The sequence below is a fragment of the Elstera cyanobacteriorum genome (assembly GCF_002251735.1).
In the GTDB taxonomy this organism is placed as follows: Bacteria; Pseudomonadota; Alphaproteobacteria; order Elsterales; family Elsteraceae; genus Elstera; species Elstera cyanobacteriorum.
On record NZ_NOXS01000020.1, the window covers coordinates 57672 to 104889 of the forward strand.

37 protein-coding genes and 1 pseudogene (1 of these 38 running past the window's edge) are annotated in these 47218 nt (G+C 61.4%); 16 read left to right on the top strand and 22 right to left on the bottom strand.

What is annotated here, in order from left to right:
• Together CHR90_RS01195 and CHR90_RS01200 are read right to left on the bottom strand one after the other, a co-directional pair.
• A protein-coding gene (locus CHR90_RS01195; protein ID WP_094406904.1) for a non-ribosomal peptide synthetase crosses the window boundary here: on the bottom strand, positions 1 to 5915 show its 5' portion. 2317 nt of this gene lie to the left of the window's left edge; 5915 of the gene's 8232 nt are visible here — the first part of the coding sequence; its start codon is at positions 5913 to 5915; the stop codon falls past the left edge of the window.
• A 227-nt stretch (positions 5916 to 6142) separates the two neighbouring features.
• The gene (locus tag CHR90_RS01200) at positions 6143 to 6694 is read right to left on the bottom strand and encodes a hypothetical protein (protein ID WP_141210838.1); all 552 of its coding nucleotides are present in this window, start codon (positions 6692 to 6694) and stop codon (positions 6143 to 6145) included.
• A gap of 209 nt (positions 6695 to 6903) precedes the next feature.
• Between CHR90_RS01200 and CHR90_RS01205 the strand changes: the two genes are divergently transcribed.
• The gene (locus tag CHR90_RS01205) at positions 6904 to 8496 is read left to right on the top strand and encodes a WD40 repeat domain-containing protein (protein WP_094406908.1); all 1593 of its coding nucleotides are present in this window, start codon (positions 6904 to 6906) and stop codon (positions 8494 to 8496) included.
• A 16-nt stretch (positions 8497 to 8512) separates the two neighbouring features.
• On the opposite strand, the gene CHR90_RS01210 is transcribed toward CHR90_RS01205, so the two are convergent.
• On the bottom strand, positions 8513 to 9385 hold the full coding sequence (locus CHR90_RS01210) for a helix-turn-helix domain-containing protein (RefSeq protein WP_094406973.1): 873 nt from the start codon (positions 9383 to 9385) through the stop codon (positions 8513 to 8515).
• A gap of 121 nt (positions 9386 to 9506) precedes the next feature.
• On the opposite strand from CHR90_RS01210, the gene pobA reads away from it, so the two are divergent.
• Entirely contained in the window at positions 9507 to 10679 is a 1173-nt protein-coding gene (pobA, locus tag CHR90_RS01215) for a 4-hydroxybenzoate 3-monooxygenase (RefSeq protein ID WP_094406910.1), read from the top strand.
• A gap of 69 nt (positions 10680 to 10748) precedes the next feature.
• On the opposite strand, the gene CHR90_RS01220 is transcribed toward pobA, so the two are convergent.
• The 6 genes from CHR90_RS01220 to CHR90_RS01245 are packed head-to-tail and all read right to left on the bottom strand — an operon-like array spanning position 10749 to position 16811.
• Positions 10749 to 12635 carry a bifunctional sugar phosphate isomerase/epimerase/4-hydroxyphenylpyruvate dioxygenase family protein gene (locus CHR90_RS01220; RefSeq protein WP_094406912.1) on the bottom strand — a complete coding sequence of 629 codons (1887 nt, stop codon included), beginning with the start codon at positions 12633 to 12635 and terminating at the stop codon, positions 10749 to 10751.
• 14 nt (positions 12636 to 12649) lie between these two features.
• Complete coding sequence (locus tag CHR90_RS01225; RefSeq protein WP_094406914.1) at positions 12650 to 13483, bottom strand: shikimate dehydrogenase family protein; 834 nt, start codon at positions 13481 to 13483, stop codon at positions 12650 to 12652.
• Positions 13480 to 13935, bottom strand: coding sequence for a type II 3-dehydroquinate dehydratase (gene aroQ, locus CHR90_RS01230; RefSeq protein ID WP_373283961.1), 456 nt, complete (start codon positions 13933 to 13935; stop codon positions 13480 to 13482). The genes CHR90_RS01225 and aroQ overlap by 4 nt, the downstream gene beginning before the upstream one ends.
• A gap of 46 nt (positions 13936 to 13981) precedes the next feature.
• Positions 13982 to 14980 carry a TRAP transporter substrate-binding protein gene (locus CHR90_RS01235; RefSeq protein WP_094406918.1) on the bottom strand — a complete coding sequence of 333 codons (999 nt, stop codon included), beginning with the start codon at positions 14978 to 14980 and terminating at the stop codon, positions 13982 to 13984.
• 28 nt (positions 14981 to 15008) lie between these two features.
• A complete protein-coding gene (locus CHR90_RS01240; RefSeq protein WP_094406920.1) occupies positions 15009 to 16289 on the bottom strand; it encodes a TRAP transporter large permease subunit in 1281 nt (426 codons plus the stop codon).
• A 12-nt stretch (positions 16290 to 16301) separates the two neighbouring features.
• Positions 16302 to 16811 carry a TRAP transporter small permease gene (locus CHR90_RS01245; protein ID WP_094406922.1) on the bottom strand — a complete coding sequence of 170 codons (510 nt, stop codon included), beginning with the start codon at positions 16809 to 16811 and terminating at the stop codon, positions 16302 to 16304.
• Positions 16812 to 17021: 210 nt separating this feature from the next.
• Here CHR90_RS01245 and CHR90_RS01250 point away from each other — a divergent pair, with 210 nt between their 5' ends.
• Positions 17022 to 17687, top strand: coding sequence for a TetR/AcrR family transcriptional regulator (locus tag CHR90_RS01250; RefSeq protein ID WP_094406924.1), 666 nt, complete (start codon positions 17022 to 17024; stop codon positions 17685 to 17687).
• Position 17688: 1 nt separating this feature from the next.
• On the opposite strand, the gene CHR90_RS01255 is transcribed toward CHR90_RS01250, so the two are convergent.
• The 9 genes from CHR90_RS01255 to CHR90_RS01295 are packed head-to-tail and all read right to left on the bottom strand — an operon-like array spanning position 17689 to position 25485.
• A complete protein-coding gene (locus CHR90_RS01255; RefSeq protein WP_094406926.1) occupies positions 17689 to 18669 on the bottom strand; it encodes an aldo/keto reductase in 981 nt (326 codons plus the stop codon).
• Between the two features lie 24 nt (positions 18670 to 18693).
• Positions 18694 to 19635, bottom strand: coding sequence for a Gfo/Idh/MocA family oxidoreductase (locus CHR90_RS01260; protein ID WP_094406928.1), 942 nt, complete (start codon positions 19633 to 19635; stop codon positions 18694 to 18696).
• A 21-nt stretch (positions 19636 to 19656) separates the two neighbouring features.
• Complete coding sequence (locus tag CHR90_RS01265; protein ID WP_094406930.1) at positions 19657 to 20499, bottom strand: class III extradiol dioxygenase subunit beta; 843 nt, start codon at positions 20497 to 20499, stop codon at positions 19657 to 19659.
• Entirely contained in the window at positions 20492 to 20887 is a 396-nt protein-coding gene (gene ligA / locus CHR90_RS01270; protein WP_094406932.1) for a protocatechuate 4,5-dioxygenase subunit alpha, read from the bottom strand. The genes CHR90_RS01265 and ligA overlap by 8 nt, the downstream gene beginning before the upstream one ends.
• On the bottom strand, positions 20887 to 21786 hold the full coding sequence (locus tag CHR90_RS01275; RefSeq protein WP_094406934.1) for an amidohydrolase family protein: 900 nt from the start codon (positions 21784 to 21786) through the stop codon (positions 20887 to 20889). Before CHR90_RS01275 ends, ligA begins: the two co-directional genes overlap by 1 nt.
• 2 nt (positions 21787 to 21788) lie before the next feature.
• Complete coding sequence (locus CHR90_RS01280; RefSeq protein ID WP_094406936.1) at positions 21789 to 22811, bottom strand: amidohydrolase family protein; 1023 nt, start codon at positions 22809 to 22811, stop codon at positions 21789 to 21791.
• Positions 22808 to 23692: a DUF1932 domain-containing protein gene (locus tag CHR90_RS01285; protein ID WP_094406938.1), complete on the bottom strand. Its 885-nt coding sequence runs from the start codon at positions 23690 to 23692 to the stop codon at positions 22808 to 22810. Before CHR90_RS01285 ends, CHR90_RS01280 begins: the two co-directional genes overlap by 4 nt.
• Entirely contained in the window at positions 23689 to 24792 is a 1104-nt protein-coding gene (locus CHR90_RS01290) for a 4-oxalomesaconate tautomerase (protein WP_094406940.1), read from the bottom strand. The genes CHR90_RS01285 and CHR90_RS01290 overlap by 4 nt, the downstream gene beginning before the upstream one ends.
• Before the next feature lie 6 nt (positions 24793 to 24798).
• Complete coding sequence (locus CHR90_RS01295) at positions 24799 to 25485, bottom strand: 4-carboxy-4-hydroxy-2-oxoadipate aldolase/oxaloacetate decarboxylase (protein ID WP_094406942.1); 687 nt, start codon at positions 25483 to 25485, stop codon at positions 24799 to 24801.
• Between the two features lie 137 nt (positions 25486 to 25622).
• Here CHR90_RS01295 and CHR90_RS01300 point away from each other — a divergent pair, with 137 nt between their 5' ends.
• A complete protein-coding gene (locus CHR90_RS01300; protein WP_094406944.1) occupies positions 25623 to 26831 on the top strand; it encodes a LysR family transcriptional regulator in 1209 nt (402 codons plus the stop codon).
• 19 nt (positions 26832 to 26850) lie between these two features.
• Here CHR90_RS01300 and CHR90_RS19585 read toward each other — a convergent pair.
• A pseudogene (locus CHR90_RS19585) lies at positions 26851 to 26982 on the bottom strand (4-hydroxy-2-oxovalerate aldolase); the annotation flags it as partial.
• Positions 26983 to 27142: 160 nt separating this feature from the next.
• Positions 27143 to 28195, bottom strand: a complete 1053-nt coding sequence (locus CHR90_RS01310; protein WP_212668581.1) for a LacI family DNA-binding transcriptional regulator — start codon at positions 28193 to 28195, stop codon at positions 27143 to 27145.
• Between the two features lie 192 nt (positions 28196 to 28387).
• Between CHR90_RS01310 and CHR90_RS01315 the strand changes: the two genes are divergently transcribed.
• The 12 genes from CHR90_RS01315 to CHR90_RS01370 all read left to right on the top strand — a co-directional run bounded on the left by CHR90_RS01315 (position 28388) and on the right by CHR90_RS01370 (position 45459).
• Complete coding sequence (locus CHR90_RS01315; protein ID WP_094406946.1) at positions 28388 to 29644, top strand: ABC transporter substrate-binding protein; 1257 nt, start codon at positions 28388 to 28390, stop codon at positions 29642 to 29644.
• Positions 29645 to 29711: 67 nt separating this feature from the next.
• On the top strand, positions 29712 to 30626 hold the full coding sequence (locus tag CHR90_RS01320) for a carbohydrate ABC transporter permease (protein WP_094406948.1): 915 nt from the start codon (positions 29712 to 29714) through the stop codon (positions 30624 to 30626).
• Between the two features lie 11 nt (positions 30627 to 30637).
• Positions 30638 to 31486 (top strand): carbohydrate ABC transporter permease, encoded by an 849-nt coding sequence (locus CHR90_RS01325; RefSeq protein WP_094406950.1) that lies wholly within the window; start codon positions 30638 to 30640, stop codon positions 31484 to 31486.
• Positions 31487 to 33094 carry an alpha-glucosidase gene (locus CHR90_RS01330; protein WP_212668582.1) on the top strand — a complete coding sequence of 536 codons (1608 nt, stop codon included), beginning with the start codon at positions 31487 to 31489 and terminating at the stop codon, positions 33092 to 33094. It abuts the gene before it with no gap.
• Between the two features lie 11 nt (positions 33095 to 33105).
• Positions 33106 to 34197, top strand: coding sequence for an ABC transporter ATP-binding protein (locus tag CHR90_RS01335; RefSeq protein ID WP_094406952.1), 1092 nt, complete (start codon positions 33106 to 33108; stop codon positions 34195 to 34197).
• A gap of 438 nt (positions 34198 to 34635) precedes the next feature.
• Positions 34636 to 35289: an ImuA family protein gene (locus CHR90_RS01340; protein ID WP_141210839.1), complete on the top strand. Its 654-nt coding sequence runs from the start codon at positions 34636 to 34638 to the stop codon at positions 35287 to 35289.
• On the top strand, positions 35246 to 36700 hold the full coding sequence (locus CHR90_RS01345) for a Y-family DNA polymerase (protein ID WP_094406956.1): 1455 nt from the start codon (positions 35246 to 35248) through the stop codon (positions 36698 to 36700). Before CHR90_RS01340 ends, CHR90_RS01345 begins: the two co-directional genes overlap by 44 nt.
• A complete protein-coding gene (locus CHR90_RS01350; RefSeq protein WP_094406958.1) occupies positions 36697 to 39915 on the top strand; it encodes an error-prone DNA polymerase in 3219 nt (1072 codons plus the stop codon). The genes CHR90_RS01345 and CHR90_RS01350 overlap by 4 nt, the downstream gene beginning before the upstream one ends.
• 418 nt (positions 39916 to 40333) lie before the next feature.
• Positions 40334 to 41704: a tetratricopeptide repeat protein gene (locus tag CHR90_RS01355; protein WP_094406960.1), complete on the top strand. Its 1371-nt coding sequence runs from the start codon at positions 40334 to 40336 to the stop codon at positions 41702 to 41704.
• A gap of 15 nt (positions 41705 to 41719) precedes the next feature.
• Entirely contained in the window at positions 41720 to 42985 is a 1266-nt protein-coding gene (locus CHR90_RS01360; RefSeq protein ID WP_094406962.1) for a CaiB/BaiF CoA transferase family protein, read from the top strand.
• A gap of 1 nt (position 42986) precedes the next feature.
• Positions 42987 to 44606, top strand: a complete 1620-nt coding sequence (locus CHR90_RS01365) for a thiamine pyrophosphate-binding protein (protein WP_094406964.1) — start codon at positions 42987 to 42989, stop codon at positions 44604 to 44606.
• Complete coding sequence (locus CHR90_RS01370) at positions 44578 to 45459, top strand: alpha/beta hydrolase (protein ID WP_094406966.1); 882 nt, start codon at positions 44578 to 44580, stop codon at positions 45457 to 45459. Before CHR90_RS01365 ends, CHR90_RS01370 begins: the two co-directional genes overlap by 29 nt.
• Here CHR90_RS01370 and CHR90_RS01375 read toward each other — a convergent pair.
• The gene (locus CHR90_RS01375; protein ID WP_094406969.1) at positions 45456 to 46625 is read right to left on the bottom strand and encodes an OpgC family protein; all 1170 of its coding nucleotides are present in this window, start codon (positions 46623 to 46625) and stop codon (positions 45456 to 45458) included. The two genes, CHR90_RS01370 and CHR90_RS01375, sit on opposite strands and share 4 nt — an antisense overlap.
• A gap of 12 nt (positions 46626 to 46637) precedes the next feature.
• Positions 46638 to 47084 carry a DoxX family protein gene (locus CHR90_RS01380; protein ID WP_094406971.1) on the bottom strand — a complete coding sequence of 149 codons (447 nt, stop codon included), beginning with the start codon at positions 47082 to 47084 and terminating at the stop codon, positions 46638 to 46640.
• Positions 47085 to 47218 lie beyond the last annotated feature (134 nt).

Consider the following 47218-nt stretch of genomic DNA (forward strand, 5'->3'; position numbering starts at 1 on the left):
ACCGTTCCAAAGACCGTCGGTGCTGTCGGGCCACAGCACCGGGCGAGTGCGCTGGCAAAGGCGCAATGGACGAGGCTTGCAACGGTAAGCCGATGGGCCTGTGCAGCAGCCCGCAGGCGGGCGGTCGCCGAGCCTCCCAGCCAACGCCGATCCACCTGCACGCGACTGCCATCGCCATGATGATCGTGTAAGCCGAAGGGGGCGGCGGTTTCGGTGACATCTGCCAGCAAGGTCTTGAAAAAGGCCCGGGCTTCGGGTGTATCGGCGTTTCGACCCGCGCGGAAAACGAAATTGCGGAAAGGGATCGGCGGCGGTAGCACCGCAGATTGCCCGGATGCCAGCGCCGCGATCTCGGCCTTGAGTTGTTTTAGCGACGTATTATCGTCTATCGCATGGTGGAAAGTTTTCAGAACCAGCCAGCGGTCCCCTCCTTCCGAGGCGCAGAATAGCCTTACGAGCGGCGGACGGCGTAAATCGAACTGCAGACTTGGCGGGTTCACCGCTGCAATCAGCGCGGCAACGGGGTCATCGCTTGGGGGTAAGGCGACATCCGTAATCGGTAAGTCAGCGGTGCGGTAAACGATTTGAACGGGCTGGCTTATGCCTTCCCAGTATAGGCCGGTGCGCAGAATATCGTGGCGGGCAATCGCGGCTTGGAACCCCTGGCAATAGGCATCCAGTGCCGCCCGACTGTCGAACCGCATCACCGTCCACAGTAAATACGGGTCGCTGCCGGGGGTCAGCAGATGATGGTAGAGAATACCTTCCTGAAATGGGGTAAGTGGGTAGATATCCTGAATAGCAGAGAGCCCCCCGAGCGTTTGACCTACAATCCGATCCAAGTCGGCCTGTGGCAGCGTCACGAGCGGTAAAATCTCCGGCGTCAGGCGTGCGGTGTCGGGGGTCAGAAGGTTTGGCGGTACCGTCTCGACGGGATGAACCGTCTCAAGAAGTGTTGCTAATCGGGCAGGCGTCGCATGACTAAAAAGCCGCCGCACGTCCAACTGTAAACCGGCCTGACGCAGTTTTGCGGCTACCCGCATGGCTAGGAGAGAATGCCCCCCGAGGGCGAAGAAATCATCATGCCGCCCAATGGGCGCGCGCCCGAGAACCTCGGCCCAAATAGCCGTAATCTGGCGCTCGATCTCGGTCGCAGGCGGGGCGTAGGCTGTATCTGACGTGGTCAGTTCCGGGGCAGGCAAGGCATGTCGGTCTAGTTTGCCGTTAGCCGTCAGCGGAAAGATTGCTAGGGTCACAAAGGCCGCCGGGATCATATAATCCGGCAGGCTTTCAGCCAGTGCGGCCCGCAGATCAGCGGACGCGAGCGGGGCGGGTGACTTGCAATAGGCCACGAGTTGCGCGTCGCCATAGGGATCAGGGCGCGCTATGACCAGCGCATCGTGAACGCCGGGATACTGCTTAAGCCTCGCCTCGATTTCGCCAAGTTCGATGCGGAAGCCGCGAATTTTGACCTGAAAATCGTTCCGTCCCAGATAGTCAATTGACCCGTCGGGGTTCCGGCGGGCCAGATCGCCCGACCGGTAGAGTCGATCCCCTGGAACAAAGGGGCTGGGTAGAAAGCGTTCGGCGGTCAACTGGGATCGGTTCAGATAGCCGCGGGCCACCCCAGCACCGCCGATATAGAGTTCGCCCGGCGCGCCAATTGGGGCGGGGTGCCCGGCCTGATCGAGTACGTAAAGCCGTAGATCGGGAATTTTATTTCCGATGGGACTGCCGTTTATCGGCGGGCTCTGGCAATCTTCCGGCACAAGAGGCCGGTAGGTGACATGCACCGTTGTCTCGGTGATCCCGTACATATTGACGAGTTGAACGGCCTGATTGCGGGCGTCGGCATACCAAGGCTGGAGGCGGGTTACGTCGAGCGCTTCGCCACCAAAAATGACCGTTCGTAACCGGTGCGGTGTTGGGCTTGCCGCTTGCGCTGCCATCAGGGCTAAAAAGGCGCTTGGTGTTTGGTTCAGCACCGTGACGCCCGCGCGGCAGAGACACTCATAAAAAATCTCTGGAACCTGGGCGGTCGCCTTCGGAACAATCTCCAGCCGCCCGCCATACAGCAGCGCCCCCCAGACTTCCCAAACTGAGAAATCGAAAGCGATTGAGTGGAACAGGCTCCATACATCGGTTGACGAAAACCCAAACCAGGGGGCCGTCGCATCAAATAGCCGTGTCGCTTGTCGATGTTCGACCAGAACGCCTTTCGGTTGGCCGGTAGAGCCTGAGGTGTAAATGATATAGGCGAGCGTTTCGGCTAAAATCACCGGCAGAGTTTCAGCCGTCTCCGACGTAGCAGCGGTAACTAGTTCTGGGGTGTCTAGCCCGACAAGTGCAACCGGTTCGCGCAGGGTCGCCTGGGCTGCGGTCACCACGTCCCGTGTTTCAGCATGGGTTAGCAGGGCGCGGGGTTTGGCATCGTCGAGAATAAAGGCCAAGCGTTCAACCGGGCTGGCCGGGTCGAGCGGCAAATAGGCCCCGCCCGCTTTTAAGATGCCTAGGACGCCGACGATGAGGTCGAAAGAACGCTCTAAGCAAAGGGCAACCACAATCTCCGGACCGACGCCAAGCTTACGCAAGCGATGCGCGAGTGCGGTGGATTGAGCTTCGAGCTGACGATAGGTCAGCGATTGCCCGTCTAGGCTGAGGGCAATCGCGTCGGGCGTGCGCGCAGCCTGATCGGCGAACCGGACCGGCAGGGGGCGCGGATCATGGGGGGGCGCGACGGTTTCATTCCATGCCGAGAGGCTGAGCGCCCGTTCCGCCCGCGCGGCGACGGGCAATTGCGCCAGCGCTTTCAGCGGATCATCCAGGCAGGCTTCCAGAAGATCGGCATAGGCCGTGCGCACCCGGTCAATCGTTTCCGGCAAAAACAGGTCGGCGGCATAGGTCCATAGCAGGGTCAAGGTACGGGCTTCAGCCTGCCCGCGCGGAAGAATAACGACCTCAAGGTCAAACTTCGCACTGTCATTGCTATAGGCTTCAAACAGCGACAGCGAGAAATCGGCTTGCTCCAGCGGCGGTAAGGCGGAGTTATGAAAACTGAACCCCACTTGGAAAATCGGATTACGCGCGGTCGTCCGTTGCGGCTGAAGCGCCCGCACTAAACGTTCGAACGGCAGGCTTTGATGGTCATAGGCTTCGGCCACCGTTGCATGCACTCGATGAACCAAATCAATAAAACTAAGATCGCCCGAAAGGTTGGCGCGGAGCACAATGCTGTTGACGAACATTCCCAGCATCCCCTCAGCCTCCTGATGGGGACGATTGGCCGCTGCGGAGCCGGTGACGAAATCCTCCATTCCCGTGTAGCGGCTTAGGAGAAGCTGGAAGGCTGCGAGCAAAACCGTATAGGGCGTTACGTGCTGATTGCGGCAGAAGGCTTCGATGCGGGCAAAGAGCGCCGCCGGGATTTCGTGGCGGATTTGCCGCCCCCGGAAGCTCATCTGCTGCGGGCGCGGAAAATCTTGCGGCAGCTCTAGAACCTGGGGGGCGCCAGCGAGTTTATGAGTCCAATAGGTTAAATCCTCGGCGAATCGCGCCTCGGCCTCGGCACTGGTTTGCCAAGCAACATAGTTGCGGTACTGCGCCGGGAGCGGCGGTAAGGCCGAAGAATCCTGTCCGTATAGGGCCAGCAGTTCGCGCAGAAATAGATTGGCGCTCCAGCCGTCATGCACGAGATGATGTTCAATATGCAGCAGGGCATAATCGTCGGGCGCCAAGGTAAAAAGAACCCAGCGTACGAGGGGCAGGCGAGTTAGGTCGAAGGGCCGCTTCACGCTGTCGCCAACCTCGGCCCAGAGGGCTGCAATAGGATCGGCGGTCTGCCGGAGATCAACCTCGGTTAAGGCCGCCTGCGCGTTTGGGTAAACTTGCTGAAAGGGGGTTCCCGACGCATCTTCGGGAAAGGCCGTGCGGAAAATTTCATGGCGGGCGATGATCTGATCGAGTGCCCGGCGCAGGGCTGCGCGATCCAATTTTCCCCGCCAGCGAATGACAGACTGCGCATTATATGCCAGCAAGTTGGGCGAGAGTTTTTCGAGAAGCCAAACCCCCTTTTGCTGTTCGGAAAGTGGCGGCGGGGCAGGGGCCGCAAAATCAACCAATCGTGCTTCGCGCTTGGATACAATGGGGGCATTTTGAAGCCGAAGGGCAAGATCAGCAACAACCGGCGCGGCAAAAATATCACCGATGTTGACAAGGCGATTGAGCCGATCCCGAAGCCGCCCGACGCTTTGCGCGGCAGTAAGCGAATTTCCCCCTAGGCTTAAAAAGTCATCATGGCGCGATATCCCAGAAAGACCGAGGATTTCGGACCAAACAGCGACAACAGCCTCCTCAAAAGGGGTCTGCGGTGGCGCGTAAGGATGGCGGATAACGGCCTCTGGGTCGGGGGGCGGCAGCGCGGCCCGGTCGATCTTGCCATTTATCGTTAAAGGAAAGCGCGCTAGCCAAACAAAGGCGGCGGGCAGCATCCAAGCGGGCAGCGTGGTGCCGAGTGCAGCTTTTAGCGCTTGTGGCGGTTGGGGTTTCGGGGCGGTGTAATAGGCGGTTAACTGCGTGCCACCGTGCAGCGTTACCAGGGCTTCGCGGATGTCCGGTAAGCGGCACATCTGCGCCTCGATTTCGCCGGGTTCGATCCGATAGCCGCGCAGTTTGATCTGATAATCGATCCGCCCGAGAAACAGATAAGCACCATCAGCGCGTCGACGAACGCGGTCACCCGTGCGGTAAAGAACCTCTCCCGCGTGCTGCGGGTGTGGTCGAAAGCGGTCCGCTGTCAGATCGGGCGCGCCGATATAACCTGCGGCAATACCGATGCCGCCGAGGTAAAGCTCGCCACTTTCCCCTTCGGGAACAGGGGTTCCGTTCGCGTCGAAAATATGAAATTCGGTGCCTTCGATTGGCCAACCAATCGGTACAGGGGCGTCGTTCTCGTTTGTTGAGCCGCCGTCGGGAGGACAGGGGTAGAGGCTGGACCAGATTGTGGCTTCCGTCGGGCCGTAGGCATTGAAAACACGGCACTGGGCCGACCACGCATTAATAAGGGCCGGGTGTGGCGCCTCACCCGCTAGAATAACGGCCCGCAACTTGGCGTATGCTGGCGGACATAAACCGGTTAAAGCCGCCGGTGGCAAGGTTGCAAGGCTAATCCCTTCGACCGTCAGAAAATCCGTCAGCGCCTCCGCCAAAGGGGGTGGGCCGGGCGGCGGCAGAACGAGGCGCGCGCCATGCGCGAGTGCCAGAAGGATCTCGAACAGCGATGCATCGAACCCGAAGGACGCGAATTGGAGAATAGAATCCCCAGGGCCGGGGGCGAAGGCGCTAGCTTGGGCCGCAATGACAGCCCCCAGGCCCCGATGACGCAGCATCACGCCCTTCGGCGCGCCGGTCGAACCCGATGTAAAAATGATATAGGCCAACCGCTCAGGGTCGTAGGCGGGCGGAGTGAAGAGGGTAGGCCGTTGTTTTGGAAGATCAAGGCGGGGAAGCGAGAACCCATCGGCGCCCGCTGCCAGGGAGGTTGCAGGGTCGGTTAGGGCAAGCGCGGGCTTGGCTTGCCCGAGAATATTGGCAACACGCGCAGGCGGATTTGCAGGGTCAAGCGGTAGGTAGATTGCCCCGAGATACCAGAGGGCGAGCAGGCTCACAATTTGATGCCGCCGCTGCGGAAAGGACACAGCAACGACCGTGCCGATGGTTACGCCGCTTTCGGCTAAAGCTTGGGCTACCCCCTGTGCCTCGTGGATCAGCGCCGCGTAGGAAAGATCGCCCCCCTCATCCGTCAGCGCAATTGCCATCGGTTGGGTTTCGGCATGGGCTGCGATGGTCGAGAGAGGGTCAGGATCAAAAGAATTGTTTCTGGAATTTATCTTATCAGCTAAAGACAAAAAAGCCCCCATTGCCCATAGACGTCTCTAAGAACTTGGTGAGCAAGCTCCTAGATCGCCCTGAAACACTTATTGCTCATTGATTCTACAATAACACTACGTGCAAACTCGATTCGAGTGCAACTGTTTTTTTCTGGAGTGGAATTTTGTGGGGCATATTAATTTATTTGAAATTAATTATGCTTTGAAAGGTGATGTTTTTAATAAATTAGTAATTTTCATGCAATCGATGATCTTTCCTATTCAATAGAAAATATAGGTAGGAAATTTTTTGATAGCCTTCTGCGTGCATCATCACGGGCTTTTGACGCATCAAGATTTGTGTGAGCATTCGCATACCCTTCGGCTAGGGCATAAATAATGGCCTGAGGGTATGTTTGTGCGAACAAAACGCTATCTTTGCGCGTATAGGCTTTTGCAGTCCATCTTGCCCGAATCTTAGCGTTGGCTTGGCTGGCCGCGATCTGGTTAGTGCTGCTATTCAGGGTCGCATAATAGGTTGCATAGGCTTCTGACGTGCCAAAATGCTCGGTAATCATTAGGCTATTCTGTTCGGCGTAAGCCATAGCACTGCTATAGGCCGCCTCAAAAGAGCGCCGAACTGGATAGCCGCGTTCGAACAAGTCACTAAACATCGGCTGCAAACAGTCGATCCACTCTTCCTCGGTTGCCGAGGTGGCGTGGCACTCAATAACCCGCTGGTAAAGGTGTATATTTCCGCCCGTAAGCTCAGCAATGTCACGGCCAAACGGCATCAATGACTGGGCAGACCATCGATGCCAGCGGGTCAAAGCTTCGGTATCGTCTAAGAAGTTAGCGCGCCCGCCTAAATCGAGAGAGGAGAGAATCGCTGTTATCCAGGACACGGAAACGATAGGTACCCCCGCTATTACGATACTAAAGGTGTAGCAAATACGACTTCATAAAATCTGGCAAGGCGCAAAACAACCCATGTTAGCAGATAGGCTGGGTCCCTAAGGTGGCCTAGAAGGGAGCAGGAGTGCAGAACCGTAAACTTTTGGACCAACCGCAGCCCCTAGAGCCGCCAAACCATCGCGCGAAGCGCGGGCTGCTGCTTGCGATTGCACTGCTGGCCATGTCAATCGCTGCCCTCGCGGTTAGGTTGCCCGCAGTACCGCGCGCCCAGATCGATGAAGTTCTGCGTCGGGAGTCCCGGCTTCTTGCAGCCCTGTCCGGCAAAGAGAGCGAACGAGGGGATCATATGTCGGCAATTCTGCTGGCACTCGAGGCGCTCCCCGACCCTCGGTTACGTCAGAACCGCCCGTTGACGGTGGAGGCCGAGGCGGCCTTGCGGCATGCGTGGCTACAGAATCGGGAAGTGGCCGGAATGATCGGCCACGACGCAACCGTCACCACGGCCAGCTTCAGCCCGGATGGTACCCGGATCGTTACGGCGTCGTTGGATGGCACCGCGCGGGTGTGGGATGCCTCCGGGCGTCCCATCGCCACCATGCCCGGACATGGGGCCTGGGTTACGGCTGCCAACTTCAGCCCCGATGGGACGCGAATCATTACCACCTCTGCTGGTGGGCTCGTCACCGGCTCTAAGGGCTGGACAGCAGGTGTCTGGGACCTATCGGGGCGTCCGCTTGCCACGCTGACCGAACAGGTAGGCGGTGCCACGGTCGGCGGTTTTAGATACTATGGCGTCTTAAACGTTACCGTTTCGCGCCATCCTGGGAGTATCTGGGATCTGCCCGGGAGCTCGGTCACGAACCTGAGCGGACATCGGGGTTGGATTACGGTTGCCCGGTTCAGCCCTGACGGCTCCCGGATCGTCACCGCCTCTGAGGAGGGGATCGCGCAGGTTTGGACCCTCTCCGGGGATCTTGTCGCCACCCTGACTGGCCATACGGGCCGGGTTACGGACGCGGGCTTCAATCCCAACGGCTCGCAGGTCGTCATTGTCTCAGACGATGGGACGGCGCGGGTATGGCCCCTCTCGGGGCCGTCCCCTTCCGCAACTCTTGTGACTGGCCATACGGGCCGGGTTAAGGATGCTCGTTTCAGCCCCGACGACTCCCGGATCGTCATTGTCTCGGACGATGGGACGGCGCGGGTTTGGGATATCTCCGGACCAACGCCCGCAGTGAGCCCTCTGGCTGGACAGACGGGCTGGGTCAGTGCCGCCAGTTTCAGCCCGGATGGCTCTCGGATCGTTACGGCCTCGCGTGATCACACCGCGCGGGTGTGGGATCTGTCGGGAAACATTATCACCACTCTCATCGGCCATACAGGCAGGGTCACGGACGCGCGTTTCAGTCCGGATGGTACCCAGATTGTTACTGCCGCCACGGACAAGACGGCGCGGGTGTGGGATTTGTCCGGACTATCGGCAGATCCATTGGCTGTGCCGTTCAGTTCCGATGCGACCCGGGCCGTCACGGCCTCCGCCGATGGGGCCATTGGGGACTATGCCTTTCCCGAGCTGAGCGACTTGATTAAGGAGATAAGGGATCATCTCCCGCGCTGCTTGACGCGCGCGCAATGGTCAAACTTTGGCGTTGCTACCAGCGACGGTGATCGCGATGCGGTCCCCACCCCGGCGGCCCACGGCCTCTGCCCGCGATAGTCCCCCGTCGGGGGTGCTAACTCTCCAGTCCCACTTTGGCCTGCTGCTCCCGGCGCCAGACAAGCGGCGGCTTGCCGGTGCGTTTCGTGAAAAAGCGCGAGAAATAGGCGGGATCGCTAAAGCCGAGGCGGTAGCTAATGTCCTGGATCGGCGCGCGCGAGAAGATAAGGTCGCGCTTTGCCTCGTCGATCAGCTTGGCAGCGATCAGGTCTGACGGGGCCTCGCCGGTTGCCGCCCTGACAAGGCGGTTGAGATGGGTCAGCGACAGGCCAAGTTCCGCTGCATAGAAAGAAACGGGCCGGTGATCCCGAAAATGACGGTGGATCAATCCCTTCAGCCGGTCGAGCCGGTCTTCACCCGCCTGCCCATTGGGGGCTCTGTCCTGGCCGAGGCGGGCGATCATCTGAAGCAGTAGGCCAGTATAGGCCGCCATCAGCCCATCCCGGTTAGGCCGCCGGTCGGCGAATTCCGCACTCAGCCGCCGCAGGGTTTCGACCAGATAGGCGGCATCGGGCGATGCCGGGGAGAGGGGGAGGTGCTGGGGCGCGGTAAGGCTCTCGCTCTGCCGGTCTTGCGGAATGCTCAGGTGCGATTTCAGCAGGGTGATCACCAGCCCCTCGGTATCTTCGGTAAAGCGGAACCCGTGGCGCAGACGCGGGGGAACCGTCAGCACGGCGGGCGGGGTGACGGCGATCTCTTGCGTCCCCAGCAGGGCCTGACAGCCCCCGGCGTCCAGGTATAAAATTTGAAAGAAATCATCATGCCGGTGCGGGCGGATTTCCCAGCGGTAGCGGCTGCTGCGCGCGCGAATGGTTTCGCAGTGCAACCAGAACCCCGGTGTTTCTGCGGTTCTTTCGCCATACAGCCGATAGGTTGGGGTTGGGGTCATGGGGAGCGATCTCAAGCGGCTATGGTTGATTTGTGCAGTTTTTTGGCGGGTTTGTCCATTGTTGCAACCGCCCAGCCGCCGCATCCTTGCCTGCATAAGACCGATAAAAAGGGAGGAAAAAATGCGCACCCAGGTCGCTATCATTGGGTCGGGCCCATCAGGGCTTTTGCTGGGGCAGCTTCTGGCCACCGTGGGGATCGAGACGATCCTGCTCGACCGCGTTAGCCCGGAGTATATCCTGGGCCGCATCCGGGCCGGGGTGCTGGAAGACGGGGCGGTCAGGCTGCTCGACCAAGCCGGGGCGGGGGCGCGGCTACACGCCGAGGGGTTGATTCACGACGGGTTTTCGCTGGCCTTCAGCGGCCAAGATCACCGTATCGACCTGCACGGGCTGACGGGGGGCAAGCGGGTGACCGTCTATGGTCAAACGGAAGTCACGCGCGATCTGATGGCGGGGCGGGCCCAGAGTGGCGCGCTGTCGATCTATGAGGCGGAGGCGGTGACCCTGCATGATTTCGACCGCGATGCCCCCTATGTGACCTACCAAAAGGACGGGCAGACCCACCGGATTGACTGCGATTTCATCGCCGGCTGCGATGGGTTTCATGGCGTTAGCCGCAAATCGGTTCCAGAAACGGCGCTTCGAACCTTCGAGAAAATCTACCCCTTCGGCTGGCTGGGGCTTTTGGCCGAGGTCGCCCCGGTCAGCCCCGAACTGATTTATGCCCATCACCCGCGCGGCTTTGCGCTTTGCTCCATGCGGTCGATGACCCGCAGCCGCTATTATATTCAATGTTCTGTGGACGAAACGGTCGACGCCTGGAGCGATGAGCGCTTCTGGGACGAATTGCGCCGCCGTCTGCCCGCCCATCACGCTGAAGCTCTGCGCACGGCGCCGTCGTTCGAAAAGTCCATCGCGCCGCTGCGGTCGTTCGTGACGGAACCGATGCGCTTCGGACGGCTGTTTCTGGTCGGGGACGCGGCCCATATCGTTCCGCCAACCGGGGCGAAGGGGCTGAACCTCGCCGCCAGTGACGTGCATTATCTCTTCGAAGGGCTGCGGGAACAGTATCGGGATGGGTCGGGGGCTGGGCTGGAGGCTTACTCCGCCAAAGCGCTCGCCCGCATTTGGAAAGCCGAGCGTTTTTCGTGGTGGATGACCAGCGTTTTGCACCGGTTTCCGACGATGGGCGATTTTGATCAGCGCATGCAGGAAGCGGAGCTTGCCTATCTTGCCCAGTCGCAGGCCGCGTCAACGGCGCTGGCGGAAAACTACGTTGGGTTACCGTTCTAATCCTGCCGGTCGACCATAGAGTTTTCGAGACTATTGGAGACAGGGGGCGCGTTGCCGCCCCCTGTTCCTTTATCCGACCGTTAGCCCTCGCTGCCGGGTTTGCGCTGCCAACCGGATCGTTGCATTCGGCGCGCCATAGCCCTGATACCCCCGGCGCTCGACGAATTCGAAAAAGAAACCGCCGTCGAGGATTTGCGTATAGGCGTGCAGGAAGCTGCCGCTGGCATCGGCATCGTACAGAATATTGTGGGCCTTCAACCCGTCGATCTCTGCATCGGCGAGGGCAGTGCGGGCTTCGAGATCGTCATAGTAATTCTCGGGGATCGCCAACATCGGCACCCCTGCCGCGCGCAACTGCGCTACGGTCGCCCGCAGGTCGGCGGTGCTGAGCGCGATATGCTGCACGCCGGAGCCGAAGAATTCCTGCACAAAGCGCGCCGTGAGCGTCTGGGCGCTTTGCGAGCCGTTGAGCACTAAGCGCAGTCCGCCTGCACTCTGGCCGAGGCCGCTTTCAATGACTTGGCTTTGCACCACGCCGCCCGGGTCCATCACCGCCTGCGACGGGGTTTTCTGAGCGTCGAACAGCGACAGGTAGAATAACAGCCAGGTCAGCATTTCTTCGTACTGCATGGTTTGGGCGATGTGATCGACGCCGATCAAGCCACTGCCCGATACCGGTTCGCCGGTCGTCCCGAAATCCACCTCCGCCCAGCGGGATAAGGCAGACGTGCCGTCAACGAAGTAAATCAGGCTGCCGCCGAGACCGCGAATGGCGGGAATATCCAATTCCCCTGGCCCAATCGCGCCCTGGTGCGGCACGTCGAGCAGCGCCGTCGCGCGGGCCAGGGTGGCCGCCGCATCGGGAACCTTGAGCGCCAAGGCGCAGACCGAGACGCCGTGGGTGACATAATAGGAATGGGCAAAGCCATCGACATCACTATTGACGATGAAGCGAATATCCCCTTGCCGCCACAGGGTGACATCCTTCGAGCGGTGGCGCCCGGTGCAGGCGAACCCCAGGGCGCGCAACAGGGTTTCCAACGCCGGGCGGCGGGTTTCATCGACGGCGAATTCGATGAATTCCACCCCGGAGACCTCGGCAGCGGGGGGCAGCAGCGGCCGCCCCTTGGGCACGGCCCCGCGCGTCCGGGCGGTCTCGTCGAGCAACCAAAGCAGGGAGCGGTGACCATCAACGGCGACCGAGCGGGCCGATCCGGCGCGGAAGCGGTCGTTGAAAATCTCAAGGCTCAGCACCCCGTCATAGCCGGTTGTGGCTAGGGCCTCCATGAACCCGGCGAGATCGAGATCGCCTTGCCCGGGCAGGCAGCGCCAATGGCGGCTCCAGGCCAGATAGTCCATTTCCAGCTTCGGCGCATCGGCGACCTGCACCATGAAAATCCGATCGGCTGGAATCTTGCTAATGGACGTCACTTCCAGCCCGCGCGACAGCACGTGGAAACTGTCGAGGACCAGGCCGACGTTCGGGTGCCCGGCGCGGCGGACGATTTCCCAGGCGTCGCGGTAATCGTGGATGAAGCGGCCCCAAGCGAGTGCCTCGTATCCAACACGCAGGCCGCGTTTCGCTGCCCGTTCCCCAAGGTCGGCGAAATCTGCGGCCAGCCGGTCAAGCCCGGTCTCTGCTTCCGGTGAGACGCTGGAGCAGATGAACAGCAGCTCTGACCCCAGTTCCTGCAACAGATCGAACTTGCGTTCCGCCCGGTCGAAGGTGCGGGTGCGGCGGGCGGCGGGCATGCCTTCGAAATCGCGGAACGGCTGACAGGTGACGATGGCAAGGCCTAGATCGTCGCATAACCGCCGCACATCGCGCGGCGAGCCGGGGAAGGCCAGCAGGTCGTTTTCAAAAATCTCGACATGGCGAAAGCCGGCGGCGGCAATCGCCTCGAGCTTTTCCGCAAGCGTGCCCGAGACGCAGACAGTGGCGATGGAGGTTTGCATGGCCGCAGTTCCTGTCAGGGGGTGAAGCGCGCCAATTGGCGCAGATGGTCGGCATCCGTCGTCGGGAAACCGAAGAATTCCAGATAGGCCGGGATTTGTTCGAACAGCATGTCGGTACCGACTTGCACGGCGCAGCCCCGCGCCAGTGCTGCGCGCAGGAAGGGGGTAATCTCGGCCCGCATCACGACTTCGCCAACCAGGGCGTCGGCGGCCAGCCGGTCGACAGCCATGGGCAGCGGGTCGCCATCGCTCATGCCGAGCGGTGTGGCATTGACGGCCAGGGCCATGCCAGCGGGGTCAGGCGAGCCGACCTCGACCGTTAAAGCCGGGTGATGGGCGACCAACCGCGCCGCCAATCCCGCTGCGGCGGCGGTGTCGGTATCGTGCAGGCGAAGATGCGCAAGGCCGTGCCCGGCGAGGGCGGCGGCAATCGCCGACCCGACCCCGCCCGCGCCAACGATCAGTGCCGCTGCCCCGGCGATCCGCCGCCCCTTGCGCAGCACGCCGCGCGCGAAGCCTTCGCCGTCGAACATATCGCCGACCAGCGCGCCATCGGCGTCGCGCCGCACGGCATTGCAGGCCCCGGCAACGGTCACGGCCGTCGAAACCCGATCCAGCATCGGCACGATGGCGACCTTATGGGGCATGGTGATCAGCGCACCGTGGAAATTGCTGAAGCGGGTGATCACGGGGAAGGCTTCGGCAAAATCGGCGCGCGGCACGCCCATTGGCACCACGACGGCATTGATCCCAGCCGCATCGAAATAGGGATTATAGATCAGCGGCGCTTTGAAGCTGTGGGTGGGAAAGCCGATATGGGCGATCAGGCGGGTATGGCCGTCGATCATCGTGCCGCCTCGGCAAGCAGCCGCGCCACCCGCTGCACCGCCAACGCATAGCCCTGGGTTCCCAGGCCCGCGATGATCCCGTCTGCCCGCAGTGAGACATAGGAATGGTGCCGGAAGCTTTCGCGCTTATGGATGTTGGAGATATGCACTTCAATCACCGGCCCGTCGAAGGCGTTCAGCGCATCGAGGATCGCGACGGACGTATGAGTGAAGGCAGCGGGGTTGATGACGATCCCGGCTGCGGCTTCCCGCGCCTCGTGAATCCAGTCGATCAACTCATATTCCCGATTCGATTGATGAAACCGCAGCGACAGGCCCAGCCCCGCCGCCGTTTCGCGGCAGGCCGCCTCGACATCGGCCAGGGTTTCCGAGCCGTAAATATGGGGTTGGCGCTTGCCGAGCAGATTGAGGTTCGGCCCGTTCAGGATAAAAACGCAGGGCGTCACGGTCAGGCTCCCAGGCGGCGGGCGACCGTAGCCGCCCGCCCACGTTTAGGGGTTAACGCAGTTTGGCGAGTTCGGCGTTCACGTCGGCGACGAAATCCGCCCCGGCTTCTTGGCCGAATTTATCCAGCACCGGCTTAACCGCCGCACGGATGCGATTGAGTTCGGCGGCATCGAGCATGTTATGGACCATCCCGGCGGCCTTCAGGCTGGCCAGCGCCGTATCCATCGCCTCGCGCGAGGTTTTGCGCTGGTAGTCGGTCGCTTCCTTGATCGAATCGGCGATGATCTTCTTTTCATCGGCCGACAGACCGTCCCAGGTCTTCTTCGAAATCAGCACCGACTGGGCGTTATAGATATGCCGGGTTTCGGAGACGTATTTCTGCACTTCGTTAAATTTGGCACCCAGGATCGTCGTCACGGGGTTTTCTTGACCATCGACAACCTTCTGCTCCAAGGCCGAGTAAAGTTCCGGGAAGGGCAGGGGAACGGCATTGGCGCCGAGAGTGCTGAACAGGTCGATGAACAGCGGCGATTGCAGCACGCGCAGCTTCAGGCCCTTAAAGTCTTCGATCTTGGTGATGGGGCGCTTCGAATTCGTGACGTTGCGGAACCCAAGCTCCCAATACCCAAGGCCGATCAGCCCCTTATCGGTCAGCGCGGCGTGCAGTTTCGCGCCGATGGGGCCATCGACGATGGCGTCGGCTTCCTTGGGTTCGGCGAAGAGGAAGGGGAAATCCAGCACCGCGAAGCGTTTATCGAGACCGACGAGCAGGCCGGAGTTCAGCACGGTCATATCAATCGTGCCGCCTTGCAGGGCCGAGACGGTTTGAAGATCGCCGCCCAACTGCCCGCCCGGGAAGCCGCGCACGTTGAACTTGCCGCCGGATTTTTCCTTGGCGAGTTCGGCGAATTTGGCGACGCCTTTGCCTTGCGGATGCTCTGCGACATTCTGATAGGCGAACCGCAGGGTGCGTTCGGAAACCTGTGCGAGCGCGCTGTGGCTGACCAGCAGCGCGGCAGTGGCAAGAAGGGCGGTTTTTAAGGCTTTCATCGTTTCCTCCAGATGTTTTTCTTAGGGATTAGCTGGCAAACCAGCGGGCCGGTCCGGTGACGAGGATCGGGAACAGGATCAGTAGGAACAGCACGGTCAGTTGGGCGATCATGAAGGGCGTCACCCCCTTGATGATTTCCTCCATGCTGATTTTCGAGACGCCGCAGACGACGTTCAGCACTGTGCCCACGGGCGGCGTGATCAGGCCGATGGCGTTATTGATGATGAAGAGAACGCCGAAATAGACCGGATCGATCCCGGCGGCCTTGATCACCGGCATCAGCACCGGCGTTAGGATCAGAATGGTCGGCGTCATATCGAGCGCAGTGCCGACGATCACCACCAGCAGCATGATGACGATCATCAGCAGCGTCTTATTCTCGATGAAGGGCTGCACCATCGCGACGATGTCGTGCGTGATCTCGGCCACCGTGATCAGCCAGGACGCAACCAGCGCCGCCGCAACCAGGAACATGACGACCGCTGTCGTAATTGCCGCCGACGTGAAGAGGCGCGGCAGGTCTTTCAGCGTCAGTTCTTTATAAACGAAAGTCGCGACGATCAGCGCGTAGACGGCGACCACTACGGCGGCCTCCGTCGGGGTAAAGATGCCAAAGCGCAGCCCGACGACGATGATCACCGGCAGCATTAGTGCCCAGAAGCCATCGACCAGCGCTTTGCCAACCTCGGCCAGCGACGCGCGGGCCTGCCGCTCCGACCCATCGTTGCGCGAGACGTACCACCAGGCGATGGCCAGCCCGACGCCCAGCATCAACCCGGGGACGATCCCGGCCAGGAAGAGTTTCGAGATCGAAACCCCGCCCGCGACTCCGAAGATCACAAAGCCGATAGACGGCGGGATAACCGGCGCGATGATACCGCCCGCCGCCACCAGCCCTGCGGCATGGGCGCGGCTGTGCCCGGCTTTCACCATCATCGGGACAATTAGCGCGGCCAGCGCCGCCGCATCGGCAACCGCCGATCCGGAGAGCGAGGCGAGCAGGCAGGAGGCGAGGATCGCCACATAGCCAAGACCGCCGCGCACATGGCCGACCAGGGTCATGGCGACGGTCACGATGCGGCGGGCAAGCCCCCCGGCATTCATGATCTCGCCCGCCAGCATAAAGAAGGGCACGGCGAGCAGCGGGAAACTATCGGCGCCGTTAATCAGGTTCTGGGCGATGATCTGGCTGTCGAACAGGCCGATGTGCAGCATCAGCGCGACGCCGCAGACCAGCAGCGCGAAGGCGATGGGCATGCCGAGGGCCATCGCCCCCAACAGCGAGGCGGTGAAAATGAGGATTGTCATGGCGGGCGGCCCTCAATGCTCTTCCGACTCGCGGACGCCGATATACTCGTCCGCCGTCATGCGGCCCCCCAGGGCGCGCAGCAGGTCGTAGCCGAGGATCGGCAGCGCGGAGAGACCAAAGACGATGCCGACGCCATAGAATAGCGCGACCGGCAGACCCGAGGCGGAGGCCGGAACATGCAGATTGATCAGCGTTTGCGCCCAGCTTCCCTGCACCAGCAACGCGCAGCAGAGGATCATCAGCAGATGGCTGGCGATAAAGGCCGCGCGCCGCCCGGCAAGCGGTAGCGCCCGGATTAGCGTATCGAGGCCAAGGTGCGCCCGTTCCTTCAGCCCGATCAGCGCGCCCAGAAAGACCATCCAGACGAAGAACCAGCGCGACAGTTCTTCCGACACCGTAATGCCGGAGTTGAGCGCATAGCGCATCACCACATTGCCGAAGACCAGAACTACCATGCCGGCCATCAACAGGCCGATGATGATCTTAAGAGCGGCGAAATACCGCTCCACCCAAATGCGCATCGCGTTTCCTCCGGTCCCCGCTGGACGGGGTTATTGTCTTTGATTTTTGGACGTCCCAAGGGGGCGGGACCTTTATGCGGACTTGTAACCGCTGCATCCTACGCTACGAAATTGGACCATCCCGTCCATTCCGTCAATCGTAAAATTATCTAGATAGTTCATTTACCGGCACGCGGTGGATGCTATGGTCAGGCAATCAGGAGGAAGACCATGCCGACCGCCGCCGCCACTGCCCCACGCCTGAAGCGCCCCCAGTCTTGGACACAAGACCCGGAGGGCGTGAAGCGGGAGATTTTGGACGCCGCCCGGGCCGAATTCGTCGAAAAGGGCCTCAGTGGCGCGCGCGTCGATGAAATCGCGGCGAAAACCTCCACCGCAAAACGCATGATCTACTATTACTTTAAGGATAAAGAGGGCCTGTATCTGGCGGTGCTGGAGGAAGCCTATAGTCGCATCCGCACGCTCGAACGCACGCTCGATCTTGCCGCCCTGCCCCCGCTGGATGCTTTGGCGACGCTGGCGGGCTTTACCTTCGATTACCATGCCGAGAATACAGACTTCGTCCGGCTGGTGATGATCGAGAATATCCACCACGCCCGGCATTTGAAGGTTCTGACCAAGATCAGCGAAATCAACCTGTCGGCGCTCGAAATGATCGGGGATGTATACCGGCGCGGCGTGGCGGAGGGAGTGTTCCGCCCCGGCATCAACCTGCTCGATATCCACCTGACGATGAGCGCGCTGAGCTTTTACAATGTCTCGAACCGCGCCACTATCGAACAGGTCTTCGGGCACGATATGGGCGCGCCCGCCGCCCGCATCCGGCGGCGGGCCAGCGTGATCGAGGCGGTGCTGCGGTTCGTTCGGGCAGATTAGGTTAATCCGGATCGATCTCCGCCATCACCGCCGGGGCATAGCGCGGCCCTTGTACGGTTTCCAGGGCGTAGAGCGCGTCGAGGGCGGCAACCTGAGCGGCGGCTAAGGTAATCGCTGCGGCACTATTGTTTTCCGTCAGATGCGCGGGCTTGGCCGTGCCGGGAATCGGCAGAATATGCGGGCCTTTGGCGAGAAGCCACGCCAGGGCGGCCTGCGCCGGGGAATAGCCCCAGGCGCGGACCAGCGCGGCAAAGCGTTCGGCCTGCGCCAGATTTGCCGCAAGATGAGGCTCGGCGAAGCGCGGCATGGTCAGGCGAATATCCCCCGGCGCGAACTGCGGCTGCGGCGCAATTCCGCCCGCCAGAATGCCGCGCCCGACCGGGGAAAAGGCAACGAAGGCCGTGCCCAGCTCGGCGCAGGTCGCCAGCAGTCGCGGCTCCGGGTCGCGCGTCCACAGTGAATATTCGCTTTGCACGGCGGCAATCGGATGCACGGCATGGGCGCGGCGCAAGGTTTGAGAGGAGACCTCCGACAAGCCGATAGCGCGGATCTTCCCGGCGCGGACCAGATCGGCCAGCGCGCCGACGCTGTCTTCGATGGGTACCTGCTTATCCCAGCGGTGCAGCGTGTAAAGATCGATCACCTCGGTTTGCAGCCGCTTAAGCGAGGCGTCGCAGGTGGCTTTCAAGGTTTCAGGCCGCCCGTCAATAACGCGCTTCCCGTCAACGCCGGTCATGCCGCATTTGCTGGCCAGGATGATTTTGTCGCGCACCGGCTTGAGCGCCGCGCCCACCACTTCCTCATTCTTCCCAAAGCCATAAAGCGCCGCCGTGTCGAAATGCGTTACGCCCTCGTCGAATGCCTGCCGCAACAGTGCTTCCGCCGCTTCCCGCTCCGGCGGCACCCCATAGGCGTGGCTGACGTTCATACAGCCAAGGCCGATAGCCGAGACGGTGAAGGGGCCAAGGGAACGGGTCGGCATTGGCATGTCAAAACCTCGGGTCGGCTAGGAAAGTTGCTGCTCCAGTTTATGCAAAACCTCATAACAGGGTAGCACTTTGGCAACGCTGGCGTTCGGCTCCCGCCCGTCGCGGATTGCCGCGATAAATTCGCGGTCTTGGAGTTCGATGCCGTCCATCGACACATCGACTTTAGAGACGTCGATTTTCTCGTCCTTGCCCGAGATCAGATCGTCATAGCGGGCAATATAAGTGCCATTATCGCAAATATAGCGAAAGAACGTGCCGAGCGGCCCGTCGTTGTTGAAGGACAGCGACAGGGTGCACAGCGCGCCGCCCGCTGCTTTCATCTGGATTGACATATCCATCGCAATGCCCAAGGTCGGATGATCGGGGCCTTGCAAGGCATTGGCCGCCACCACCGCTTCGCCCGTCTGATACTGGAAGAGATCGACCGTATGGGCGGCATGGTGCCACAGGAGATGATCGGTCCAGGAACGCGGCTGCCCGAGCGCGTTCATATTGGTGCGCCGGAAGAAAAACGTCTGCACATCTAAGTGCTGAAGTTTCAACTCGCCCGCTACGATCTTGCGATGGATCCACTGGTGCGAGGGATTGAAACGCCGGGTGTGGCCGACCATCGCCACCAGGCCGGTTTGCTGCTGTAGTGCGGCGACCGCCTGGGCGTCGGCCCAAGAGTCGGCCAGCGGAATTTCCACCATCACATGCTTACCCGCCGCAAGGCACTGTTGGGCCTGGGCCGCATGGATCGGCGTTGGGGTGCAGAGAATGGCGGCCTCTACGCCGGGCAGGGCAAGGCCTTCCTCCAACGTTGCCAGCGCTTGGGGGATGCCGTATTTTTCGGCGGTGGCGCGGGTTGCGTCCATCTCCGGTCCAATGACGGCGGCAACCTCCACCCCGTCGATCCGCTTTAAGGCGTCGAGGTGCTTTTGTCCGAAGGCCCCCGGCCCGGCAACAATCAGTTTCATCAGTGCGTCCCCTCGGCGGCCTTAGGCCGCGCCTTTTAAGATCAAATGTCCAACGGCGGTATTCGACGCCGGGACGTGGTAGAACCGGTGCAGTTGGTCGACCTTATCGCCCAAGGCGCCGCGCATGATCAGCCACATCACAAGCTCAATCCCCTCCGACCCGGCCTCGCGGATATACTCCACATGGGGAATGGCGGCGGCAGCTTCGGGATCATTGACGATCAGATCGAGAAAGCGATTATCGAACTCGGCATTGATCAGCCCGGCGCGCGGGCCCTGCAACTGGTGGCTCATGCCGCCCGTGCCCCAAACCTGAACCTTCAGATCACCGTCGAAGCTCTCAATCGCCCGGCGTAGGGCTTTGCCAAGCGCATAGCAGCGCGCACCCGAAGGCGGCGGATATTGCACGACATTCACTGCAAAGGGGATCACCTTGCACGGCCACGCGTCCGGCTGGCCGAACATCAGCGACAGCGGCACGGTCAGCCCGTGATCGACGTCCATCTTATTGACGATGGTTAGGTCGAAATCATCCAGGATGAGGGATTGGGCGATATGAAATGCAAGTTCCGGCGCGCCCTCGACCCCGGGCACCGGGCGTGGTCCCCAGCCTTCATCGGCGGGGTTGAAGCGCTCGCCGGTGCCGATCGCAAACGTCGGGATCAGGTCCAGACTGAAGGCGCTCGCGTGGTCGTTATAAACCAGGAAAACAACGTCGGGCTTTTCCTCGGCAATCCAGCGCTTGGCGAACTCATACCCGCTAAAGACCTTCTGCCAATAAGGCTCGCCCGCGCGGCCATTATCAAGCGCAGCCCCAATGGCCGGGACATGGGACGTAGTGACGCCCGCTGTAATCTTAGCCATGGGGTTTTGTCTCCAACAGATGATCGTTTTTGGGGGAGCGGCCACCGTTCAACATCATCGCCGCATACTCTTCCTGGCTCATGCCAGTCATGGTCGCGGCGGCGAATTGAAAGCTGAGACCGTCCGACGAGAAAATCTTGGCGAGGAAATAGACATTCCCGCCCAGGGCCAGCAAGCGATTGTAATCGCGTGCGATTACCGCTTGCTTTTGCTCTTCAGACATCGCCCATTCGTCCAGATAGGCGCGGTTATCGGCCTTAAATCGGGCGCGATTATCGGCCTTCATCAGCGACATGCAGAATTGGTTGAGATGATAGCCGACGCGCGCTTGATCGGCGTCGAAGATCACCGTGCCGGGGATGCTGGCATAGGGTTTTTCGAGCGGCATTACGCCACCTCCTCCGGCCAATAGAGCCGCTGGGGATTTACAACGAGAAGCTTCTGTTGAAGCGCGGCGGTCGGGGCGATCTTCGGGATAAAATCCACCAGCGCCCCATCGTCCGGCATATGGGTTTTCAGGTTCGGGTGCGGCCAATCGGTGCCCCATAGCACCCGGTCGGGGAAGGTTTCGACCAGATGCCGGGCGAAGGGCACGACATCGGTATAATCCGGCGGGCCTAAGTGGCTAAGCCGTTCCGGGCAGGTGACTTTCGACCAAATATGCGGATTGTCCCGCATCAGTTGCACGAACAGGCCAAACTCCGGCCCAGCAACCGGCTTGCTAACATCCGGGCGCCCCATGTGATCGACGACCACGGTGGTGGGGAGCCGGGTGATGAACTCATAAAGCTCCGGCAGATCGGCGGCTTCGAAGTAGATCACCACGTGCCAGCCGAGTGGCGCGATGCGGTGGGCGATCTCCAGAAGTTCATCAGGGGGTGTGGTATCGACGAGGCGCTTGACGAAATTAAAGCGCACGCCTTTCACCCCGGCGGTATTCAACTCTGCAAGGTCGGCGTCGGTCACGCTGCGGCGGACGGTGGCAATCCCCTTGGCCCGCCCGCCCGAGGCGCGCAAGGCATCGACCACAGCGCGGTTATCGGCGCCGTGGCAGGTGGCCTGGACGATGACATTGCGGGAAAAGCCTAAGCGGTCGCGCAGCGCCCAGAGTTGGTCTTTCCCCGCGTCGCAAGGGGTATATTTCCGCCCCGGCGCATAGGGGAATTCATCGCCAGGGCCGAACACATGGCAATGGGCATCAACCGCGCCGGGCGGCAAAACGAACGCCGGTTTGGACGGGGCGGGGTGAAACGGCAGCCAAGTGGCATCCATCGTAAAAGCCGCCATGCTTAGCGTCCCTGGGCGGTCAGGATGGCATCGAGGCGCGGATAAACCCGGCGGGCATTGCCTTCGAACACCTGATGGCGTTGTGCGTCGGTCAGGTTCAGCGCGTCGATATAGCGCTTGGTATCGTCGAAATAATGCCCGGTTTCGGGGTCGATACCGCGTACCGCACCGACCATTTCCGACCCGAACAGGATATTATCAAGGTCGATCACCTCGAACAGAAGATCAATGCCCGGCTGGTGGTAGACGCAGGTATCGAAGAAAACATTCTTCATCACATGGTCGCGCAAATGCGGTCGCTTTAGCATATCCGCCAGCCCGCGATAGCGCCCCCAATGATAGGGCACCGCGCCGCCGCCGTGGGGGATGATGAAGCGCAACGTGGGGAAGTCGCGGAACAGATCGCCTTCGATGAACTGCATAAAGGCGGTGGTATCGGCGTTGATATAATGGGCGCCGGTCGCGTGGAAATTGCAGTTGCACGAGCCGGAAACATGGATCATCGCCGGAACGTCAAGCTCCACCATTTTTTCGTAGAACGGATACCAAGATTTATCCGTCAGCGGCCGCGATGTCCAATGCCCGCCCGAGGGGTCGGGATTAAGGTTGCAGCCGATAAAGCCAAGCTCCGTCACGCAGCGTTCCAGTTCGGCAATCGAATTGGCAATCGGTGCGCCGGGGGACTGCGGCAATTGGCAGACGCCGACGAAGAACTGTGGGTAGAGATCGACGACCCGCTTGATCAGATCGTTGCAGGCGCGCGTCCAGGCCTGGGAAATCGCCTCATCGCCCTCGTGATGCGCCATTGCCGAGGCGCGGGGGGAGAAAATCGTCAGGTCCGCGCCGCGTTCGCGCAGCAGGCGAAGCTGGTTTTTTTCCACACTCTCGCGGATTTCATCGTCGCTGATCGCGGTGGGTTTCGGCGGCGGGCGCGACGGATCGGCAAAGGCGGCAAGCTGTGCCGCGCGGAAATCTTGGTGCGGGCCGGGGGCGGTCGTGTAATGGCCGTGGCAATCGATAATCATTCGGCGGCATCCTTTAGGCCGAAAGCCGGATGGGCGCGGATGGCGTCCAAAACATCGGTCAGGCTTTCGGCAGTATCGGCGGTCAGAAATTGCGGTGCCCAGGCGTGGCGGTCGGCGCTGGCCGCGCTCATCCAGGCCGGTAGCCCGGCTTCGGTGACCGTGCGGGCGACTTCCCGCATCTCTTCCGCACGGCGGGTGCCGTGGACGAGCGAGCGGGAAATCATATAGCGCGCCAGTTTTTCCCAATCCGGGCCAGGCAGCAGATCGGCGAGGGAGGTTAGCACCCGATCCTCCACCCCATAGTAACGGGCGGCGAGCAGGGATTCGGTCAGCAACGCTTCGATCCCTTTGATCATGACGCTGCGGCACATTTTGGCGGCGGAGGCTTTGCCCAAGACCTCCGAAAACACCGTCAGGCCGGAAAACCCCAGCGCGGCAAGATCCTGCTTGGCGGCCTCGGCTGCGGGGCCGCCAAGCAGGATCGGGGTTCCCAGGCGCTTCGGCGGAAAGGGCGACATGACGGCGGCTTCGACGTACACGCCGCCTTGGCCGGAAATCGCGGCGGCGGCGGCTTGCTTCTGACCAGGAGAGGCCGAGTTGAGATCGAGATAGCGGGCGCCTGCGGCCAAGCTGGGGGCGACCGCTTCCGCCGCCGCCAGGGTTTGTGCCGCCGTGACGGCAGCGAAGACCCAATCGGCCCCCGCAACCGCAGCTTTCGCCGAGGGCAAGACCGCCAATCCCCGCGCGGCTGCCTGTCGGGCTGGGCGGCTGTCGGGATCGGTAAACTGCGTATCCCAGACGGTTAGAGAGGCTTTGCCAGTCAGATCGTCCGCTAGAATTTGGCCGACCTCGCCAAAGCCAATCAAGGCAATGCGCGTCATGTCTGCCCCTCCCAAACGCTCCGAGGAACATAGATCGCCCCGCGCATCAGCTTGCGCGCGGTGCGCAGCAGCGCGGCGCGGCGCACGGTAACCTGCGGCGCGTCGATGGTCCCGCCGATATCCACATCCATATCGACCGAGAAAAAGCCGGTAGGATGTTCGACATCAAGAACGCTGAGGCCCGCTGCTGCCGGGCCAGCGACATCGGCGGCGATGGTGCCGGGCAGCACGCAGGCGGTGGCGACACTGACGGCGGCCAGCACGCCGATAGCATCATGCACGCGGTGCGGAATAAAACTGCGCGTCATAACCACGCCGCCGTTTTGCGCGGGGGCGAGCAGGGTCATTTTCGGAACGGTCTGGCGCGTCACATCGCCAAGGGCCATCAGCGGGCCGACTGCACGGCGGATGGCCTCCACCCGCGCCTTCAGCGCCTCATCCCCCTCCAGCGCCTCGACGCTTTCATAGCCGGTCTTGCCGAAATCGGCGGCGCGCATCAGCACCACTGGCATACCATTATCGATGCAGGTTACGTCGATCCCGTCGATGGTATCGCGCAGCCGCCCCGTGGGCAGCAGGGCGCCGCAGGTCGATCCGGCGACGTTCAGAAAATCGGTTGGAATCGGGGCCGCAGTGCCGGGAACCCCATCGATCCGCGCGGTCCCCTCGTAACTCACCTGGCCTTTGGGGGTTTGAACATAGGCGACGGCCAAACCGCCGCTATTGACCATGTGAATGCGTACCGGCGTTACGGGGCCGCTGACGGGCACCCAACCGTTTTCAATCGCCCATGGCCCAACCCCGGCCAGGATATTGCCGCAGTTCTGCGCATCGCTAACCTCGGCGCGATCCACGACCACTTGCAGAAAAAGATAATCGACATCGGCGTCCGGGTGGGCCGAGCGGCTGAGAACGGCGACTTTGCTGGTCAGCGGATGGGCGCCGCCCATGCCATCAATCTGGCGCGCATCGGGCGACCCCAGCGCCGCCAGCAGCACCCGGTTGCGGGCGGCAGGATCGGCGGGCAAGTCCTGCGCCTCGAAATAAAGGCCTTTCGACGTACCGCCGCGCATGATCGTGCAGGGAATTGCGCGCTGCATCGGGGGTTACTCCGCCTTGGCCGAGCGGTAGACCAGCCCTTTTTCGGCAAGGCGCGGGCGCATATTATAAATATCAAGGCCGAGTTCCCCGGCCTGTAGGCGGGCGCGGGTGCCCGCTTCCTTGGCTTCGCGCGCGGCGCATTTCTCGATAACCGCAGCGGCTTGGGCTTGCGGTACGACGACGACACCATCGTCATCGGCGACGATAACATCGCCCGGATGAACCACGGCGCCCGCGCAGACGACGGGCAGGTTCACGTCACCCAAAGTTTCCTTGACCGTACCCTGGGCATAGACGGCCTTCGACCAGACGGGAAAGCCCATTTCCGTCAGGGTCGCCGTATCGCGCACCCCGGCGTTGATGATCAGACCGCGCACGCCGCGCGCCATTAACGAGACGCCGAGCAGGTCGCCGAAATAACCATCCTCGCAAGGGCTGGTTGGCGTAACGACGAGAATATCGCCTGCCTGACATTGTTCGACCGCGACGTGGATCGTCCAATTATCCCCCGGCGCGACCGTGCAGGTCACGGCGGACCCGGCGATATGGGCGGGGCGGAAGATCGGGCGCAGCCCGGCGTCCATCAGTCCCGTGCGCCCCTGGGCTTCATGAACCGTGGCAACGCCAAATTGGACGAAACGGTCCAGAAGATCGCGCGGTAAGCGGGGAATATCGGTGACTACCGTCGGCATGGCGTTTCTTCCCTCAACACGCAGCAGCTTCGGCTGCCTTTCTTAAGGGTATTCAGCCTGAGTTTGCGCCGACGCACGAGACATAAGCCCGCTGCTTGATATAAAATTTTGTTAGACCTGACCAGAAGGCCGAACCGATGGACCCGATCGTCCTGCCCAAGCTTCGCCTGTTGCGCGCCATCGCCGTTACGGCAAAGCTGGGGCAAACGCGCGCGGCGGCGGATGCGCTGCATTTAACCCAACCCGCCGTTACCCAGGCGATTGCCCGGCTGGAAGCGACCCTCGAAACCCCACTGTTCACCCGCAGCCCGTCCGGCGTTTATCCGACCGATAGCGGCCTGCGGCTGGTGACGCGGATTGACCGCGCCTTCGACCATCTTGCGGTTGCCGAGCGCTTGTTTCCGCCGGAGGGGCGACGCGGGGCGGGGTGGCTGCGCGATGTGCTGACACTGGTTCAGGCCCGCGCCTTCGTGCAAACCGTCCGGGCGGGCAGTCTAACGCTGGCGGCCCAGGGATTGGGCGTCTCGCAACCAAGCATCAACCGCGCGGTGCGGGAGTTGGAACTATTGGTGGGGCGCGATCTCTTCGACCGCACTCCGCGCGGGATGGAGCCGACGCGGGAAGCGCGGGCGCTGGTCCGCCCCATCGCGCTGGCACTGACCGAAATCGAGCAAGGGGTGCAGGAGGTACGCGAGCAGCGCGGCATGATGGATGGGGCCGTTACAGTGGGCTGCCTGCCGCTGGCGCGGACCCGCATTCTGCCGCAGGCGGTGCTGGCGCTGCTCGGTGATTTCCCCGATGCCCGGTTGCGCATTGTCGATGGTGCCTATGCCGACCTGCTGGATGATCTCCGCCACGGCGGTATCGATTTTATTCTCGGCGCCCTGCGTCAGCCGGTTCCAACGCCGGAAATCGAGCAGGAAGAATTGTTCCGCGAACCCTTGTCGATCATCGTGCGGCGGGGCCATCCAATCCTGACGCTCGCGGCCCCCAGCCCGGCTGATCTTGCCGCGCTGGATTGGATCGTCGCGGCCCCAGGGGCCCCCGCCCGCCAACAGTTCGAAGACTTCTTCCACCGCGCAGGGCTGGCTGTGCCTAGGCGGTTGATCGAATGCGGCTCCCTGATCGCGACCCGGTCATTGATGCTGGGGAGCGACCGGGCGACCGTTTTATCTGCTCGTCAGGTCAGCCACGATGTGGCAACCGGGCAACTCGCCGTGCTGCCCGTTCCGCTACCGGAAACAGATCGTCCCATTGGTCTCGCAACCCGAAAAGGTTGGCAGCCAACGCGATTGCAGGCGGCCTTGCTCGACTGCATCCGCGCTTCGGCAGCGGCTCCGGGATAGGCTAGATAAGAGGTGCTGTTTACGACGCCGCCCGCTGGTTCAGTAAATCGAGCGCCACATCTATACTCATATCTTCCTGTCCGCCGACCATGCGCCGCCGGCCAAGTTCCATCAGAATATCGCGGGTATCGACAGCATAGGTTTTGGAGGCATTTTCCGCGCATTGCCTGCGCCCGCACCCATCCTAACCAGCGACGCATCGACGTGCACGGCCCCGACCTCAATCTCGGCCACTGTATCAGCGAATTTAATGTTCCAACTGGCAATGCGGCTGACCGATTAGCTCTCTAAACCCAACCGAGGTCTCAAAATCAGCGGGAGAAGCCCTGATCCGAACCCGGTGCGGCAACCGACGCGCGGTGTACGAGTGGGACCGGCCAGACCTCCTGGATCCCCTGTGGCGTCGCGCCACCCAAAAGGGCCAACAGATGTTCAGCAACGCGGACACCTGCCGCTCGAATCGACGACGAGCTTGTCGTCAGCGGCGGATTCAGCCCGGCAGGATCGACGGCGGGTAGGCCATCATCATGAGCGACAACCGAAATATCCTCGGGGACGCGCAAGCTACAATCGCGCAAAGCGCGCAAACATCCGAGGGCTTCGACCATGCTGGAGCACAGAAAGGCCGTTGGGCGCGGGGTTTCGGTCAGTGCCTCCCGCGTCTGCCGATAGCCGTTCTCCTCCGACATACTGGCCGAGAAAATCAACCGGGGATCGGGCGTTAAGCCCGCATCGGCAAAGGCTTGTCTGTAGCCATCGAGGCGATGCTGCGCGAACGTATAGTCGGTTAAGCCATTCAGGAGAACGACGCGCTGGTGCCCGTGCGCGATGACATGGGCTGCCTGGGCATAAAAGGCGCCGCGATTATCGATGTCCATAAATGGGTAGGGGACCGCAGCCTGTGTTCGCCCATGCAGTACAAACGGTAATCCCAGATCCATGAGCAGCGGCACACGCGGGTCTTGGACCAAAGGGCCTGATAGAATGACGCCATCTATCTGACCAGAAGCCGCCAAATTTCGATAGGTTTGCAGATCGTCGCCCGTCGTTTCGGCCCCCGAGAGCGCCAGCATCACCCCTCTTTCGGTACAGTGCGAGACGACGCCGACCAAAAACTCCATGAAATGCGGATCGAGCAGAAGATTGGCTTTCGGGGGAAAAACAACGCCGATTGCCCCGGCGCGCCCGGTCGCCAGCCGGCGAGCAACGGGATTAGGGCGATAGCCAAGTCGCTCAGCGGCCTCGGCCACGCGGGCCTTGGTTTCTTTATTGACCTCGGGGAACCCATTTAACGCCCGGCTTACCGTCGCGCGCGAAAGACCGAGCGCCTCGGCGAGTTCCTTTAACCGGATCTGTGCTGCCATTTTTCTAAACCGACTGTCCCCACGTTAACCGAGTTTAGCGCCCTTCAAAAAAGAGCGCGAGCAAAGATAGGCGGGTTGACGCCCTGTCCCGTTCAGCCGTATGGTTGATGTGTTCAAACCGGTTTAAATGCGGTTTCCGACACAAAACAACTCATGAGGCGGCCAAAGCCGCCCGGTTTTTGGGAGAGAACCATGCGTCGTTTCGCAGCTTTCGTAGCGCCCACGTTAACGGCGCTTCTGTTTTCCGTCAGTGCGTCGGCGGTCGAGATTTCACTCTCGTGTGGGGCCGTTGGGGCTGAATTAACCCATTGCCAAGCCGGGGCCGACGCGTGGGCAAAGGCCACCGGACACACGGTCAAAATTGTCTCGACCCCCAATTCCGCGACCGAACGGTTAGCCCTCTATCAACAGATCCTGGCGAGCGGCAGCAGTGATATTGATGTATTCCAAATCGATGTGATTTGGCCGGGGATTCTGGTGAATTATATGATTGATTTGACGCCCTATGCGAAGCAAGAGACGCTTCAGCATTTTGTGTCGATCGTTGCTAATAATACGGTCAATAATAAACTAGTCGCGATGCCGTGGTTTACGGATGCTGGGCTTTTATATTATCGGAAAGATCTGTTAGAAAAATATGGAACGAAAGTACCAACCACTTGGGCCGACCTTGCAAGCGTTGCCGAGAAAATCCAGGCAGGTGAGCGTAAGGCTGGCAACGACAAAATGTGGGGCTTCGTCTTTCAAGGGAAAGCCTATGAAGGATTGACCTGCAATGCGCTTGAATGGGTCGATTCGTTCGGCGGCGGCACCTTCATGGATGATGCGGGTAAAATCACCGTCAATAACCCGCACGCCATCGAAGCGCTGAAAACGGTAGCAGGATGGGTTGGCTCCATCACCCCAGAAGGCGTGCTTGGCTATGCCGAAGAGGAGGCCCGAGGTATTTGGCAATCGGGCAATGCCGTTTTTATGCGGAATTGGCCCTATGCTTGGGCACTGGGGCAGGCCGCAGATAGTCCGATCAAGAATAAGATCGGCGTCGCCGCGCTTCCGAAAGGCGGGGCCAATGGCAAATATTCAGGCGCGCTCGGGGGATGGCAGTTATCAGTCTCTAAATTTTCGAAAAATCAGGCTGTAGCGGCTGATTTGGTCATGTATTTGACCAGTGATGCCGAACAGAAGCGCCGTGCCCTGGTAGGTGGGTATAATCCAACCCGTCCTGCCCTGTATCAGGATAAGGAAATCCTAGCGGCGAACCCCTTCTTCGACTCGCTCTACGAAACCTTCACCAATGCGGCCGCCCGACCGGCAAAGGCGACAGGGGCGAAATATAACCGCGTCTCCAACGAAATCTGGAATGCAACGCACGCGGTTCTGTCGAAGAAGGAAACGGCAGAGAAAGCCGTCCCGGCTTTGGAAGCCGCCTTAGTGCGCGCGATGCGCTGACCCTGCCGTTCATCGAAGCGGGGGCTTTTTAAAGGTTCCCGCCGTCTCACTTTTGGAGCGACAGCCAATGGCTGGGCTTTCACGCCGCAAAGCGCGGGCTGCTTGGATCTTCCTTGCACCAATGCTGATCACGCTCGCCGCCATCGCCGGATGGCCGCTGCTGCGCACGTTCTGGTTTAGCCTAACGGATGCTTCGATGGCCGATTTATCGGCCTGGAAGTTCATCGGCTTCGACAATTATCTGATGAAAGATCAATATGGTTGGGGTGGGTTGTTGGTCGATCCCGACTGGTGGCGCGCGGTCTATAATACGCTGGTTTTTACGATCTTATCGGTCACGCTAGAGACGATTTTTGGCCTGTTGGTCGCTCTCGTCCTCCATCAGCGTTTCTTTGGTCGTAGCTTTATCCGTGCCGCTATTCTTGTGCCTTGGGCCATTCCAACGATTGTTTCGGCGAAAATCTGGGCGTGGATGCTGCATGACCAATTCGGCATTCTGAATTCGATGATGCTCAGCCTTGGGCTGATTACTCAGCCGATTGCCTGGGCGGCATCGCCGGATACGGCCCTAGCCGCAATCGTTCTGGTGGATGTCTGGAAGACCACGCCCTTTATGGCCCTTCTGTGTCTAGCTGCGCTGCAAATGCTTCCAACCGATTGTTACGAGGCGGCCCGACTGGACGGTATTCCGGCCTGGAGGCTGTTCTTTAAGGTAACACTTCCTCTGATTCGACCCGCCTTGATGGTGGCGGTTATCTTTCGGGCGCTCGATGCTTTGCGTGTCTTCGACGTCATCTACGTGCTGACCTCTAATACGCGGGATACCATGTCGATGTCGGTCTTCGCCCGACAGCATCTCGTGGAATTTCAAAGCGTTGGGTATGGCTCAGCGGCGTCAACGGCGCTGTTCATGGTTATTGCGCTGTTGACCGCGCTCTATCTGACGCTTGGGCGGGTCAAGCTCGCCGCTGACCCGAACTGAAGGGGATTGCCATGGGATTCCAACGGTCTAAATCGGGCAAAATCTTTCGGCGGATCGCTTTCGCAGGCGCGGTCCTGGCTATCGCCGTAATCGCCCTCTTTCCGTTTTACTATGCGATTCTGACTTCTTTTAAAACAGGCTCAGCGCTGTTTCAGGTTAGCTATTGGATCGGGGATATAACTCTTATCAATTATCAGTCGATTTTCCGCGAACAGCCGTTTGGCCTCCAGATTTTAAATTCGCTGCTCGTCGCGACCGTCGTGGTCGGCCTATCGCTGCTTCTCGGCGTGACAGCGGCCTTTGCTTTCGGTCGGGTGCGATTTCGAGGGCGCGGTCTGTTGCTGGTGACGGTGCTTGCGGTCTCAATGTTCCCGCAGGTGTCTATCTTGTCGGGCATGTTCGAGCTGGTGCGCGCTTTGGGTTTATACAACCGCCTTCCCTCGCTCATCCTCTCGAACCTTGTCTTGACGCTGCCGTTCACGGTCTGGGTATTCACCACCTTCATGCGGGAGTTGCCCAAGGAGTTGGAAGAAGCCGCCTATGTGGACGGGGCGACTCCCTGGACCGTCGTCCGGCGTGTTTTTCTGCCCTTGATGGGACCGGCCTTAGTAACGACGGGGCTGCTCGCCTTCATCGCCTCTTGGAACGAGTTTCTCTTCGCGCTCACCTTCACGCTGTCCAGCGAAACCCGAACGGTTCCGGTAGCGATTGCCCTGATCTCTGGGGCAACCGCGCTGGAACTGCCTTGGGGGGGCATTATGGCGGCATCGGTGGTTGTGACGGTCCCGCTGATCCTTCTCGTGTTTATTTTCCAACGACGCATCGTCTCGGGCCTGACGGCCGGGGCGATCAAAGGATAGATGATGACGAATGTAGACTGGTGGCGCGGCGCGGTACTCTATCAAATCTATCCGCGCTCGTTTTATGATGCCGATGGCAATGGCATCGGCGATCTGCGCGGCATTACCGCCAAGCTGGATTATATTGCTTCCCTGAACGTCGATGCGATTTGGGTCTCGCCATTTTTCCCGTCGCCCATGGCAGACTTCGGCTATGACGTCTCAGATTTCTGTGGGGTTGACCCGCTGTTTGGAACTCTGGCCGATGCCGATGCGCTGATTGCGGGCGCCCATGCGCGCGGCTTAAAAGTATTGATCGACCTCGTCATCAGCCATAGTTCGGATCAGCACCCTTGGTTTGTTGAGAGCCGCCGCGACCGACATAATCCAAAGGCCGATTGGTATGTCTGGGCCGATGCGGAGTCCGATGGCACGCCTCCAAATAATTGGCTATCGATTTTCGGCGGTTCGGCCTGGGAGTGGGATGCCCGGCGCCGTCAATATTACCTCCATAACTTCCTGAAGGCGCAACCCGACCTAAACTTTCATAATCCCGATGTTCAGGCGGCGGTTCTCGCGGCGGCGCGTTTTTGGCTCGAGCGCGGCGTTGATGGCTTCCGGCTCGATACGGTCAATTTTTACTTCCATGATCTAGCCTTGCGATCCAATCCACCAGCCCCGGCGGATGCGGCGGTCAATACAGTGCCGCGCAGCAACCCTTACGGTTTTCAACTGCACCTCTATGATAAAACCCGGCCCGAGAATTTGGGTTTCTTGGAAAAATTGCGGGCGCTTCTCGATCAATATCCGGGCACGACGACGGTGGGCGAGCTTGGCATCGACAATGATGTCGCCGAAACAACCGCAGCCTATACCGAGGCGGGGAAGCGGCTTCATATGGTCTACGGGTTTGACTTACTCGCCCCCAATGTAACGGCGGTTGATATTCGGCAGGCGGTTGAACGGACCGAGGCTGGCTTAGGGTCCGGCTGGATTTCCTGGGCCTTGTCCAATCACGATTTTCCGCGCGTGATTTCCCGGTGGGGGTATGCAGACGTTGCCCCCCTGGCGGCCCCGATGCTGATTGCGCTCGCAACGGCTTTACGCGGATCGCCGTGTCTGTATCAAGGGGATGAACTCGGGCTCATCGAGGCGGATGTGCCGTTCGAGCGTTTGCAAGACCCTTATGGCAAAACTTTTTGGCCGGAGTTTAAGGGGCGCGATGGGTGCCGAACGCCGATGCCCTGGGCGGCTCAGGCGCCCTTCAGCGGTTTTTCTGACGTAGACCCATGGTTGCCGATCCCTGCAGATCATGCGCATGCCGCCGTCGACCGACAAGCGGCTGATCCGGCCTCCCCCCTCAATCGCATTCGCCATTTCTTGAGATGGCGGCGCGGCGAAGCGAGCCTTCGGCACGGCGCGATCCGCTTCTTCGATGCGCCGGCGCCAGTCCTCCTATTTCAGCGCGGCGATGACCGACTATGTGCCTTTAACCTGGGGCGCGAGGCGGTCGAGGTTACGTTACCGCGCGCTGGGCATGTCCTGCGGGAGAGCGGCTTCGAGGCCGATCTGAGCGGGCAGACCTTAACCTTGCCGCCCTTAGGTGCGGCCTTTTTGGCAGATTCTTAGAGGGACGGACGATGGCGGGTGTTACGCTGCGCGGGGTACGCAAATCCTTTGGCCAGATCGAGACCATTCACGGAATTGATCTCGATATTCCAGATGGCAAGTTCCTGGTTCTCGTTGGCCCATCGGGTTGCGGCAAGTCAACCCTCTTACGGTTGTTGGCCGGATTGGAAGAGGTCAGCAGCGGTACGATCAGCATTGGCGAGCGCGATGTGACGGGCTGCACCCCTGCCGAACGGGGGGTGGCGATGGTCTTTCAATCCTATGCTCTTTATCCCCATATGACCGTTGCCGAAAATATGAGCTTTGGCCTGGAGATGAAAAAACTCTCCAAGACTGAAATTCAAAACCGGGTTTCGCAGGCCGCTGCGCGCCTGGAGTTAACCCCCTTGCTCGACCGTTTGCCGAAGAACCTCTCCGGCGGTCAGCGCCAGAGGGTTGCAATCGGGCGCGCCATCGTGCGCGATCCCAGTGTTTTTCTGTTCGATGAGCCTTTATCCAACCTCGATGCCGCCTTACGCGTTCAGATGCGCCAGGAAATCGCCGAACTGCAACGAAGTTTGAAAGTCACGACGGTCTACGTCACCCACGACCAGGTTGAGGCCATGACAATGGCTGATATTATCTGCGTCTTGCGCGGGGGAACGATCGAACAGGTTGGAACGCCGCTCAGTCTCTACCATCATCCGCATAATCAGTTCGTTGCCGGGTTTATCGGAACCCCGTCAATGAACTTTCTTGATACGCTGATCATCGATAAAACCGAGGCGCGCCCCACTGTTCGGCTTCCGTCGGGACATAGTTTCAGCCCAACCGTAACCGCCGCCGATGCGCGCCCCGGGGATAGGGTTTCGCTTGGGTTGCGGCCCGAACATCTCGCCTTAACCGCGCCCGAGGGGGCCGAGCTAACGGGAACGCTTCGCACTGTCGAACGGTTGGGGGAGGTTCACTACGCCTATATCAGTTTAGCCGATGGGCAGGCGCTGACCGTGAAGGGCAGCGGGGATACGGCGCTTTCCGCTGGGGATCTCGTTGGTATTGTCCTTAATCCTGCCGAAAGCCATTTGTTTAACAGTCAGGGCTTAGCCTGGCCGCGGGTGAACTGACAGCGGTATTGGGGGGGGCGCATCATCATTGTGCGCAGCCGGGCGGGATTACTCGACCTGGCCCACCGGTAAACAGCGCCGTCACGATTAAACATTATACGCTGCAGTCGTGGGCGTGTCTCGGCGCGCTCGAAATATATTACCGGCTCTCGGAGTAACTACCGCGACCTCATGTCCTTGGGTGCTCAATCCAATGCTTCCCTCTCGGCAACGCTGGGTTTCGAACCGTTCACCTCGCGGTCATCGGGCGCCGTGCCGCCTTTGATCGAACGACAGGGGTAATATGGTCGCCGTCTTTAGCTTGGGTAACGGCAAGATCATAGGCGGCTTGCAGGGCCGGGGAGATTGTTCACATCGTGGTCATGCGACGCGGGGAGAAGGCGCAACCCGCACCCTTGACTCCTTCAGTCAAAATAGAACATAAGATGAACAATGTTGATGTCATCCTCTCTTTATCCTTCGTCGGTCGTGGGGCGGCGGGATGCGCGCCTCAGCCCGCCCGAGGACCGCGCACTTGTCTCCCTTGGCACGGCGGACCTTGACGCATTCCTCCCGTGGGGGGGATTGCCCAGCGATGGGTTGCACGAGGTGTGCGGCAATGGGGCGTTCGGGTGGGCCGCCGCGCTCGCCGGGCGGGCGTTGGCTGAACGGCAGGGGGACATGTTTTTTCTGGGGCCGCCAAGCCTGTTTGGCCTCTATCCGCCCGGCCTCCAGCGGTTCGGGATTACACCGGACAGGGTGCTGATTGGCGAGGCAAAAGCCGAGAAGGAGCGGCTCTGGGCCTTAGAGGAAGCGTTACGCAGCGGGTGTTTCGCTGCCGTGCTGGCGGTCGCCGATAGCCGCGATCTTACGGTCTCGCGGCGGCTGCACCTGGCCGCAGAGGCAGGGGAGAGCATGGCGCTACTGCTCTGCCGAACCGGCGGGGCAAGTGCGGCGCTCACCCGCTGGGACGTCGCCCCTATAGCCGGGGACGGAAAGCCGCGCTGGCGGGTTTCTCTGCAGCGCTGCCGGGGCGGACGGCCCGCCGAGTTTATCGCGGGGTGGGAGCATGACGCGCTTTGTCTCTATCCAACTGCCCTTCTGGGCGACTGATCGGCTGGGGTGGCCCGCCGACCGCCGGGCGGCCCTCCTGACGAAAGACGGTAGCGCCCTTTTGCTCGCCGCGGTCACGCCCGCAGCCGCGCGGGAGGGGTTGCGGCCTAGTCAAAGGCTGGCCGACGCGCTGGCGGCTTTTCCTGATTTACCTGTGGAGACGTTCGAGGCGGAGGCAACCCATCAGGCGCTGGTTCGTCTCGCCGCCCGGTGCCGCCGTTGGTCGCCGCTGACCGCACCGGATGGCGAGGCGGCGCTGCTGCTCGACGTGACCGGCGTTGCGGGGCTGTTTGGGGGGGAGGAAGGGCTGATGGCGGATATTGCCGCCGCCTTTACGGGCTTTGGGCTGCATCACCGCCTTGCGCTGGCAGAGACGCCGGGGGCAGCTTGGGCCTGGGCGGCGTTCGGCACGGGCGGAATTTTGCCGGTCGGATCGCTGCGCCAGATGCTGGCGCCGTTGCCGGTGGCGGCCTTGCGGTTAACGCCGGACGTGCTGGCCGGGTTGCATAAGCTCGGACTGCGGCAGATTGGGGCTTTGCTCGACCAGCCGCGCGCCCCGCTCGCCAACCGTTTTGGGCAGCAAGCCGTGCGGCGGCTCGATGCCGTGCTTGGACGGACCCAGCAGGCGTTGCGCTGGCAGAAGCCCGCCGTGCGCTATGTCGAACGGACACCCTTTGTTGAGCCGATTGGAACGCGCGAGAGTGTGGAAGCGGCGCTCGGTCATCTGCTGACTCGGCTGATCGACCGGTTAACAGCGGCGGGGCTGGGCGTGCGGCGGTTGGTCTTCATCCTGGAACGGGTGGACGGCACTTGGCAGGATTTCAGCATCGGCACGGCGCAAGCGGAGCGCGATCCGCGCGTGCTGGCGCGGCTGTTCCGCGATCCGCTGGATGGCCTCGACCCTGGTTTCGGGATTGAGGCCGCGCGATTGGAGGCGGTTGAAACCGCCCCCTTCCTCCGCCGTCAACCGGGGCTGGACGGGCGGGCCGTCATCCGCGACCGGCTTGCCCCGCTGCTCGACCGGCTGCGGCAACGGCTGGGGGACGCGTCCGTCTATCGGCTGCATCCCCAGGAAAGCCATTGGCCGGAAGCTGCAATCCGCCGGGCCGATCCGCTTGCGCCAGTACCGTCTTTTGCCGCCCCGCCGCCGCCGCGCCCGATGCAGCTTTACACCCCACCGCAGCCCGTGGAGAGCGATGGCGCCGACTATTTCATCTGGCAGCGCCGTACCCATCGCATCCGCCGCGCCGAAGGGCCAGAACGGATCGCCCCCGACTGGTGGCGGACGCCGGAGAGCCCGGCGCGGGATTATTGGCGGGTAGAGGATACGGCGGGCGGGCGGTTCTGGCTGTTTCAGACCCGCCCGAATGATCAGCCCGGCCCTTGGTTTCTGCACGGGGTTTTTCCATGATTGCCTATGCCGAGCTTCAGGTGACGAGCAATTTCAGCTTCCTGCGCGGGGCGAGCCATCCCTGGGAGTTGGTCGGGACGGCGGCAGAGCTGGGTTATACCGCCATCGGGTTAACCGACCGGAATAGTCTTGCCGGGATCGTGCGGGCGCATGTCGCGGCGCGCGGCAAGAAAATCCGCTTTCTGCCCGGCTGCCGTCTCGATCTTCAGGATGCGCCGTCGCTGTTGGTCTATCCACAAGACCGCGCGGCCTATGGCCGTCTTTGTCGCCTGCTAACCTTGGGGAAGCGCCGGGCAATAAAAGGTGAGTGCATCCTGTGGGCGGAAGATTTGGCGGGGGCTTTGACCGGCCATCAAGTCATCGCCCTGACCGAAACGCCCATCGGTATGGAGTGGCTGGGGCACCTGAAAGCGATGACCGATCCCGGCGCGCTGTCGCTTGCCGCCAGCCATCTACTGACCGCCGAGGCCGAGGCCCGCCTTGCCACAACCGCCGCCCATGCCGCTGCAGCGGGGGTGCCGCTCATTGCCGTCAATGATGTGCATTACCACACGCCGAACCGCCGCCGTTTGCAAGACGTGCTGACCTGCATCCGCGAAGGCTGCCGGATCGAGGACGCGGGCTTCCGCCTCTTTCCCAATGCCGAGCGCCACCTAAAGGCACCCGCCGCGATGGCCGCCCTGTTCAGGGACTATCCCCAAGCGCTCAACCGGACGTGCGATATTGCCGAAGCCTGCCGCTTTTCGCTGGATGAGCTGCACTATGAGTATCCCGAGGAGCCAATTCCAGCGTGGCTGACCCCGCAAACCTATCTTGAACGGCTGACCTTTGAAAAAGCGGCGGGCCGCTATCCCAATGGGGTGCCGGAGAAGGTTGAGGCACTGCTGCGCAAGGAACTCGACCTGATCGGCAAGCGCGATTTCGCCCGCTATTTCCTGACGGTGAACGATATCGTCGAGGAGGCAAACCGCCGGAATATTCTCTGCCAGGGGCGCGGGTCGGCGGCCAATTCGGCGGTCTGCTTTGTTCTGGGAATTACCGCAGTCGATCCCGCTGATAGCGAGGTTCTGTTCGACCGCTTCATCTCCGAAGCGCGGGAGGAGCCGCCCGATATCGACGTGGATTTCGAGCATGAGCGGCGAGAGGAGATTATTCAGTATCTCTATGCCCGCTATGGCCGCGACCGGGCGGGTCTGGCGGCAACCTTGATCTGTTATCGTGGTCGCAGCGCGATTGGCGAGGTCGGCAAGGTCATGGGCTTGTCGGAAGATACAACGCGCGCCCTGGCCGGGCTGGTCTGGGGCAGTTATGGCAGTGGCGTGGAGGATGATCAGGTGCGTAAGGCCGGGTTCGATCCGACCGAACCGCGCCTCGCCGAAGCCTTGCGCCTATCGGCGCAGATTATCGGTTTTCCCCGCCATCTCTCCCAGCATGTCGGCGGGTTTGTGCTAACGCGCGGCCTGCTGGAAGAACTGGTGCCCATCGGCAATGCCGCGATGGCGGACCGTACCTTCATCGAGTGGGATAAGGACGATATCAACGCCCTGCGGATCATGAAGGTCGATGTGCTGGCGCTGGGCATGCTGACCTGCATTCGCCGTGCCTTCGACCTGCTGGCCGAGCGCTACGGCCTGCCGATGACCCTGGCGACGGTGCCGCGCGAGGACCCAGAAGTTTACGATATGCTGTGCCGCGCCGATACGCTGGGTGTCTTCCAAGTGGAAAGCCGGGCGCAGATGAACATGCTCCCCCGCCTGAAGCCGCACTGTTTCTACGATCTTGTTATTCAAGTCGCTATCGTCCGCCCCGGCCCGATCCAGGGGAACATGGTGCATCCCTTCCTAAAACGCCGGGATGGGCTAGAGAAGCCCGACTATCCGCCGCGCCGGTCGCCCGATGGCCGTTTGCTGACGGGGGAGAATGAACTAAAGGCGGTTCTCAATCGCACCCTTGGGGTGCCCTTGTTCCAAGAACAGGCAATCCGTATCGCCCAGGTTGCGGCAGAGTTCGACGCGCAGGAGGTGAATGATCTGCGCTATGCGATGGCGACCTTCCGGCGTCGGGGCACGATCGAAACTCTGGAAAAGCGCATGGTCGAGCGCATGGTCAAGCGCGGCTATGATCGGGATTTCGCCCAACGCTGCTTCGATCAGATCAAGGGTTTCGGCGATTACGGTTTCCCGGAAAGCCATGCCGCCAGCTTTGCCCGGCTGGTCTATATTTCGTCCTGGCTGAAGTGCCATTTTCCGGCAGTGTTTGCGGCGGCCTTGCTCAATTCGCAGCCGATGGGGTTTTACGCCCCGGCGCAGATCGTCCGCGATGCGCGCCAGCATGGGGTGGAGGTCCGCCCGCCCGACGTGAATAGCAGCGATTGGAATTGCACCTTGGAAGCGGCGGTCGGCGGTTGGGCCTTGCGCCTCGGCCTGCGGTTGATCGACGGGTTGGGGGCAGACAGCGCCGAGCGGCTGGTGACGGCGCGGGCGCGTGGGGCCTTTCGCTCGGTCGAAGCTGTGCAGCATCGGGCCGTGCTGAGCCGGGCGCAGGTCGAAGCTTTGGCGAACGCCGATGCTTTCGGCTCCTTGGGGCTCTCCCGCCGCCGTGCCCTATGGGCCGCTAAAGCCCTAACCGCAGAAGCCCCCCTGCCGCTGTTCGCGGCGGCCGGGGAAGGGGCGCTGCTCTTCGCCGAAGCCGAACCGATCCTGCCGCCCGCCCCGCCGGAAGAAGCCGTGATCGAGGATTACCGCAGCCTCAGCCTGTCCTTGAAGGATCATCCCATGAGCTTCCTGCGCAACGCTTATCGCACGCAAGGGGTGCTCTCTTCGGCAGAAATCGCGGCGCTGCCGGATGGGGCGCCGGTCATGGCGGCGGGATTGGTCTTAGTCCGCCAGCGGCCCGGCACGGCGAAAGGCGTCGTCTTCATCACGCTCGAAGACGAAACCGGCATCGTCAATGCCGTGGTCTGGGCCAAGGTCATGCAGGAGTATCGCCCGGTATTGATGCAATCGCGCCTGCTGCTGATCCGCGGCAAGCTTCAGCGCAGCGATGCGGGGGCCGTGCCGATCCTACACCTCGTCTCCGATCATTTGGAGAACCGGACCAATGACCTTCTCGCACTGACGGGAACGACGCCAACCGCCTCATCAGGCTATCGCCCTGTTCTGTTCCGTCACCCGCGCGACGTGCAGATCATTCCGAAAAGCCGGGATTTTCATTGAGTGAAGGTGATTAGCGACGCGAAGGCTGTCTCATGGTTGTCTTGTTTGCTAAAGGACATGCTACGCCCCTGTACACGAAATGCCTGACAGGCCCCAATTGCTATGAGAATGCGGCGGTTGAGACATTCTTCCAAAGTTTGAAGGCTGCAGTGCTCTGGCGCCAAAGCTAGCCCGCGCAGACGACATTCATAACTGGGCAGGATCAGCCCCCTCGCATGCGAAACAAAGGTGGCATGGCAAGATAGATGATCGCCCAAATCCGGAACAAGTCCAGAAGGCTGACGGCTGAACTTAGGCCGCTGTCCCGAGCATGCCTAAGAAAATCGGTAACGGGGGTGTTTCATCGCGTAACTTTCCATCACTGCCATGCGAAGCAGAGAAAACCGTGCGACTGGCCGGTCCTCCGCAGGAGCGTGTGATGATCCAAGATATTTTTCGCCTAACCCACACCTCCGATCATCCCGATGCCGTCGCGGCCTTCGAGCGCGCGACGGAAGAGGTGGCGGGGCATCGGCGGGATGCCGGGGCGGCGCTCGGCGAGGCTTTGGCCGCCGACCCGCAATTGGTCGCGGCGCACTGTCTCAAAGGCTTCGCGCAACTGATCTTGGCCCGGTCAGAGCTTCAGCTTGGGGCGGAAGCGGCCTTACTGGCGGCTGAACAGGCCTTGCAGGCAAAAGGCGGTTCGGAGGATGAAACCCTTTTAGTCTTCGCCCTGCGTCGAGCGACCGAGGGAAAATTTCACGCGGCCGCCGACCTGCTGGATATAATTACCGACGCGCGGCCAACAGTGTTTTTACCACTAAAGTTAAGTCACGCCCTGCGCTTTATGGTGGGCGATTTGGCGGGCATGTTGAAATCTACCGAAGCGCTTGCCCCGGCCTATGATCCGGCCTTGGAAGGGTACGGATATTTCCTTGGCTGTCATGCCTTCGCATTGGAAGAAGCCGGGCGCTACGACGATGCCGAACGGGTGGGCCGAGCGGCGGCATTGGCCGAACCAAGGGATGCCTGGGGCATTCACGCTGTGGCCCATGTCTATGAAATGCGGCATCAGCCCGCCGATGGAATTGCGTGGATCAACGAACAGCGCGCGGCTTGGACCGGCTGCAACAATTTCGCCTATCACCTCGCGTGGCACCAGGCGCTGTTCCATCTGGAGCAGGGCGAGACGGATGCAACCTTTCATCTCTATGATACTGAGATTCGGGCGCAACCTACCGATGATTTCCGCGATATTACGAATGCGGCGTCACTGCTTTGGCGCTTGTCCGAGCAGGGGATTGCAGTTGGTGGTCGCTGGGAGGAGTTGGCCGACCGCGCGCGGCACCGCAAGACCGACGGAACATATATGTTCGCCGCCCTGCATCATTTGCTGTCACTTTTGGCGACCGGGGATTTTGCCAGCGCCCAGGAATGCGTCACGATGATTGGCACGCGGGCCGAGGGGACAGGCGATCAGGCGCGGGTGGCGGCCCATGTCGCCCGGGATTTGGCCGAGACCCTCTTGCGATCAGCGCAAGGCCAGCTTCCGCGCCATGATTTGTCGGAGTTGGCTGAACGGCTGCCGCTCTTGGGGGGAAGCCACGCACAGCGCGATGTCTTTATGCGCGCCCTTGCCCATAGCGCCGCCCGGCAGGGCAATCGCCGCGAAGCCGCGACCTTGCTGCGTCTGCGGGCCGAGCGGCGACGGGTGGACCGGTTTGCCGAACGGATGTTTCACGCTTTGGCGACGGTCCCCGCTGCGGTTACGCTGCCGCCGACGCAGCCCCTGTGGCGGCATCACGCTTAAGTGTCTGGAGGTTCAATGTCGGCGTCTTTCCCTTCGCCGCGCGCTCTTGCCGGGGTGCGAGTTCTTGATTTATCGCGCATCCTGGCAGGGCCAACTTGCACGCAATTATTGGGGGATTTAGGGGCGGAGGTGATTAAGGTCGAACGCCCCGGTACCGGCGACGATACGCGGACATGGGGGCCGCCGTTCGTTCAAAATCCTGCGGGGGAAGAGACCGATCTGTCAGCCTATTACCTATGTGCGAACCGCAACAAGCAGTCGATTGCCATTGATCTTGCGACAGAGGCAGGGGCCGACCTTATCCGGCGGTTGGTCGCGACTGCCGATGTGGTGATCGAGAATTATAAGCCCGGGGATTTGGCCCGGCGCGGTTTGGATTATGACGCGCTGAAGACGATCAAGCCCGATCTGATCTGGTGTTCGATTTCCGGCTTCGGCCAAACCGGCCCCTATTCGGACCGGATCGGTTATGATTTTCTCGTGCAGGCCATGGGCGGGATCATGAGCATCACCGGTCAGCCCGACGCTAAGGGCGGCGAGCCGGTGAAGGTTGGGGTCGGGATCGCCGACGTCGTTTGCGGGCTTTACGCGACGATTGGTCTGCTTGCCGCCCTCCGCCACCGTGATGCGACGGGCGAGGGCCAGATGATCGACCTAGCCCTCTACGATGCGCAGCTTTCCTGGCTGATCAATGCCGCGACCAATTTTCTTGTATCGGACCGGGTGCCGCAGCGTTTAGGCAATCGCCACCCCAATATCGCGCCCTATCAAACTTTTCGGGTGGCCGATGGGTATATTGTCGTCGCCGTCGGTAATGACGAGCAGTTCCGGCGCTTCGTTGCCGAACTCGGCCTGCCCGATCTCGCCGACGATCCGCGCTTTCGTCGCAATCGGGATCGCCTCTTGGCGGTCGATGCGCTGGAGGCAGCGGTTCTTCCGGCGCTCGCGGGCGATACGGTCGCCAATTGGTCCGACCGGCTTGCGCGCTGCAAGGTTCCTGCCGGTCCCGTGGCCAGCGTTGCAGAGGCTCTTGACAACCCCCATACAAAAGCACGCGAGATGGTTGTGTCCCTGGATGGTCCAGGCGATACCGGGCCGGTTCGGCTGCTGGGAAATCCCTTGAAGTTCAGCCGGACGCCGGTTGCCTATGATCGGGCACCGCCGCACCTTGATCAGGATCGGCTGCCGGTGTTAGCCGGGCTGCTGGGGTTGAGCGCCGAGGAGATCCAGGATTTGACCACGCGGGGCGCCTTCGGTTCCGGCGCCCCTTCGGAGGCTTGATATGCGCATTGCCGATGTGATTGCTCAAACGCTTGCGGCGCACGGTATCCGAACCGCCTTCGGCATGCCCGGCGGCGAAGTCGTCACGCTTCTGGATGCGTTGGAGGCGGCTGGGATCGCCTTTACGCTTGCCCGGAACGAAACGGCGGCGGCGATGATGGCGGCGGGTGCATCGGCCGTCACCGGTGCGCCGGGGCTTCTTCTGACGACCTTAGGGCCGGGGCTTGCCAACGCGGTGAATGGGATTGCCGACGCGCACCAAGAGCAGGTGCCCCTTATCGTTCTATCTGGGATCGTCGAGACCAGCGTTCGGGGGCGTTACACGCATCAGATCCTTGATCATGCTGCCTTGCTGCGCCCCCTCGTAAAAGCCAGTTTTGAGGTCTCGGCAGAAGGCGCGGCGGAAACCGTTGCCCGGGCGCTAGCGCTCGCCGTGCGGGCGCCGGCGGGGCCGGTTCATATCGATCTTTCCCCGGTTCTGGCGGCGCAGGCGGCGCCGGCATCGGCCCGTCCGCTGGCCCCGCCCGCGCGCCGTCATCCAGTACCGGCGGGCGACGATCCGATCCTGCGGGCGGTCGCGGATAAGATCGCCCACAGCCGTCATCCGATCATCCTCGCCGGGTTCGACGCCGCACGCTGTGGTGCGGCGGCCGCCGTGACCCTGCTGATGGACCAGCAGCGCATTCCCGTGATCACCACCTATAAAGCGAAGGGCTTAGTGCCGGAAGATCATCCGCTGTCCCTAGGTGGCGCCGGGCTCTCCCCGAAGGCCGATACCATTTTACTGGCCTTAATCGCCAAGGCCGATCTCGTGTTGACCATCGGTTACGATCCCATCGAAATGCGAGCGGGGTGGCTGGATGCTTTTCCGGCAACGGCGCAGGTCATTGATTTAACGGCCTATCCCGCCGACCACGGGATGCACCGGATTGATCAGCAGATCATTGGCCCGCTGCCCGGAACGATTGCCGCCTTAAACTGGGCCTTGGGCAAAGGATCGCCGTCGGGCCACTGGGCCGCAGGGCAGGCCGTGGCGGCGCGGACGGCCTTGGCGACGGCCTTTGCGCCCCCGACCCCCTGGGGGCCGCACGCGGTTTTCGCCACGCTGCAAGCCGCCTTACCGGAGAGTGCGACGGTGACGGTCGATAGTGGGGCCCATCGGATTTTATTTAGCCAGATGTGGCAAACCCGGCGTCCGCTATCGGTCCTGCAGTCGGCGGGTTTCTGTACGATGGGCGCGGCGCTGCCACTTGCCATTGGTGCCGCGCGCGCCGGGGCATCGGGGCCGGTGGTTGCCATTATGGGCGATGGCGGTCTTGAAATGACGGCAGGTGAGCTTGGCACCCTGCGCGATACGGGGCTGAAGGTGATCGTGCTGGTCGTTCAGGACGTTAGCCTTGCGTTGATTGCGCTGAAGCAAGCCCAAGCGGGTCTGGCCCCCGCCGGGGTGGCGATGGGACGAACCGATTATGCCGTATTGGCCCAGGCTTTCGGCGGGGTTGGCGTGACGGTGGCGAGCGCTGAGGCGCTGAAGGCGGCCCTCGATCAGGCGCTTTCGACCGATGGGTTTAGCCTGATCGCGGCGACCGTCGATGCGAACGCCTATCGCGGCGCCTTTTAGGCGCCTAGCCCGCCTGCTCGCGGGGCTGCTGCTCGCAGCCCCCGCCTTGGCCGGGGGGCAGATTACGGCGGAGACCCTCGACAGTCCCCGGCTGGGGCGCCCTTTGCCTTACCGGCTTTACACGCCCGGCGAGGGATCTGGGCGTTTACCAGTGCTGTATCTTTTCCATGGCTTGCGCGGCGATGAGACCGACTGGCCGAAGGACGGGGGGATTGCTGCGATTTTAGACGCGGCTATCCATGCGGGAGAGATCCCACCGCTCTTTGCCGTTATGCCCGGTGTTGGCAATAGCTGGTATGTGGATAGCGAGGCGTTTGGGCCGATAGCGACGGTTCTCTCCGACGATTTGCTCCCAGCGATTGATACGAAGCTTCCAACGCAGGCCTGTCGCACGGGCAGGGCCGTCGCGGGCTTATCGATGGGCGGGCTTGGGGCCGTACTACAAGGGTTGCGCCACCCGGACCGCTATGGGGCGATTATCAGCCTATCCGGGAGCCTGTTTGACCCCGTCCCACCGAATGCCGATCCGGCAGTCTTAGCGCGGTTTCGGATGTTTGGCCCGGTATTGGGGGTGCCAATCAGCGTCGAGCGCTACAACGCAGCGAACCCGTTTCTTACGCTGGCCGCACTACCCACTCAAGGCCCACGGCCTGACCTATGGGTCGCCGCGGGGGACGATGATTATCCGATGATCTTGGTCGGCAGCGCCAAACTGCACATCGAGGCGCAGCGAGCGGGGTTGGCGTCAGAGTTTCGGGTTATCGACGGTGGCCACGCTTGGGGCACGTGGCGGCGGGGGCTGTTCGACGCGCTGGTCTGGCTTGGCCCCCGCCTCAAGCCGTGTGCGGACTAAGCTTTTTTGCCACTCCACGGGGCGGACTTATACCAGCCCATCACGCGGGCGATACCGTAGAGGGTTAGAAAACCACCGAGGTTGATGATGATCTGCCCGAGAGGCCCATCGCCAACCTTAAGAATGATCAAGCCCGCGACATTGGCCACAATCATCCCCCCGACAAAAACCGATAACCCCTGCTGCCCTAAGTGTTCGAAGGGGCGCAAAATTCGGGCTTTCGCAATCCCTGGCCGGGCGATCAGAAGCCCGTGCAGCAGATAGGCGGTCGCGAGGAAATGGGCGAGACGGAACGGATCGAGATTGGTTTTATCAAGCTGCCCCCCAAGCGCGTGCCACAACGCGGCGTCGCCAAGGCCCAGGCCATCAGGCAACACCCGATAAATCACCCCGACCGCGACCATCCCCCAAGCGAGGACCGTGAGCGTCGCGGATCGGGGCGGCACGGGAAGCCAGCCGCGCTTGAAAGCAAAGCCAAGGAAGAAAATGACTTGCCAGGCAAACGGGTTGAGCAGCCAGTGGCGGCCTGTCGAACTATCAGCAATTGGATCTAATCCATAGGCCGCATTCGCAAGATAGAGCGCGAGCGAGACGACGAGCGGTAAGCGCCGGTCGAGCTTTTCCAGCAGCATCATGCCCGGCACCATCGCCAGTAGCACGATGTAAACCGGCATAATATCGAGCGATGCGGGCACCCAATGCAGCCAAAAAGCCTCGAAAATCGCCTGCGCGGGGCTCGCCAGCAAATGACCGACGCCCAAGGCGCCGACTAAGTCGCGCCCGGTCCAGACGCTGCCTTGGTAGGCGACGGCAATGATCGCGAAGAGCAAGAAGAGGTGCGCAACACCCAATTGGGCGCAGCGATAGGCGATCCGCCCGGCACCGGTCCAGAAGCCGTGCCGCAAAAAGGTTCCGCCAAAGGCGATGGCCGACGCTATTCCCGAGATAAAGACAAAGCTATCGGTCGCGTCGCTTAAGCCGAACCGGGCCGGAATGACGCTCCAAAGCCAGTTGCTGGGAACATGGGCAATAAAGATGATAAAGAGAGCGATACCGCGCACGACATCCAGCCGAGGATCGCGAACGCGGGCAGGGATCGCCAGGGACTTGGCGCTGTCTGTCTGGATGGCAGCGGGCACCGTCAGCGTCTCAAGCGCGAAGGACACGGACCAATCTCCTCAACGGGCGGCTGCAAGGCGCTTGGTGCGGATTAGTGCCCAGAGCGCCAGCAAATCCGACCGGCGCAAGTATGCGATGAGCAGGCCAAAAACCCAGACCGCGCAGGCTTTCTTGAACAGGTCGGCGCCATCATTGTAGGGATCGATGCCGAGCGGGCTGACGACGTGAAAGAAAATTGCACCGGTCATAATGCCGGTCGCCATGAGCGCCCCGATCGCTTGGGTACGCGGGTAGAGAATGAGCAGCGAGGCGATGAGTTCGGCGACACCCGTCCCGATCCGCATGGCGGCTTCGTAACCCGGAAAACCAAGCCATTTGGTTAGAATATCAAACAGATAAACGCTGCCTGGATGACCGGTGAATTTATATTGAAGATACCACAGGAAGACCCAGGCGATGAAGAGTGCCGGGGGCCAGGGAAGGAAGCGGTTCAGGGTGGCGGGCATAGCGGACCTCGGGATGAAAGGCGGTTGATGCTTGTTCGCTGCCACCACGGCGGGAGTTACAGAGGGCACGGTCGTAGCAGTTCAAATGTAAGCGCGAATTTCTCAGCACCTTTTGAATTCATCGTGTTTTGGCA

Excerpts from the sequence above, each read along its gene's own strand:
- CHR90_RS01330 (WP_212668582.1), top strand. The coding sequence starts at position 31,487 with ATGATGACGAATGTAGACTGGTGGCGCGGCGCGGTACTCTATCAAATC.
- CHR90_RS01220 (WP_094406912.1), bottom strand. The coding sequence starts at position 12,635 with ATGCAAACCTCCATCGCCACTGTCTGCGTCTCGGGCACGCTTGCGGAA.
- CHR90_RS01210 (WP_094406973.1), bottom strand. The coding sequence starts at position 9,385 with ATGACCCCAACCCCAACCTATCGGCTGTATGGCGAAAGAACCGCAGAA.
- CHR90_RS01350 (WP_094406958.1), top strand. The coding sequence starts at position 36,697 with ATGATTGCCTATGCCGAGCTTCAGGTGACGAGCAATTTCAGCTTCCTG.
- CHR90_RS01250 (WP_094406924.1), top strand. The coding sequence starts at position 17,022 with ATGCCGACCGCCGCCGCCACTGCCCCACGCCTGAAGCGCCCCCAGTCT.
- CHR90_RS01235 (WP_094406918.1), bottom strand. The coding sequence starts at position 14,980 with ATGAAAGCCTTAAAAACCGCCCTTCTTGCCACTGCCGCGCTGCTGGTC.
- CHR90_RS01340 (WP_141210839.1), top strand. The coding sequence starts at position 34,636 with ATGTCATCCTCTCTTTATCCTTCGTCGGTCGTGGGGCGGCGGGATGCG.
- CHR90_RS01290 (WP_094406940.1), bottom strand. The coding sequence starts at position 24,792 with ATGCAGCGCGCAATTCCCTGCACGATCATGCGCGGCGGTACGTCGAAA.
- CHR90_RS01295 (WP_094406942.1), bottom strand. The coding sequence starts at position 25,485 with ATGCCGACGGTAGTCACCGATATTCCCCGCTTACCGCGCGATCTTCTG.
- CHR90_RS01275 (WP_094406934.1), bottom strand. The coding sequence starts at position 21,786 with ATGGCGGCTTTTACGATGGATGCCACTTGGCTGCCGTTTCACCCCGCC.
- CHR90_RS01365 (WP_094406964.1), top strand. The coding sequence starts at position 42,987 with ATGCGCATTGCCGATGTGATTGCTCAAACGCTTGCGGCGCACGGTATC.
- CHR90_RS01335 (WP_094406952.1), top strand. The coding sequence starts at position 33,106 with ATGGCGGGTGTTACGCTGCGCGGGGTACGCAAATCCTTTGGCCAGATC.
- CHR90_RS01225 (WP_094406914.1), bottom strand. The coding sequence starts at position 13,483 with ATGATCGACGGCCATACCCGCCTGATCGCCCATATCGGCTTTCCCACC.
- ligA (WP_094406932.1), bottom strand. The coding sequence starts at position 20,887 with ATGCCGCTCGAAAAACCCTATGCCAGCATCCCCGGCACGGTGATCTTC.
- CHR90_RS01360 (WP_094406962.1), top strand. The coding sequence starts at position 41,720 with ATGTCGGCGTCTTTCCCTTCGCCGCGCGCTCTTGCCGGGGTGCGAGTT.
- CHR90_RS01310 (WP_212668581.1), bottom strand. The coding sequence starts at position 28,195 with ATGGCAGCACAGATCCGGTTAAAGGAACTCGCCGAGGCGCTCGGTCTT.
- CHR90_RS01380 (WP_094406971.1), bottom strand. The coding sequence starts at position 47,084 with ATGCCCGCCACCCTGAACCGCTTCCTTCCCTGGCCCCCGGCACTCTTC.
- CHR90_RS01345 (WP_094406956.1), top strand. The coding sequence starts at position 35,246 with ATGACGCGCTTTGTCTCTATCCAACTGCCCTTCTGGGCGACTGATCGG.
- CHR90_RS01370 (WP_094406966.1), top strand. The coding sequence starts at position 44,578 with ATGCGAACGCCTATCGCGGCGCCTTTTAGGCGCCTAGCCCGCCTGCTC.
- CHR90_RS01240 (WP_094406920.1), bottom strand. The coding sequence starts at position 16,289 with ATGACAATCCTCATTTTCACCGCCTCGCTGTTGGGGGCGATGGCCCTC.
- pobA (WP_094406910.1), top strand. The coding sequence starts at position 9,507 with ATGCGCACCCAGGTCGCTATCATTGGGTCGGGCCCATCAGGGCTTTTG.
- CHR90_RS01280 (WP_094406936.1), bottom strand. The coding sequence starts at position 22,811 with ATGATTATCGATTGCCACGGCCATTACACGACCGCCCCCGGCCCGCAC.
- CHR90_RS01285 (WP_094406938.1), bottom strand. The coding sequence starts at position 23,692 with ATGACGCGCATTGCCTTGATTGGCTTTGGCGAGGTCGGCCAAATTCTA.
- CHR90_RS01325 (WP_094406950.1), top strand. The coding sequence starts at position 30,638 with ATGGGATTCCAACGGTCTAAATCGGGCAAAATCTTTCGGCGGATCGCT.
- CHR90_RS01245 (WP_094406922.1), bottom strand. The coding sequence starts at position 16,811 with ATGCGCATTTGGGTGGAGCGGTATTTCGCCGCTCTTAAGATCATCATC.
- CHR90_RS01260 (WP_094406928.1), bottom strand. The coding sequence starts at position 19,635 with ATGAAACTGATTGTTGCCGGGCCGGGGGCCTTCGGACAAAAGCACCTC.
- CHR90_RS01255 (WP_094406926.1), bottom strand. The coding sequence starts at position 18,669 with ATGCCGACCCGTTCCCTTGGCCCCTTCACCGTCTCGGCTATCGGCCTT.
- CHR90_RS01355 (WP_094406960.1), top strand. The coding sequence starts at position 40,334 with ATGATCCAAGATATTTTTCGCCTAACCCACACCTCCGATCATCCCGAT.
- CHR90_RS01265 (WP_094406930.1), bottom strand. The coding sequence starts at position 20,499 with ATGGCTAAGATTACAGCGGGCGTCACTACGTCCCATGTCCCGGCCATT.
- CHR90_RS01300 (WP_094406944.1), top strand. The coding sequence starts at position 25,623 with ATGGACCCGATCGTCCTGCCCAAGCTTCGCCTGTTGCGCGCCATCGCC.
- CHR90_RS01320 (WP_094406948.1), top strand. The coding sequence starts at position 29,712 with ATGGCTGGGCTTTCACGCCGCAAAGCGCGGGCTGCTTGGATCTTCCTT.
- CHR90_RS01315 (WP_094406946.1), top strand. The coding sequence starts at position 28,388 with ATGCGTCGTTTCGCAGCTTTCGTAGCGCCCACGTTAACGGCGCTTCTG.